We start from the raw sequence: 57,671 nt of genomic DNA, 5'->3' as shown, positions 1-57,671 counted from the left end.
CATCATGCCTTCTGTTGCGAACTTAGAAATACTGTATGCCCCCCAAAATGCACGGCCTTTGTTACCAACACCCGATGACGTAAAGGCAAGTGAGGCGTGCTTAGCTAACTTAAATGCTGGTAGTAACGCTTGTGCCAGTAAAAACTGTGCCGTTACGTTAACCTGCATCACGTCATTCCAGATTTGCTCATGAATGGTTTCAAATGGTGTTAGTTCGCCTAAGATTGAAGCGTTGAGTAGGGCACCGTCTAAACGGCCAAATTGGCCAACGATTGTTGATGCCATATCTTGGTAGTTCTTCTTTGTTGCGCCCTTGAGGTCAAGCGGGATAATTGCAGGTTCTGGAGAGCCTTGAGCAACAATTTCATCGTACACGTTTTCTAATTTTTCAACGGTTTTGCCTAATAAAATAACGGTAGCACCTAGGCTTGCATAAGTAAGAGCGGCTTGCTTACCGATGCCATCACCAGCACCTGTCACTAGGATAATTTTGTCTTGTAAGCTGTTTTCTTTGATTTGGTAATCGAACATAAATAACTGATCAACGATGAATAAAAAGAATATTTTAAACGTAAAGGTGGGCGCTGACGAGACAAAATTGATTAAATTAACGACTTATCGGCAAAATGTTGTCAAATGATAAAAAAATCGCTAGCAGATTCCTAAATCTTAAGGTAATGTTAACTGGTCTAACTTGTTCGTTTTTACTTATTTCAAACAACAATATACTAAGTAAAGTGGAGTTCAAGTTAATTACAACAGTAATAAAAAAGACTAGTCCTTGGGGAGATATAATGAAAAAGCTAGTTCTTAGTTTAGCAGTTACTAGTGCACTCGGTTTAGCCGGTTGTGGTGGTGATGAGACTATTTCGAGAGTTCAAGAAAATTTAGATGACAACGGTACTACCGTTTTACCAGCCTCGCGTGTTGTGTTTGACCCTTCAAATGGTGTCTTATCAATTCCAAATGACCTTCTCTTTAGTGGTACAACGGACGGTACGTTAAATATACCCGTTGCTGACCCTACAGACTTCGCAGATCCTTCTGTAGCGATTAGTGCCCTTGACGGTTGGTCAACAGTTAACCCTTTCACAATCGCGATTGATTTCCAAGCTGGTGTTAGCTTAAACGCTGACAGTGTTACACCATCGGCTGTACGTGTATTTGAAACAGTGATGGGCGGCCCAGTACAAAACCCAGGTTTTGAAGATTGTGCTGCTGTACCTCAAGGTGCTGCGTGTACTGTTGTAGGTGAACTGCAATACGGCGTTGACTTTATTTCACAAGCAAGTGGCAATGCTGTTGCCATTGTTCCGCTTAAGCCGTTAAAAGCAAAAACAAGTTACGTTGTTGCATTAACTAACGAGTTAACTGATACCAACGGCAACGCTGTTCAAGGTTCAACAACATACGAATTAGTGAAGCAAGATATTGCAACTAAGCCGTTAGGTAGCCAAGCTCAACGCGACCTTCAAGGTGTTGTTAACAGTTATGAAGCAGCAATTGGTCAAGCCGGTGCTGATACTGAGAACGTTATTTACACAATGGCGATGACTACACAGTCTACTGTTGATGTATTAGGCTCATTAAAGTCTTTAATGGCTCAGCAGTTTGCAACAGAAGCTGCAATGATGGTTCCGCCGTCGTTATCAATTACTAACGTGATGGATACAACATTATCAGTTGCTGATGTGTTGGCAGGTCAGATTCCAGCTGAAGCGGTACCTTTATACAGCTCAGCAAACTTATATACTGCAACGATTAACTTACCATACTATTTAGGCACGCCGTCTGCGGAAAACCCAATGGCGCCAGTGACTGATATGTGGACTGCGTTATGTGATTCAGGCGCGATGTTAGCTGGTCTTGCAGCACAAAACCCTGCGGCTATCCCAGCAGATCCAGTTGATGCGGTAGATGCTCAGTGTATGGCTATCTCACAGGCGAGTGGATTACCTGCACCAGGTTTACGTAACTTAGGTATTGATACTGAACGTAACTTAACGAAGTTCAACCCAGTACCAGCACCGACAAGCGTTCAAACTGTTGCAATCCAAATGACGACACCAGACCTTGCTGTTGCAAACGCTGTTCGTGGAAGTCTAGGGTTACCAGCATTAGAAATGCCAGCTGCAGGTTGGCCAGTAGCTATCTTGCAACACGGTATCACGTCTAAGAAAGAAGACATGTTAGCGATTACGGGCGCATTATCTATCCAAGGTATTGCGACGGTTGCAATTAACCATCCTCTTCACGGTGACCCAGCATTAGGTGGTAGTCGTGGTTTTGATGTAAACCCATTAGTTCCAGGCGATGAAATCAATGCCACTACTGTGTCTGCAACACACTACATGAACTTGGCAAGCCTATTAACAACACGTGATAACTTACGTCAATCAGTTGTTGATACACTTGGTTTACGTTTAGGTCTTAACACGTTACCAGGCTTAATTGATGGCTCTAACGTGTCTTACCTTGGTCACTCATTAGGTGCGATTACAGGTACAAACTTTACGGCACTTGCAAATTCGCCGTTAGATCCTCAAATCGACCCGTTATTTGCGATTAATGCTTCTTCACTAGCAATGCCTGGTGCAGCGGTAGCAAACTTCTTATTAGAATCACCGTCATTTAGCGGATTAATCAAAGCAAGCTTAACGTTGAACTTATCAGAAGATTTTGCGGCATTAGTTGCTGCAACATACCCAACGGGTCCTTCTGAAGCTGAATTAGTCGGTATTTACACGCAGTTCTACAGCGCGTTAACACCTGCACAGCAAGCTGAATTGAACGCTGGCTTTGCTCAGTTCACCTTCGCAGCACAAACTGTGACTGATGCTGGTGACCCTGCAAACTATGCTGGTATCTTAGCGGCGACGCAAACACCGATTCATTTAATTGAAGTTGTGGGTGACGGTATGGACAACTTATCAGACCAAGTTATTCCTAACCGTGTTTCTACAACGCCAATTGGTGGTACAGAAGGCTTAATTGCATTACTTGGCTTATCAAATGCAGGTGACAATATCACTGCATTACCAATCGGTGGTCAGGGTGTTATTGGTTCAACTGCGGTTCGCTTTACTGAGGGTTCACACTCATCAGTATTGAGCCCAGCAGCAAGCCCAGCAGCTACCTCTGAAATGCAAACACAAGTATCAACGTTCTTTGCAACGTTAGGCGCGATGTTACAAGTAACGAATACTGACGTGATTCAATAATCCAAAGTAAACGTTACAAATAGATAAGTCAAAAAGCCCTCTTTATAGAGGGCTTTTTTTATCGTCTAAATACTTGAAATGTGTACAATGAGAACCAATATCAACTAATGAAAACCTAACGATAACCGGAGCATTCATTGGAATTTTTATATGAATATGGCTTGTTTTTAGCCAAAACGATAACCTTTGTTGTTGCCTTTATTGCTATTGTTGTGACTATCACAGCGACTGCAGTGAAACAAAAAACTAAAAAAGGTGAGTTAGAAATTACTGACTTAAGCGAGCACTTCGAAGAAGTAGAAGAAGATGTTATTCACCACCTACTGACGAAAGAAGAGTTAAAAGAGAAAGCTAAGCAGGATAAAAAGGCTGAAAAAGAGAAGAAGAAGCAAAAATCTGAATATGAGAAAAAATCTCGATTATTTGTATTGGATTTTAATGGCAGTATCGACGCAAAAGAAGTTTCAGGTTTACGTGAAGAAGTGACGGCGCTGTTAACAGTAGCTACGCCTGATGACGAAGTGTTTGTTCGCCTAGAAAGTGGCGGCGGCATGGTCCACGGTTATGGTCTTGCGGCATCACAACTTGACCGTATTCGACAAAAAGACATCCCATTAACTGTGGCCGTTGATAAAGTCGCTGCCAGTGGTGGTTATATGATGGCATGTGTTGCTAATAAGATTTTGTCGGCACCTTTTGCCATTGTCGGTTCAATCGGCGTTATTGCGCAGATACCTAACTTTAATAAATTATTGAAGAAAAACGACATTGATTATGAACAACTTACCGCAGGTGAGTTTAAACGCACATTAACCATGTTTGGTGAAAATACTGACGCTGGTCGAGCGAAGTTTATTGAAGAGCTTGAAGAAACCCATGTGTTATTTAAAGACTTCGTACGTGAGCATCGCCCGAGTTTAGATATTGATAAAGTCGCTACCGGTGAGCACTGGTTTGGTTTAAAAGCAAAAGAGCTTGGTTTGGTTGATGAAATTCAAACGAGTGATGATTACTTATTGTCAGCAAGTAAAAACAAGCAAATTGTTGCTATTAAATATGAAGTGAAAAAAGGAATCGCGGAAAAGTTCTCCAAAGCGGCAAGTCTGTCGTTTGATGCTATTTGGAGTAAATTGTGGCAGAAAAATCAGCTTCATAAAGGGTAATACGGTGGAAGCGAGTTTCTGGCATAACTGTTGGCAAAAGGATTCAATTGGTTTTCATCAAGATCAGGTACATCCTTTTTTAACACAATATATTTCCCCTTTGTTATCCTCACAGGATACTAAAGTGTTTGTTCCTCTTTGTGGTAAGTCCTTAGATATGTTTTTTTGGGCTGAACACATGAAAGTTGTCGGTTGTGAGCTGAGTGAAATCGCGTGTAGAGATTTCTTTCAAGATCACGGAATAACCTATGAGCAACATGACGAAACGCCTTTCGTACGTTATTCGAAAGATGAGGTCGTACTGTACCAAGGTGATATATTTGATCTTGATAAAGAAACGATTGGTGATTTTCAATGGATCTACGATAGAGCTGCGTTAATTGCCTTACCGCAAGCGCTGCAAGCAAAATACGTTAGCTATATTCGAGGCTTAATTAAAGATGGAGTAAAGTTGGCGTTAATTAGCTTAGAATTTCCTCCTGAAGAGCTTTCTGGTCCGCCATTTCCTATTTTTGAACAAGATATAGCGGAATACTTTGACGGGTTGTCTGTTGAGCTTATTGCTTCACGAGATATTGAGAACAAGCAATTTGCACGACGCGTATTTGACGTTAGCTATTTGAAAGAAAAGCTTTATATTATTAGTCAATAAAACATAAATTCATGATGCTCAGAACGTAAAAAAGGCACTCAATTGAGTGCCTTTTTAGTATTCATCATTTATCTCAAGAGTCTTCTCGCATCTTGTGAAAGTCGATTTCCTCAATATTCTGGCCAGCATTTTTGTCGTTGAACATTTCTTCATTCAACTGACCTTCTGTCTTGGCAACAACCATAGTAACCATTGAATCACCGGTGACGTTAACGGCTGTGCGTGTCATGTCTAACAAGCGGTCAACACCAATAATTAACGCAATACCCTCAACAGGAAGGCCAACTTGGTTAAGTACCATCGCTAGCATGATCAAACCTACACCAGGAACACCAGCGGTGCCGATCGAAGCAAGCGTAGCCGTTAAAATAACCATTAAAAAGTCAGATATTGTCAGGTCAACGTTAAATACTTGGGCAATAAATACCGTCGCAACACCTTGCATGATTGCAGTACCATCCATATTGATTGTTGCGCCCAATGGAACGGTAAATGATGCAATTGAGTTATCAGCACCTAGTTTCTTCGTATTCGTTTCTAACGTAATTGGAATGGTAGCGTTAGAGCTTGCCGTCGAGAACGCGAAAATTGCTGTACTACGCATTTTTCTTAAGAAACTAATCGGGTTTAAGCCCGTTAATAACTTAAGTAGAACAGGGTAGGTTACTAACGCGTGAATTAACAGAACACCCAACACAACCATGAAGTAGACAATTAAATTGCTGATGGTTGCCAGTGAAATATCTGTAAATAGCTTCGCTAATAAACAGAAAACACCGTATGGCGCTAAGTTCATTAAAATAGTAACAAGGCGCATAATCACTTCATTCAAGTCAACAAATAGACTTGCAATGCGTTCACCTGCTTTGCCAGAAAGTGCTGTCGCGATACCAAATAGAAGGGCAAACACAATCACTTGAAGCATGTTGCCTTGAGCAAATGCGGTGAATGGGTTGCTTGGGAACATTTGAATAATAACTTGCGCTAGCGATGGAGCCTCTTTACTTGCGAAGTTAGTCTCAGTTGTCATATTAACGCCTTCACCCGGCGAAATAAGTAATGCCATGCTCATTGCTAACGTAATCGCAAGTGCCGTAGTAATCAGGTATAAACCGATTGCTTTACCACCAATGCGACCTAGTTTTGCCGTATCGTTTAGTGAGCATGTGCCACAAACAAGAGAAACGAAAACGAGCGGAACTACTAACATTTTTAAACTAGCGATAAATATTTGTCCGCCGATTTCAAAAATGCCGTCAACAAAAAATGAACGGAAAGAAAAATCAAAAAAGTATAGAGGAACGACGAAGTCAGAGCCTTCAGGCATCAGGAGTTTGAGCATAAAGCCCACCAAAATGCCTAATGTCATACCAATGACAATTCGTGATGTTAAATTATTAGTGTTATTTTTAGTCATAATATGAAGTAATTAGGTGTATTCTTTATTAGAGTAGCAATTATTTAATCGATAAAAAACCAAAGAAATCCATCAAAGCTAATTTTGTCGTGACGTTTTGCTTATTATTCGGTTAAGATATTGTTGCTTATTATAATAATACTAGGGAGAGCCAGTATATGGAGCTACTTCGTCGCTTAAGTTTATTACTTATGCTTGTAACGGTCGTCGGTTGTGGCGGCGGTGGTGATGGTCTGTCAAGGGATGGTAACGGAGGTGGTGATGATGGTGGTAGTGGTAGCACTATTACAGTTTCTCTAACAAGCACTGATACCAACGTCACAGGTCAAGCACCCATTACGATTAGCGCGTTAGTGCTAGAGAATTCTCAACCTAAAGAAGGCGAGCTTGTTACGTTTACAACAACGTTAGGTGCGCTATCTCCATCTTCTGGTACTGCCCGTACAAATGCTGACGGTATTGCTGATATTGTATTAACCGCTGGCTCAGTTCGTGGCGCAGGTACAGTGACCGCAACCTTAGACTCTGGCGAAAACGCGAGTTTCACCTTTTCGACACAAGGTGATGATATAGGCGTTGTTGGTGATATTAATATCTCTGTTGAGCTTGTTGATGCATCGGGTAACCCGACAGATTCAATCACGGCGTCAAAACCAGCAAGAGCTATTGCAACCGTCAATGGTATTTCAGCACCGCTTATCGTCACGTTTGCCGCTAGTATTGGTGACTTACCTATCCCGACAGCAATTACTGACGAGAATAATCAAGCAACGGTTGATTTATTTGCAGGTAATAGCTTGGGTGCAGGCACGATTACGGCGAGTATCGAGTCAGGTGAAAGCGGGCAAGAAATTTTTGTTATTGGTGCAACTAACGTATTGATGGGCAGCGGCTCTCCATTCCAAGAAGGTGTTGCTGAACTTGATTTAACTGGCAGTTTGTCGGCAGGCGGTACAGCGGTTGTTACAGTTAACATTGTTGATGAAGAAGGTAACCCGTTTACTGAAGCGATTGATGTTAATTTCTCTTCTGGCTGTTCTAATTTGGCGACGCCAACAGCAATGATTAGCTCACCAATCAATACCTCGAGTGGTACAGCATCAACAACTTACCTAGCTCAAGGTTGTGTGGGTGATGATACAATCAATGTCACAGCAAATGCAGGTGGTATTAACTTATCCGCAAATGCTGTCGTCAATGTATTACCGGCTGATGTTGGTAGTATAGAATTTGAATCGGCATCGCCTGAGAATATCTCTTTGTTAGGTACAGGTGCATTAGGCGGCTCTGAAAGCTCAACGGTTGTTTTTAAAGTGTTAGATACCAACGGCGACCCAGTAAATGGTCAGCAGGTTGACTTCAGTTTAAATACTGATGTTGGTAACGTGTCAATTAGCCCAATGTCGGCAACGACAAATGCACAAGGTTTAGTACAAACCGTTGTTAATTCAGGTACGGTTGCAACCACTGTTCGTGTGCAAGCGACTATTGTCGGAAGCGATCCTGTTATTACGTCACAATCTAGCTTACTTGTTGTTTCGACAGGTATTCCTGATCAAGATAGTTTCAGTTTATCTGCCGACCTGTTAAATGCTGAAGGTTGGAGCCGTGACGGTACTCAAGTTGTGGTAACTGCTCGCTTAGCTGATGCGTTTAACAACCCTGTGCCTGACGGTACTGCTGTGTCATTTACGACTGAAGGTGGTTCTATTGAGTCTGCATGTACAACGGTAAACGGCACGTGTAGTGTAAATTGGTTTAGTCAGTTCCCTCGTCCAGAAGGTAAAGAGCTTGCTGCCGAAGGTCGTGTTCCAGAAGAATTTAACACCATGGGCCAAAAATATGGTGGCCGCGCAACTATCTTGGCAACGGCAATTGGTGAAGAGTCATTCCCTGATTTAAATGGTAACGGACGTTTTGACGCTTCAGAGGTTACAGCGTTCTTAGGGACTAACGTGAGTGGTCAAGCTTATGACTTAAAAGAAGCGTTTGTTGATCATAACGAAGACGGCCTATACAACCCTCAAGAAGCGGGTGGAGAAACTGGTGGTGAAATAGAAACCTTTGTTGATTTTGATAACTCTCAAGCGTTTACGCAAAATGACAGTAAGTACAACGGTGTACTATGTTCAATTCCTGCACACGATGGTTGTAGTGACCAAAAATCAATTAATGTAAGACGCCAAATTACTATTATTATGTCTGGTTCTGATGCGTTTTTTGTAACAACATCAACAACAGATGCGGTAGCGACAGAAATTGATGATGATAATGATCCAGGTACACCAGACGTACCAAATCCAAACTATGATCCAGACGATAGTACGGTTTATATTGCTGGTGAAAACGTTGGCTCTGCAAGTGTAATTATTGCTGACCTTCACAACCAACCAATGCCAGCGGGCACAGAGGTTCGTTTTAATGCGACAGTGGGTTCTGTTCAAGGTACATCAGCCTTCACTTGGCCAAATGACAATCACAATGGTGGTCGTTCATTTGGTGTATCAATTAAAGGTGAGACTGAGCCTAAGTCAGGCACATTGTTAATTGAAGTTGAAACACCGAATGGTACAGTGACAACATACAACGCTATTAGTATTGTGATTTTATAGGTTAAATTAAGCCAATAAAAAAGCCCTTAGTGATAAGGGCTTTTTTTTATGTCTAATCAAAATGAGCGGGGTTATTTGTTCATTTCATTAATCATTAATGCAGATAGGTCACCAGCAACTTTGAAGGTTTTAGCAACAGCTTCTTGGCCGCGACCTGTGCTGTCAGTAAATGGTGCTAATTCCATCATGTCAGCACCTGTAATTGGGTACAGCTTGCCTAATTCAGTGATGATTTTTTCTGCTTCGTCAGGATATAAACCATCTGGCTCAGGTGTCCCTGTTGCTGATGCAAACTCTTGGTCAATTGCATCTATATCGAAACTAACATAAAGCTCGTCGATTGCTTCTGGAGCTAGCTGTGCTTTGATTTTTTCAATAATTGCATCAACACCTTGCTCTCTCACTTCGTGAGCCCAATGTTGCTTAACGCCAAACGTATCTTCCCAATGAGACTTAGGTTTGCCACTCGAGCGAATGCCCACTTGAATTAAATGGTGTGGTTCATGTAAATCATCAAGAATATGTGTACACCATGAGCCAAAGCATAAATCGATACCTAATCGTTCGTGCAATAAATCGGTGTGCGCGTCGAAGTGGATAATAGCGACACGTTTGCCTTGTGCTTTTTTCGCCATTAAATATGGTTTAGTCAGTGCATAGCTAATTGAATGGTCGCCACCAATACCAAAGATGCCTTTTTCAGGAAATTCACGGTAAAACTCATGCAATGTCTCTTCAGTAATACTCAAAGGACTTACTGGTAATGAACTCTCTGGGTTTTGATACAAGGCTTTACGACAATTACTCAATGTAGATTCATTTAAATATTTGTCATGTAACAAGTGTGGAATAACGCGCACATCACCTAAATCAAAGCTTGATAGGTTAGGGTGTTGCTCTAACAACGTTGAGCGCAAGAATAAAGGCCCCCAGTTTGCACCACGTAAAATACCGCCACCACAATCTGAAGCTACACCTAATACCACCGCATTACATGCTGTAGGCAACTTTTCAAACGACTGGTGCCATAGGCTATCAATGTCCTGTGTTTGGCCAAATAAGCTGTAATGAAGCGCTTCTTTGCGCTCTTTTGCTGTGTTTACGGTAAATACGCCATTGCCCGGCGGACAAAGCGTTTGCTTTATGTTTTCAAAAAATGCTGTTTTTGAGTCTGCCATAATATTCTCGAACTACTTGTTTGAAGTGAAAGTGACCACATCTTTCTGAATGTTGTTTTTATTATGAGCTATTTATAGGCTTTGCTTAGTATAAATAAAAAAAGCGGTTACCTTTTATAGCAAAGTTTATTATGATGTGGCGCCAAAAATTTGGGCGTCATTATATCGAATTAGAAATATTTGGCTAGTATAAAAAAATTATTACTTGTCAGCCTTGATAATAATAGATATATCTAATAGTTATTTTAAAAAGCTTGTTATAAGTGTTTTTATTCATCATCGCTAAGCCCATCGAACATAATGCGATATATGAAGGTTAGGGGCATGCCCCCTTTATTTAGGAATTAGTAAACATATGGCAAAATCACTGGTCATAGTCGAGTCACCAGCTAAAGCTAAAACGATTAACAAATACTTAGGCAAAAACTTTGTCGTTAAGTCGAGTGTTGGTCATGTCCGCGACCTTCCTACAGGAAGCTCGGGTAAAAAAGTTGCAACAAAATCGCCTGCAGAAGTTAGAAAAATGTCACCGGAAGCGAAAGCTAAATATAAAGCTAAGCGTGACAAACAAGCTCTTTTTAATCGCATGGGAATTAACCCAGAAAAAGACTGGAAGGCCGATTATCAAATACTTCCTGGTAAAGAAAAAGTTGTCACTGAATTAAAGAAACTTGCCGATAATGCTGACACTATCTATCTCGCAACCGATTTGGACCGCGAGGGAGAAGCGATCGCGTGGCACTTAAAAGAGATTATTGGCGCGGATGATGACAAGTACAAACGCGTTGTATTTAATGAGATTACTCAAAACGCAATAGAGCAAGCATTCTCAGAACCAAGTGAATTAAGCATGCCAGGCGTTAATGCCCAACAAGCGCGACGCTTTTTAGACCGTGTTGTTGGCTTTATGGTGAGTCCATTATTGTGGAAGAAACTCGCACGTGGTTTATCTGCAGGCCGTGTACAATCAGTAGCGGTAAAACTGGTTGTTGAAAAAGAGCGTGAAATTAAAGCGTTTATCCCAGAAGAGTTCTGGGACATTCATGCGCAAACGTTAACGAGTGATAAAACGGCGTTAAAACTTGCGGTAACGCATGAATCAGGCAAGGCATTTAAGCCGACGAATGAAGCGCAAACAATGAGTGCAGTAAAAGCACTTGAAAATGCGTCATATCAAGTCAGTAAACGTGAAGATAAGCCCTCTAAAAGCTCTCCTTCAGCACCGTTTATTACGTCAACGCTGCAACAAGCTGCGAGCACTCGCTTAGGTTATGGCGTTAAGCGAACAATGAGCTTGGCTCAACGCCTTTACGAAGCAGGACACATCACCTATATGCGTACCGACTCAACCAACTTGAGTAAAGACGCAGTAGAAATGTGTCGCACGTATATTGGTGAGAACTTTGGTGAAGACTATCTTCCTGAGAAGGCTAAGGTGTATGGTGCTAAATCAAATGCACAAGAGGCCCACGAAGCGATTCGTCCATCAAATGTGAAATTGGAAGCAGCATTGCTAACTGATATGGATGCTGATTGTAAGCGTCTTTATGAGCTTATCTGGCGTCAATTTGTCGCGTGTCAAATGACTGCTGCGCGATACGACGTATCAACGTTAACCGTTAGCGCGGGTGATTTTGAACTTAAAGCCAAAGGCCGTGTGATGAAGTTTGACGGTTGGACGCGCGTTCATCCTCAGCTTTCAAAATCAGATAAAGATACACACTTACCGGATCTAAATGTCGGTGACAGTTTATCGCTGGTTGAGTTAGACCCAGCACAACACTTTACTAAGCCACCAGCGCGTTTTGGTGAAGCATCATTAGTTAAAGAGTTAGAAAAGCGCTCTATTGGTCGCCCATCGACTTACGCATCTATCATCTCGACAATTCAAGATAGAGGCTACGTGCGTTTAGAGAACAAACGTTTCTACGCAGAAAAAATGGGTGAAATCGTTACCGATAGCTTATCTGCAAGCTTTGAAAACTTAATGAGCTATGACTTTACCGCAAATATGGAAAGCGAGCTTGATGAGATTGCTGGCGGTAATAGTGATTGGAAAGCGGTATTAAACGAATTTTATAAAAACTTCACAGGGTTATTAGAAAAAGCTGATAAACCTGTTGAAGATGGCGGTATGCCAAGCAACGAAGTTGTATTGACTGACATCGACTGTCCTACGTGTGGCAGAAAGATGGGGATTCGAACGGCTTCTACTGGCGTATTCTTAGGTTGTTCTGGTTACTCTTTATCACCAAAAGAACGTTGTACAACGACAATGAACTTAACCCCTGGTGAAGAGGCGGTCAGCGTTCTTGCTGAGGACCAAGAGACTGAAGCATTACGAGCAATGCATCGTTGCCCTAAGTGTTCCACGGCAATGGACAGCTACCTAATCGATGAAAAGCGCAAGCTACATGTTTGTGGTAACAACCCGCAATGTGACGGTTTTGAGCTAGAGACTGGCGAGTTCAAGATTAAAGGCTACGATGGACCTATTATCGAATGTGATAAATGTGGCTCAGACATGGAGCTTAAATCAGGTCGCTTTGGTAAGTACTTTGGCTGTACTAATAGTGAGTGTAAAAATACGCGTAAGTTATTAGCTAATGGTGAAGCCGCGCCACCGAAGGAAGATCCGGTTCAATTACCAGAACTACCATGTGAGAAGTCTGACGCTCATTTCGTTTTACGTGACGGTGCGGCGGGTATTTTCTTAGCAGCAAATACTTTCCCTAAATCGCGAGAAACACGTGCACCTAAAGTGTCAGAACTAGCGCGTTTTAGAGATAGAATTTCACCAAAATTTTACTACTTAGCAGATGCTCCGGCTAAAGATCCTGACGGTAATGAAGCGATTGTTCGCTATAGCCGTAAAACTAAAGAGCAGTATGTTATGACTGAGCTCGATGGCAAGGCAACGGGCTGGACCGCTAAATATATTGACGATAAGTGGGTCGAAGAGGCGAAGAAAAAAGCCAAACCTAAAGCGAAGGCCAAAACCAAAGCTAAGGCTAAATAAACCTCGTTAATATTAGTAATGAAATGGAGAGTTCACTTTGACTCTCCATTTTTGTATCTGATGGCTAACCGCAAATAGGCTAGCTTGCTCAAGTGGTCTATCCTGTTCTAAAAACGCTGATTTTCAGCATTTAGCACTTGGCAACCTTGTTCTAGGTCATTAGGATACACCACAAATAAAATCAATAAGACTTTCGGATAATTGGCAGAGTATAAATGGTGAAACCCAATTGGTTTAACGAAATTAACCTATCAAACACACGTGGCGATATTTTTGGCGGTGTTACCGCAGCTATTGTCTCATTACCCCTAGCTTTAGCGTTTGGTGTCGCCTCTGGCGCAGGTGCAGAAGCCGGTCTTTACGGGGCGATATTGATTGGATTGTTTGCCTCATTGTTTGGTGGCACGCCAACCCTAATTTCAGAGCCGACCGGTCCGATGACGGTTGTGATGGCTGCCGTCATCACTACGATGATTGCAAGTAATCCTGAAAACGGCTTAGCCATGGCCTTCACCGTTGTCATGATTGCAGGTGTTTTCCAAATTGTCTTAGGCTTACTCAATTTGGGTAAGTACATCACATTAATGCCCTATAGCGTAATATCCGGCTTCATGTCGGGCATTGGTTTGATTCTGATAATCTTGCAACTTCCACCAATGTTAGGCCATGAAAACCCGGGTGGGGGAGTGTTAGGTAACTTAATGGCATTACCTGATGTTATTGTTAATGCCAACTGGTATGAGCTAGCACTTGGCGTATTAACGCTCGTTATTTTGTTCAAGTTTCCACAAAAATGGGCCTCACGTATTCCGCCTCAATTAATTGCTTTAATTGTTGGTTCTGTCATAGCGGTTACCTTGTTTAGCGATGTTGGCATTCGTTCTATTGGTGAAGTGTCATTAGGGCTACCAAGCCTTATTATGCCTACCTTTTCGGCCGAGCAATGGACGCAGATGGTGGTTGATGGCATCGTATTAGGTACGTTAGGTTGTATCGACGCGCTCTTAACAGCTGTAATCGCAGATAGCTTAACCCGTAAAGAGCACAACTCGCGCAAAGAACTTATTGGCCAGGGTATCGGTAACATGGTATCTGGTGTTTGTGGTGGCTTGCCAGGTGCAGGCGCAACCATGGGTACGGTTGTTAATATTCAATCTGGCGCAAAAACCGCGTTATCAGGGGTAACCCGTGCATTGGTTCTTGTAGTATTAGTTGTTTTTGCTGCTGGTTTAACTGCTTATATACCGCTGGCGGTGCTTGCGGCTATTGCGATAAAAGTGGGCTTGAACATCCTTGATTGGAGTTTCTTAAAGCGCGCACATCGAGTATCAACATCAGCGACAGTCATCATGTATGGTGTAATGTTGTTAACGGTACTTGTCGACTTGATTGTTGCGGTGGGTATAGGGGTATTTATCGCTAATATCTTAACTATAGAAAAGTTAAGCCGCCTTCAAGCGAAAAACATTCATTCGATCAGTGATACGGACGATAACTTCCGCTTATCTCGTGAAGAACGAAAAATGTTTGCGCCGATCAAGGGCAAGGTAATGATGATGTATTTCAGTGGGCCGATGATTTTTGGTGTTTCTCGTGCAATCGCAAGAGAGCATGAGAATATTCATGCGTTCGAATCTGTGCTTTTTGACTTATCTGATGTACCACTGATTGATGCAACGGTTTCTTTAGCGATTGAAAATGCCGTTAAAGATGCGATTGAAGCCGGGAAAACAGTTTTTGTTGCGTGTCCATCAAGTGACACACGTCAAACATTCCAGCGTATGGGGTTAACCGATTTGGTCGGTGAACAAAACATGGTGGAATCAAGAAAGCTCGCGATAACACGAGCGATTGAAGAGTTAAACGCCTAGTTTATTGGAAATAAAAAAAGGAGCATCAGTTGCTCCTTTTTTGTTTGTTTTATGAAATCGTTAGGGGTTGGTAGAATCAATCAACTTATCTAGCAGTTGAGTCAGTTGATGAAATTCATCTTCGCCAAGACCTGTTTGGCTAAAAAGCGTCATTGGAATATCAACGGCCTTTTCTTGTAATGCCGCACCTGATTCCGTCAGCGCAACAAATACACTACGCTCGTCATCTTGGCTTCTATTTCTTTGCACAAGTCCATTAGCTTCCATTCGTTTCAATAATGGCGATAATGTTCCTGAGTCGAGCTCAAGCTTTTGCCCCAGCGCCTTAACCGATATTGTTTTTGGCGACATTTGCCATAACGCTAGCATCACTAAATATTGAGGGTAGGTTAACCCTAACGCTTTTAGTAATGGCGCATACATTTTATTCATCCGCTTATTCAAGCGATAAAGTCGAAAACAAAGTTGGTTCTCTAACGCGAGTTGTTCAACCATAATTATTACTTGGCCAATTCCGCTTTGATGTCAGCTTCGATATCTTGAGGTTTTGTTGTTGGCGCATAACGCTTGATAACTTGGCCGTTTTTGCCAATCAGGAACTTAGTGAAATTCCACTTGATCTTTTTAGTGCCTAAAATGCCCGGTGCTTCCTGTTTTAAGTGCTGGTATATCGGGTGAGCATTGTCGCCATTGACTTCAATTTTTGAAAATAACGGAAAAGAAATATTGAAGTTAAGATCACAAAACGACTTAATTTCATCGTCAGAACCTTTTTCTTGCTTACCAAATTGGTTACATGGGAATGCTAGCACTTCAAGACCTTGCTCTTGATATTGACCGTATAGTTTCTGCAAACCTTCGTACTGAGGTGTAAAACCACAAGCACTTGCTGTGTTTACGACTAAAACGACTTTGCCTTCATATGAAGACATTGAAATGTTATCGCCTTTAAAGTCTGTTGCTTCAAATTGATAAAAGTTACTCATGTTATTCTCCTCAATAGTTAATGAAACTATAGTAGTGCAAAATTAAGTTGTGCACAACTTAATTTTCTTGCTGAGTAAATACTTTGTTTTCGTTACACTAGATGAAACGAATAAGGAGTAGTAAATGAAGGTAGCATTTATTGGTTTGGGCGTGATGGGATACCCAATGGCAGGCCATTTGGTCAGCGCAGGATTTCAAACCTCTGTCTATAACCGAAGCACTGAAAAGGCGTTAAAGTGGCAAACTGAATTTTCGGGAAATGTCGGTCATACACCAAAAGAAGCGTCTCAAGGTTGTGATATTGTCTTTTGCTGTGTTGGTAACGACGATGACGTAAGAAGCGTCGTATACGGCGATGAAGGTATTTTAGCTGGATTAAAAGAAGGTGCTATTTTAGTTGACCATACAACAGCGTCTGCTGAACTTGCGATCGAACTTGCTGATGCTTGTAAAGAAAAAGGCTGTGGCTTTATTGATGCGCCAGTAAGTGGAGGCCAAGCGGGTGCAGAAAATGGTGTGCTGACTGTTATGTGCGGTGGCAGTGAACACGACTTTTCAACGGTTGCGCCAGTGATGGATGCTTACGCTCGATTTACTCAGTTGATGGGGGATGTAGGAGCAGGACAATTGGCGAAAATGGTCAACCAAATTTGCATTGCTGGTGTTGTTCAGGGCTTAGCTGAAGGTTTTAATTTTGCAGAGAAAGTAGGTCTAGACCCAGATAAGTTGGTAGAAACTATCTCAAAAGGTGCCGCAGGCTCATGGCAAATGGAGAATCGTTATAAAACGATGTTTGCCGGTGAATACGACTTTGGTTTTGCCGTTGATTGGATGCGCAAAGATTTGTCTATTGCGTTTGAGCAAGCCAAAAAACACGATGTCCCATTACCAATGACCACTATGGTTGACGGTTATTATCAAGAAGTACAAGCAATGGGTGGAAACCGTTGGGATACGTCGAGTTTAATTGCACGTTTTAAAGCATCAGAGAAAAAATAAACGCCAAAGCTAGCATCTCATTATAAAAAGCCTCTATACTGTTATTACTTGTAGAGGCTTTTATGACAGCAAAAATGATGAGAATGATGTTTGTTGTGTGCACCTTTATGCTCAGTGCATGTGTTAACATCGCTTATGGACAAGCCCAGCAAACCGACAATGTAGTTCTTCAACCAATCGATATCGTGATCCCTGGACCACTCGATGGCAATCGTGTTCGCAACCCCTTTGTTGAGGACTTACTTAGACTTGTTTTTTCTAAACAAGGCTATGACTTAAACATCGTTTATTTCAAACGAAATTACAACCAAGCTCGCGCCCTGAAAGAACTTAGTCAAGGCATCAATATTGATCTTAATTGGTCGACTACATCGATCGAACGAGAGCAAGAACTGCGCGCTATTCGCTTCCCGCTATACCGTGGTTTGATAGGTTGGCGAGTTGCATTCATTCGTCATGACGACCAAACACGATTTTCAGATATTTCTTCAGCCCAAGATCTAAGAGAGTTCATCGCGGTACAACGCTTTGATTGGACTGACTTTGATGTATTTAGAGAAAATGATTTGCCTATTGAGGGTAACTTTTCTTTTAAAACCATGTCGAAAGCCGTCGCTTCGGGTTTAGCGGACTACTTCCCGCGTTCGGTACTCGAAATTACCAATGAATCGATTCAGTCTCGCAACAAAGACCTCGTCGTTGAAAAAACGTTGCTGATTAAATACCCTTCGGCATATTATTTCTTCGTCAATAAAGAAAACGAGGAACTGGCAATTACGGTTGAGTCGGGTTTAAAGAAAGCGTTTGCCGATGGCAGTTATCAAGTGCTTTTTAATCGTCACTTTGGCAACACACTAGGGCTGTTAAAGCTTGATGAGCGCAAAATAATTGAGTTAACCAATTCAACTTTCCCTGATTCTGAGAAAGTTGAACAATTCTGGTTTAAATAGAAAACTAAGCTATTGGCTAATATAGTTATACAGCGCTTTTAATATCGCCATTTTGCCTTCGTTAGCTTCGTGCTCGTAAGCAAGGTTTTCGAGTTTTAACATAAACTCTTCAGCACTTAACAAGCCTTTACCACCGTGTTGTATTTTATCTTTGCAGTACAACTGCCACTGTTGCTTTTCATCTTCATTAAGTAAGTGCGGGTAGTTTCTCGCTCGATACTTAAACAACATTGGCGCTAAACGAGGATCGTTAAATTCAAATTGGTGAGTCGCAAGCTGCTCAACATTTATTTGATGCAAGACATCCATTTGCGCTTTATCACTATCACTAAAAAACGCACCAGAATATAACGCATGCTCTGGCTCTATCGTGTCATCATTCTCGTATTTTGTGTTAAATACGTCGGCTAATGTTTCACGTAACTCAGGGTGCTTTTTCAATGTCGCTAAATTTGCTAAACATGCTTCACGATCAATGCCCAAACGTTCTGCATTTTCTGGCAGTAATGTTTTTGCAGGGGCTACTACAGGGCACTTGTTGGTATGAACAAGTTTCACTGGAATAGGTAACTCATCTTCAGCGAGATCTTTATACGACGTATAAAGTCGCTCTTCTATCTGTTGAGCATCCATCGTTAACAATGGCGAAATGTCTTTTGATAAGTCGACACAAATAACCGCATTTTTATTCGTCGGATGGTAGCTAATCGGTGCAAACCAACTTGTGCAGCCTTGAGTTGAAGGTATTTTACTCGTGGTATGAACAACAGGCGTCATGTTGTAAACATCAAGTAACTCACTCACGGCTTTTTTGTTTCGTAAACTAAATAAAAAATGATAAAGCTTTGGTTGTTTTTCTTTGATCAGTTTGGCCATTGCGATGGTGGCATATACGTCACTCATAGCATCATGCGCAGCTTCATGGCTTATGCCATTGGCCGCCGTTAGCAACTCTAATCTAAAGCTCACGATACCATCATCGTTTTCCGGCCAATTAATGCCTTCAGGACGTAATGCATAACATGCACGGACCATATCAATGATGTCCCAGCGACTATTACCATTTTGCCATTCACGAGCGTATGGATCATAGAAGTTACGGTAAAGCATGTAGCGTGTAACTTCATCGTCAAAGCGAATATTATTATATCCGGCGACACAGGTATTAGGCGCCGAAAATAGGGCATGAATTCGAGCGGCAAACTCTGCTTCAGGTAAACCTTCTTTTAACGCTTTTTGGGGTGTAATACCGGTGACTAACGCTGCTTCGGGGTGAGGTAAGTAGTCGGCAGGCGGTTGGCAATAAAAAACTTCCGGCTCACCAATAATGTTTAGATCAAGATCTGTTCTAATGGCGGCAAATTGAGAAGGTTTGTCGTATTTTGGCGATACCCCCCAAGTCTCATAATCGTGCCAGTAAATTGTGGGTTGATTTTCATTGTCTGTGTTTGTTTGGAAGTGTTCTTTTTTGTTCAATTGAAAATCCTAACGTGCTGATAATTATATTATAATATTGGTAAATTTACTTTGCTGGTTCGAATCTGTACTTTTTAGTTTGAAATTGTTCCACCTAGATGTGTACACTGTGTGTACATATTATCTATCTTTGTGTACATAAAAAATGGGTTTAACTAAAGCAACTATAAATAGGTTTAATGGCAAAGATTTAAAACAACTAACAAACCCTGCTACAGGTAAGTTATATGATAAACCTATTGAGCTTTCAGATCGAGATTCTTTAAGTATTCGAGTATCTTTGAAAGGCAAAATAGTTTGGCAATTTAGATACCGTTACAAAGGTAAACCACAACGACTATCACTTGGCTCTTACCATGAAACGGAAAACGGTATAGAAACTGCTAGAAAGCAAGTTTCAAAATTAAAGCTTCACCTTGAACAAGGAAAAGACCCAAAACAAGTAATGTTGGATTTGAAAAATAAGAACCTTCAAAAGTCGAGTTCAACATTAATTCAATTGTCGAGGGAGTGGTTAGACTCCTTGGATGAACAAGACTATAAACCCAATACTATTGAAAATTATAGAACAACTATTAACAAATGGATTTTCAACACTCCTAGTCGAGGGAGCTTAGAAGAAGAATGGGTCGTAAATTACTTGAACATACCTTTCGATGATATTAGACCTGTTCAGTGGATGAATTATTTTGAGTGGATCCGAAAAGAAGGCAGCTCTATTGTTGCTGGTAGTGTTTTAAAGCTAATTAAAAGTATTGCTAAATGGGGATTAACAAAAGAGAAACTATCAAGGACAGACATTTTTGTCTACAAAGTTAATGATGTTGGAAAAGCTTCACTACCTTCTGAAAGAACTCCGTCAGCATCAGATATTGCTAGGATGTGGTTGGAGATAGAAAGATCAAAAGCGTTACCACAAACTAAGTTATGTTTGAAAATGATAATTTTATTTGGCGGTAGGAATACTGCTGTAAGAACTATGATGTGGGAACATCTGGATTTTGATAGTATGGTCTGGACTATCCCAACCCCAAAAGGTAGAAAACAACTTCCTAGGCGAGGAGCTTTTGAAGGTGACATTGAGATTCAGAGACCAGAGAAACATCCTATACCAGATAATGCAAAAAAATTATTAATGGAATATATGAAAATCTATGGTAATTCTGGTTATGTATTTCGAAGTGAGAAAGCCAACAGTCCACTCTCAATTCATGCTATTGACCGATTTTGCCAAAGAATGTCTGCAAAACTATTTCGCGCTGAAAAAATTTCAAAAATAATTCCTCATGACTTTAGACGATCTCTGAACTCTATACTTTGTGAATTAGATTCAAAATGGGATCCAATATGTGAAAAAATTCTTGGTCATAAACTAAGGGGTACTAAAGCACACTATAATAAAGCTGATTACCTAGATCAGCAGCTAGAAGCTTTAAACCTATATTGGAGTATAATAGACAAAGAAATAGATAAACTGGCTTTTGGGAAAGCCAGTTAGTTATTTAGTGAGAGCTGATTTGTAAAAATGTTTCAACTTCACTTGTATAAAATAATTTTTTGCTAAAATTGGGAATGGGGTCTGGTAACCACTTTTCCTCATTTTGATTAACGGTCCTTTCCTTATTTTTTAGGTAGCTATAATATCCAGAGCGGCTTATCTTCAATACCGAACAAAGCTCTTTTAATGTTAAAGTTGGACCATAAATTTCTACTAAATTCATAAATCCTCCTCCATTAAAATTTGATATATTTTACCACTTGGACAAGCAACAAAATATTCGTCAAAGTAATATGCATCATTATTTATAGAACATTCCACTTTCCAATAGAGACAAGCTACGCTCTCATAGTCATTGAAATAAAGTAAAAGGTCGTCTTCACTCCAAGAGCATATATCTGAAATATCCTGTACATATAGTGATGAGTTTGGATGTTTAGATAAACCAATAATCAACTTTTCAAGATTTAGGGGTTCATTCGATTTATTAGTACAGTTTTTGGCGGATCGAGATATTACATTGATGAGTTGTATCCAATATGAATAAAACTCTATATCAAAGCATTTTAATATCGTATTAGATTGTTGCAGGCATTTACTTAAGTCTTGACCGTTTTGTTTCATCATTTTTCTCCTAAATTCTGGACGTAGGAGTGCGCCAAAATCAAATGATCTTAGTCCTCCTACATATTAACTTTTTTGTGAAACTATTCACTATTCTTATACCTTTTTGCAGTTGGCAGTATTGTGACAACGAGACATATTCTAACACAATCAGATATACATTGCAATGGGTTCTCTATATAAAGCCCTTTCAAATCAATGGTTTACTTGACATTTTGCTTTTTTTGTGGTATAAGTTTTAGCATAAAAACTGTTACCAATTAATGTCTTAGCAAGTCATATCTATGGGGTTTACTAGGGCGAAAATAATTTTGATTTATTTGATTTATTTGATTTATTTGATTTATTTGATTTTCTTTTTCATTCTTATGAAAACTCACGCCTAAGGGACTTAGGCTTTAGTGAGTTAATCGGTATTAAAATATCGAATAGAAAACTACCCTTGTAAAAAAAGAAATCTGTGGTTAGATGAAATAAGAACAAATAGATTTCTGAATGAGAAAAAACTTTGTAGCGGTCAGAGCTGCGTATTACAAACACGATAAGTTAACTAAACAAGTTAAGTCAAAACATGTTGTTGAACAATCACAAGATGATGGTTCCACTAAATCTGTGTTTAAAACAAAAATCACCGATAGAAGCTATAAATCAGCACTGGCTGAGTTTGAGCACATTATGCGGACTGGTAATACCAACTCAGTTAATGTCATTGATGAATTTTCACATGATAATGTCATAGTTTCACCAGATGGAACATTCTCCCCCCTTGACGCTTATTATAAGCACCTAGAAAGATATAAAAGCATTGTAGGGCGAAAATGTCGCAATGACATGAATACTCTTTTTGAACATGTTGTAATTTTATCTGAAGAACATGTTGCTTGGCTGGAAAAAAAACTGGGTAAAGAAAGAGCAAAGCGAGAAATCGTTAAGTGTCTTAAGACGTATTCAAAAAACTATGCAAAAAAGTTTAAATTTACCGAGTGTGGTTTTGCTTTGCACTATGACGAGGGGTTTACCGATAAAAAGGGCAATTTCAAATGTAACATCCACGCACATGTAATGTTTTTCAATTATGACTTTAATACCAAAAAATCCTATTTGAGGACTTTATTCAAGAAAGGGGTAAATGAGGTTACTGGTAAAACAAACGAACTGAACTCCAACTTTGTCGCAATACAAGATTTAGCTCATCAGTGTTTTAAACGCCTTAAATTTACTCGTGGTAAATCAAAATTATTAACTATGGCTGAGTACCTACCAAAGCATCAATTTCTCGAAAAAAAATTGCAAGACTCATTCAGTAAATACAAAAAACTTACGCAACAGCTTAATCTAAAGAAGAAAGAGTTAAGTGAATATTTAGACAAGTGGTTGAGCAAAATACTAAAGCAAGAATCGGCAAAAACTGAAGCAAGCATTAGTGCTGAAATTGTTCTGGATATAGAAGATGAAAACATGCAAAAAAGCACAGAAAATACGATAGAAAAAGTTGAACAGGAAGTTCAATCAAAGACAGATATCTCAAAGATTAGCGATGAAGATTTAATCTCTAATCATATAAAAGAAAAACTAAAATCAAGGAAGAAAAAATGAATGATATAACACTAGCTACACTCATCGAACAAAAATTCAGAGCTGAAGCATTAGGTGACTTAGATGCTTTTAAGTACATAAAAAATGATTGGCTAATTGATGCAATTATAGGTGTATTAAAAGCGTACCCTGAAATAAAAGAACGTATTAACATTGATAAAATGTCGATTAATCAAATTATTTCAGAAATAGAGAAGTATTTTAAAGACAGAAATAACAGACGAAAACTGAGGCAAGAAAAAATATATAATTTTATTAAGTCTTGTGATGATTATCGTATCGAAGAAACATTACTGTTGTTGCTGGTGCTTGGCTTTACTTTTAACCATGCCTATAAAAGATTACAGAACAACAGAAAAGGTGCTGGTGAAGTATTAGACCTAGAACCTAATCCATTTGGCGCTAATTGTAATGTTCATTTTCAAACTAAAATGCCGATTCAGAAAAAAAATCCAATGCTTAAATCACTGTATGATTTGATTGTAAATGATGCTGTACCAAGCCAAGTTGTAGATTCAGAATTGGAAAATTTAAATTCAAAGCTAAATCCTTCAAAAAACAATCGAAATAACGAAAAGAGTAATAATTACAGGAACAAAAAATAATAAACCAATCGGAGCAACAACCTTGCCACTATTGCAGTACCAAAGTGAGATTGAGACATAATTAATAACAGAAATAGTTTACTGAGATCTAAGGTTGTTCTTCGTTTTCCTATCAGTGCTGTAATTTTTAGCTGTTATTCAATCAGTAAATAGATATTGTCATCACTGATATGCTTTTTAATACACATTACTTTATATTCACTGAAAACAAAGTGTAAGTTACTGTGATCCAAATATAATCAGTCTATACCCTCCTCAAATTCTAAAGTTAATTTCGAATTTACTCCGATTTTCTACGGGATTTTGAAGTACGTAGTGAACTTTTACTAGGTACACCTTTTCGGGTTTTTGATATACCTTTTCGGATTAGAAAAATAAGTTGAATTTAGCTATTGAAATATCTCATTTTTTAGATATATGTATAAGTACTAACTAAAAAGGTAGGGCATGGCAAAGAAGAAAAAATTTACGGTAAGAATGTTTCAAGACGCAGAAACAACACTAGTAACAGATTTATTAAATAGAACCAATTTATTTAGCTGCTACGATAACAAAGTTATTAAAAAATCTAGGGAAGCAGAGATATACTCATTCGGAGAATATACATACACAATTAAGCATCGTTACTTGGATATGAATGACTATTTGCTTTATGTCTATATCTTGAAAAAATGGCTCTTAGTCAACGAGCAAGCGCCAGAATATGTTAATCGGGTTGATATTCCTTTTGCCGAAGTAGCGAAGCTGTTTGGTATGACAGAAGCGTATATCAAAAAGGACAAGAAAAAGGCGGCAAAGCGCTTTCATGATTCAATTGATAGACTAACTGATGTAAAAGTCAATTTGCATGATGAGCAGAAAAAGACAACCACGTTTTATCACCTTCTCTCTGATGGTAGTCAATTACAAGAAGCCGCAGAAAATATTGTAGCGATAATTCCAGAATTTATTTTGCTTGAGTTCAGAAAACAAAGGTATTCATTTGTTAATTTGGACTGGATGAGTGTTTTAAAAACGCAACGAGCACAAGCGTTAATGCGTTTTCTAAGTAGTCATAGCAAAAGGTTCAATACACATTCTTTAGAGTTTTTAAAGTCATTGCTTAATTTGAATGGGTCTGATATTGCTGCTGATAAAGAGATCAGAAAAGCTTATAAAGAACTAGTTTTATCTGGTTTTCTAGAGTCATTTAAAATAAATACTAAAAAGAAAGATGGCAGTAAGAGAAAGATAAATAAGTTTAGCTATGTATCAACACAAGAACATAAAGTGTCATGGTTTAAATCTGAGATGGTTAACAAATTTAAAAATAAAGAAAACCAAGTTTTTAAAGATAAAAAATTTATGGTTGTTAATGACGATACAGGAATTAATTATATCCACTATGGCAATCGCGTATTTGAAGATGCATATGATGGTTCTGATTTACCGTTTTAGTCTTACGACAAACGTACCCAGTTATTTGACAAATATTTTTTATATGGAAAGTTAATTGTAAGGCTTGAACAAAAAAGCAATCAATTAACTTTTTTACTTCATAGCTGAAATTATTGGAGAAACAGCTATGGAGCAAAAGAATAGCAAAACGGATAGAAAATCAAAAAACACTAAAAAGCAGAATGTTGTCTTAAGCCAAGTTCTTGATATTTATAAATCATATATTGAGAAGTTCAAATCTGGTCAAAAAGTGGCGTTTGAAGTTCCTTGGCAAAAGAAGCAAGTGCTAGGGATACCGAGAAATGCTAATACAGGGCGACCATATCAAGCTACAAATGCTCAACTGCTATCATTGATTCAAGAAACGAAAGGTTTAGATTTACCTTATTTTTTGAATGAATCTGATTTAAAAGAGCTGGGTATCATTGAGCTTAAACCTGATTTTCCAATAGCGATTGGCAAAAAACTGGTTGAACGTTATTTAGATAAAAGCCGAAAGGATGGCGATAAGCTTAAATGGATTTCTACAAAGCAATTTTTATCACTGTCAGATAAAGATCAAGAAAACTATGAGCTTAAAAAAGCTGTTAGGCATTTCCCTTTATACCATCAAAGTCAATTTGAAGATTCTCTACAAAGCGTTGATCTCTACCAAAAGTGGATAGCTAGATTTAGTGAAACGAGTCTTCTTAGTAAACTCAATAAGTGTAAAACTGACGTTGAACGACAAAAGCTTTTTGAACCGAACATATTAGCTGCTAAAAATTACTTAGATATAGTGCGAAGAGAACAAGGAATAGCCTTAACGGAGCACGCAACCCAATGCTATTACGCACCAGAAAAAGATGAAATTGCTATGGTCAATTTAGACCAATTTACTGGAGAAAATGCATTACTCGCTTACGTTGGTGTTTACGCTCATGAATTGTCGCATGCCACGGGACATAAAGGTCGTTTAAACCGTAATTTAGTGGGGAATATGGGTTCAAAACAATATGGCTTTGAAGAACTTGTCGCGGAGTCATCAAGCCTTCAAATAATGAAGCAATTTAATTTACCTTCGGTACTAGACGAACAAAGTGCTGTATACATTCATTCATGGCTTAAGACACAACATAATAAAGGTAATAAAGATTTTTTAAGTATCGCTTGTAAAAAAGGAAGTGAGGCATGCCAATATATTGATCAGCAATATGACTCGTTTAAGCAGAAAGTTGAAAATGATTTTGATATTAACAATGCGATTCGAACACTTAAGTTCTTGCCTGAAAACGCACCAGTATCGTTAGAACTATCCTATAGTGCAGTATTAATTAAAAACAAAGCAAATGAGCTATTTAACTTATTCATAGAGCAAAATAGTGATGTTGGAACATCAGGTTTTTGGTTAGAGTTTGATAACTATCTAAAGCAAGAAATTGGTTATACAAAAGCAGATGTTGAGTATGCTTGTGAACGAACTAAAACACAATTGCTACCAGTACATTTGTCAAATAAGTTGTTTGATATTAACTCACATAAATTACAGGTGGAGCAGTCGGCAATTACCCCTGAAACTTCAGTTGAAAGCCTGAATAATAATCTAATCAAGAAACGAAAGAGAACGGTATAGTATAATATAATCAATGGTTTATTTTGGGTTTGGTACTTGAATTTTAATTTAGATATGGTTTTGTTAATAGAGTCTTGCGAAATTAGTCGTGAGACTTTGTTGGAGAAAACAATGTATTTAAATTTTGGAATAAATGACAAAGGAGAGTGGCAACACATATCTACAGTTAAAAGTGGACAAACAGAGCTTATTTGTCCTTATTGTTGCGGAGCTTTGCTTGCGAGAAAAGGTCAAGTAAATGTCCATCATTTTGCTCATCAGTTTGACACTTGTCTTGAGTCAGTTGAAGCAGCAAAAGCAGCAACCTTACCAACTATCGATAAATTTGAAATGCTGAACGCTAAAGAGCAGAAATATATGGGTAGGCGAGAACGTTATTCATCAGATAAGATATATAGTTTTGCAGGCATGTATGATGCGATATCCAACCTTGAGGCTATGGGGTTACTTAAAGTAGAAAAGTCGATATCTAAAAAACTTAGCCAGTGCCAAAATAGTTTGGAAGGAATAGACCCAAGCCTACTTGATGATGAGTATTATCCAACCGATAGCTTAATAGCAATTGGTGATGCGCTCAGGGATTTTATTAATATTGATTTTCAAGATATTTGGCTACAGCAAACAATGCTTACAACGAGTATCAATGAATGTTATCACAAGCACAAACTGAGTAAGCAGCATACTATTATCGAGTTCCTGAGATCTCAAGCATTCTGGCTACAAGCACACTATGATAAACAATCTCGTTTAAACCCTGAGTATACAAAGCTCATTACAAAGAAAGTTGAAGCACTTTCAACTCAACATCTATACCTATTTAAATTCAAAGCAGTTATTGACGAAAATGAAGAAACTTTTCTAAAAATCGGAATGACTAGCCGCACAGCCGAAGAACGATTAAGTGAAGTAACAAGTGATCTAAATAAGCATGTAAAAATCTTAAAAGCTGAGGTTTTGTCTTACGCCAAATATGCTGGGCGAGTGGAGCCGTTATTACACAATTATTATGCACAAAATAGATTTCGTTTAGCTAAATTTAAAGAGCTATTTAATACCGAAATTGAATCGAAATTGATTGGACAGTTTAAAGAAATTGACAAACAAGGTGACTTAAAGCCATTTAAACTGAGACGGAATATTTTAACAAAAATACAAAATCTAAAAAAAGAAGCTGGACGTAGACCAAAATCACGGAAGGAACTCATCGCAGAGTACCCAGAAGTAGTTGAATTACTCAAACTAAACCTGAGTATCCGTGAAGTCGCAAGACAAACGGGTAGAGCCAAAAATACTGTACAGAGAGTAAGAAGTGCGTTGTTACATTGATAATTGACATTTTTTGATTTTTGTGAGGTATCATGTTGATTTATAAAGATTTTATTGATTTGTTTTAAATTTATTGTTATACTTATGGGGAAATAGAGGCACTAACCCTGCCTTAATTTGATTCTAATAGGTGCTTATAGCGCCTAAATATTAATTCCAATTATGGAAAAAAAATGAAAAGCAAAATCTTAGTGAAATTAGTCCTGAGTAGGAGGTGTTACAACACTTAATGTGTGTGACATATGGCCTCCTTTTATACAAATATTTGGAGATCTATATGCATTTTAGAAAAGATAGAGAAATAACAAACTTTCAACGTGGCTTGGTTAATATTGTTGATGCGTTTGAATTAATGAATTCTGTCGAAATCGTACTAACTAACCCTTTTATACATTCTTCACAAAAACATGAAACTGTAATCTCATTACTAACAATGCATGATAAACCAGTTTTAGTGCAAGCTAGAGCTTTATATCTAGCTCACATGGTTAATCCTAACCAGAATATACTACAGAGTGAAAGAGACTCTACTGGCAAAATTATTTTACTAATAGAAAATATTTTAAAACGTAAAGATAGTCATTTTGATGGGGGAGATTATGAGTAATAAAAACAATATTAAACAAAATTACAACCGCCATATTAGAAAAGCTAGAAGGTTTGCAAAGGGTTATAAAGGCTATGAAAGGGCAATCAAAATTTGTTCCTACTTTGAGTCAGTTGGTCATCCTCACCCAAATTATACATTTGACGAAGTACGTATGTCTCATTGGGAGGGGAGTTCCGAGCGTCAATTTGCAATAGAGCTAATGAAGCAGATGGCTCACTTAGTAGCGGTAAATGAATCATTGGAAAAGCACTAGCTCATATGAATCAGTCAATTAAACGGGGTAGATCTACTCCGTTTTTTGCTATTTTACATTAATTAAAAAAACACCTTACTGTTTTTAATTAGATTTTCTTGACTAAAAATCCAAAAAGGTTACATTACTATAATCAAAATGATTATAGTGTTGATTTGGATTTGAAATGAGTAATATTTCAGAGAGGCATAAAAACAGTAAAGAAGTTGATAAGTTAACTTTTGCACAAAAGCAAAGGTTGTCTTTTATAGATTTTAGTTTGCTATTTAAAGGCTCTATAAACCGAAAAGAGTTAACTGAAAAGTTTGAAATGGGTATGGCAAATGCCACTAGAGATCTTGCTCTATATAGAGAATTAGTACCTGAAAATATTGATTTTGATGCCAAAGATAGAAGTTATTTACAGGCTAAAACGTTTTCTCCTCTGTTTAATTACAATTCAAAACAAACACTCGCGAAATTAACGAATAAAATATCTGATGGTTTTGATGGTGTTTTAGAGATAGCTTTCCCTGTAGATGCGCCACATCAATTGAATGTGCCAGATATTTTTATTGTTGCCAAAATAGTACAAGCTATTTTAAAAGGTAAAGCTATTTCAATCATTTATACATCATTATCGTCTGGATCAAAGGCGAGAGAAATTGTTCCGCATACAATCGTTGATAATGGTTTACGTTGGCATGTTAGAGGATTTGATAGAAAGTCAGGTTCATTCAGAGACTTTGTAATTACTCGCATATCTAAAGTAACTATCAAAGATAACGAAGTTGAATCATTTGAAGAAGAAATAAATGATCATCAATGGGTGCGAATGATGGATCTTTCGATAGTGCCACACCCTAATAACGTTCAATACCCTCAAGCTATCATGATGGATTACGGTATGGAAAATGGTGTTCTTGAACTAAAAGTTCGAGCTGCATTAGTTGGTTACTTGTTAAGACGTTGGAATATTGATTGTTCAAAAGATGCGGAGTTACAAGGTGGTGAGTATCAATTGTGGTTAAAAAATAGGATCACATTATATGGTGCTGAAAACTTAATACTTGCACCAGGCTTCGATGAAAAAGACTTAGGACATTAGAAGTAGAAAAACTAATAGCTAGGAAGGGCTATAAATTGATTATTGATAATAAAACAAAAAAGTTACATGAAGATTTAAACCAACATATCAAAGCTGGAAACAAGCTTTCAATTTTAACGGGTTTATTCTCTTTATATGCGTTTGATGAATTAAAAACAGAGTTAAATTCATTGGAGCAATGCCGTATTTTATTTTCTCAATTTAAAGGCTTTTCAGTTACACAAGACTCAAATACCTCTCCTTTTGGTGAACTAACAGGCACCAAATTTGAAACCAGATATAGAAACAAACTAAACCAACAATCATTAGCAAAAGACTTTGCTAAATGGCTAGAAGACAAAGCTGATATTAAGCTGGTTAAGCAACAAGGGACATTAGCACAAAACGTTATCCATTTAGATTCAAATGAGCCAGTAACCTATACAGGCGCACAGTTTACAGGTGCTGGTTTGGGATTAACAGAATCTGAAAGCTTAGATATGATCACCAGCTCAACTGATGTCAACGAAACCAAGCAAATGCTCAACTGGTTTGATTCTGTTTGGAATAACAACCACCAGTTAATAGAAGCTAAAGAGCTGCTGTTAAAAGAAGTCGATAAGCTTTCTAGGGACAATGAGCCTAAATATATTTATTTCTTAACTCTATGCCATTTATTTAAAGACTTTGTTGAAGATCTGGATGATGAACGGATCATTCGTTCTAAAACAGGTTTTAGAGAAACTATTGTTTGGAACAAATTATACAATTTTCAAAAAGATGGTGTGCTAGGAGCAATTGAAAAGCTAGAAAAATACAATGGCTGCATCATTGCTGACAGTGTGGGGCTAGGTAAAACCTTTGAAGCACTTGCTGTTATTAAATATTACGAATTAAGAAATGACCGAGTTTTGGTTATCTGCCCTAAAAAACTTAGGGATAATTGGTCTGTCTACACTATCAATGATAAGCGCAACCTATTAGCGCAAGATCGGTTTAATTATGATGTATTAAATCATACTGACCTTAGTCGCACGAAAGGTTATTCAGGTGAGATCAATTTAGAAACGCTAAATTGGAGCAACTATGATCTTGTAGTCATTGATGAATCACATAATTTCCGTAACAAACCAAATAAATCAGATGATAAATCGGCAAGTAGATATGAACGCTTGTTAGAGCAAGTTATTAAAGCTGGTGTAAAAACCAAGGTGTTAATGCTATCAGCTACACCAGTTAATAACCGTATGAATGATTTAAAAAATCAAATCGCATTTATAACCGAAGGCAAAGATTCTGCTTTGGTTGATGAAGGTATAAACAATATTGAACATACGTTGCGAACTGCTCAAACTAGATTTAATCAATGGAATAAACAAGAAGCAGACGAGCGTAAAGTTGAACAACTTATCGACTCAATGAATTTTGACTACTTCAAATTGCTCGATACGCTAACCATTGCCCGTTCTCGTAAACACATTGAAAAATACTACGATACAACAGCGTTAGGTAAATTCCCTCAGCGTTTACAGCCTTTGAATATCAAATCTGATATTGATACAGATAATAGCTTTCCACCACTACAAGAAATAAACAAAACCATCAGGCGTTTATCTCTGGCAGGATATGCCCCTCTGAAATACGTCAGAATGGAAAAGAAAGGCGAATATGCTAGACGTTATGATATGGATCTTGGTGGCGGTAAAGGTGTCTTTAAGCAAGTTGACCGTCAAGACAGTCTTATACATTTAATGAGAATCAACCTTCTAAAACGAATGGAAAGCTCTATCCATTCTTTTAGATTGACGGCTGAAAAGGTTTTAAATCAGGTTGACGGATTGTTATCGAAAATCACGGCACATGAAATTGGTGATTTCGAAGAATTAAACATTGAAGATTTAATTTTGGAATCACCAGAATATGAACCATTTTTAATTGGTAATAAAGTTAAGGTGTTGTTGCAAGATCTTGATCTAATAAGATTCAGACAAGACTTGGAAGCCGACCGAGTATTTTTAGAGCGTATTGTTGAAGAGTCACAACAAATTACTGCGGTTAAAGATGCAAAGTTAGCAGACTTGAAAAGTATCATTGCTAACAAGATTGAAAATCCAATCAATCAAAAACAAACCGAAGAAAATATAATTGTTAAAAATAAAAAAATTATAATTTTTACTGCGTTTGCTGATACGGCTGAATACTTATATCAAAATATAAATCAGTGGGCGCAAGGTAACTTAATGGTTCACAGTGCATTAATCACGGGCAGTGGCACTAACAAATCAACTATGCAAGGTGCTGGCAACGAATTAAACATGTTGCTTACACACTTTTCTCCTATTTCAAAAGAACGAGTAAAAGTAGCCCCTGAAGCTACAGACCAAATTGATATTCTTATTGCTACAGATTGTATTTCTGAAGGTCAGAACCTTCAGGATTGCGATTATCTGGTGAACTACGATATTCATTGGAATCCTGTTCGTATTATTCAACGTTTTGGTCGTGTAGATCGTTTAGGTTCAAGAAACCAAGTTATTCAGCTCGTTAACTTCTGGCCTAACATGGAACTAGATGAATATATCAATCTTGAAGCTCGTGTTAGCGGCAGAATGGTACTGCTTGATATTTCTGCCACAGGTGAAGAAAACGTAATTGAGCAAGATGCGAAGCAAATGAACGATCTGGAATACAGACGTAAGCAGCTTAAGCAATTACAAGATTCAGTAATGGATTTAGAAGATATATCTGGTGGCGTATCAATTACTGATTTAACGCTTAATGACTTTAGGATGGACTTATCTTCTTACCTTAAAGATGAAAAACAGCAAGGTGAATCATCGTTTGAGAATAGTCCATTGGGGCTTTACAGCGCAATTTCATTGGACAATATAAACAGTTCTCTTGCTAATGAAAGCAAACTTAAATCAGGAGTGATTTTTTGCCTTAAAGACATAAATAACACCGTTCAAGTTGATGATAATTATCCACTAAGACCTTATTACTTGGCTTATGTTTCTGATGCAGGTGAAGTCGTTTTTAGTTTCACTCAAGCTAAGAAAATTTTAGATGTTATTAAAACTGTTGGTTTGCATAACACTGAACTAAACCATGATGCCATTGGTACTAAAAATCATAAGCCTACCAGTCACTATCAATCTTTGTTAGAAATCGCTGTTACTAATATTGCTGGCAAAAGCGAAGAAAAAGGCGTGGAGAGCCTGTTTGCCCGTGGTGGTACAGTTTTGTCTCAAGAGTCTTCCCAATCGGTTAATGATTTTGAAGTTGTCAGCTATATGGTCTTGGTTTAAAGATACTGAAGAATATGGAACTTTCGAATTATAAAAATAAAAGGACGTTATAACTATGCTGTTATCTAAATTTTACGAGTATTTAGACTTACCAGAAAAATCATTTTTGGGTTCAAGAGTTGCGAAAAAGCAACTAATAGAAAATAGCAAATTGAGTACTGCCGATAAAAAAGCAGTTCAAGAAGATATAGAGTCTATTGTTTGGCGAAATACCTTAAAAAACTCCACTGTTAATATTTCACCGTATTTTAGTGAAGTAAAAAGCCAAGAGGTAAACTGTCAGGAAATAAAAGCGCAAGAAGAATCTCTTGAAGCTGAAAGCTATGTTTTAGAGTACAGTGAAATAGCATTAATTGAAGTGACCATTCGCTCTAAAAAAAGAGTAAAGAAAATTGCTGAACTAATTCAAAGAGCAATTCCTTACCCTTTAATGCTGGTGTTACATCTTAAGCATGTAACGGAAGATGGTTCGCCCTCAAGCCTATTTTTAAACCTTGCCACAAAACGATTAAGTAAAGCCGATCACAGTAAGCTAAAAGTTGAACGGTTTTATCAATCTCAAAAATTTACTGAAGAACAGATAACCGAAAATTCCGTAGAAGAGCAATTCTTCAAATCGTTATCGGTTAATAACCAATCCTTTATTAATTTTTACGAATTTTACATGGGATGGGTTAAGCAATTTATTTCATTAGAAAAATCAAAGTTAACAAATGCATTCGAGCCTAATGCGAGTCAATCTGTCGATATTGAACAGGCTAAAGCACAAGCAAACGTATTGGATTCTATAGCTTCACTCGAAGCCAAATTATCTGGTATTAGGCAAAAACTTAAGCAAGAAAATCAAATTAATAGAAAGGTTGAACTAAATATTCAGGCGCAAAAAATAAAGCGAGATTTAGCTCAATTGACGGCAGAATTATCATAGGGAATACAAGTGAACAAACTTAAAGTTAATTTAGAAAACTGTTACGGAATTAAAAAATTAGAATATACCTTTGATTTAGAAATAAAAGGTAATAGCAAGGGCGTATATTCCATTTATGCCCCCAACGGCTTCATGAAAAGCTCATTTGCTCGTACATTTGAAGATATTCAAATGGGTAACAAAAGTAGAGACGTTGTTTTTACCGAACGTGAAACTGTTCGAGAAGTAACTATTGATGGTGAAGAAATAGCAGCAGATAATGTTTTTGTTATTAAACCTTATAATGAATCATATTCCTCAGAAAAAACATCACTTCTGTTAGTAAATGAAGAGCTAAAAAAGCAATATGATGAAGCTTTGGCTGATATCGACAAAAAACAAAAAGAACTAATCAAACATTTAAAATCAATATCTGGAGTAAACTCTAGAAGTGTTTCAATAGAGTCATTGCTTTGTAGTGCTTTTGCAAAAAATGATAAAGATCTTTTTGATTTGTTAGTCGAACTTCAGCAGTCACAAGAAGATTGTTCGAGTTTCTCAGAAATAAAATATGGTGACATATTTAATGATAAAGTTTTAAAGATATTAAAATCTGGAAATCTAAGCCAAGAGCTTGAAGATTATATTGAAACTTATGATTCTCTAGTTGCCAAGTCGCCTGTTTTATCGAGAGAGTTTAACCACCAAAATGCAGCTACGATAACCAAAAACCTTCACGATACTGGCTTTTTTGGAGCTGATCACACAATTAATATAAATTTTCCTGATGGCAAAAAAGAGATCACTTCACAAGTTCAATTACAAGAATTAATAGAAGAAGAGCAAAACAAAGTAATTTCTGATCCAAAATTACAAAAGCAATTTGCTGCCATTGATAAAAAACTATCAAATGCAGAAACTCGAAAATTTAGAGAGTTCATTACAGACCACAAAGAATTATTACCAGAATTAAAAGATTATGAGGAGTTCGAAAGAAAGCTTTGGTTGTCGTATCTTCAACAGCAACCAGAGATCCTTCATGATTTTACTGACAGTTATACAACCAACAAACAATTAATTGCTGAAATTACAGAGAAGGCAAAAGAGCAGCAAACCACTTGGGAAACAGTTGTAGATACATTCAATAAACGTTTTAACGTGCCATTTGTTTTACGAATTGATAATCAAGAAGATGTTATTTTGCAAAGTGCTCAACCGACCATAGCGTTTGATTTTAAAGATGGTCGTGAAAACAAAAGTGTTAATAAATCAATTCTTATAGAGGTCTTAAGTCAGGGAGAGAAACGAGCACTTTATATCTTAAATCTATTGTTTGAAATAGAAGTTAGAAATCAACAAAGAACACCAACGCTATTTGTTATAGATGATATTGCAGACTCCTTTGATTATAAAAATAAATATTCAATTGTTGAATATTTGCAAGTTCTCGCTAATACCAGCTTTTTCAAAATAATTATTTTGACTCATAATTTCGATTTTCATCGCACGGTTTGTGGGCGTGTAGGGGTTTATGGCAAAAAACGCCTATTTACGATTAAAACCGATGAAAAAGTTGAATTAATCAGAGAGAAATATCAAAAAGACGTGTTGAACTACTGGAAAAGTCAGTTAGGTCGAGATCAAAAATGTGTTTTGGCCTGCATACCTTTTGCACGAAATTTGGCTGAATATTGCGGCCTTGAAAATGAATATCATGATTTAACTTCACTTCTTCATTTGAAGGCGAATACTAACGATTTTCGAATATCAGACCTTCAGGTTATTTATCGTAAAGTCTTTAACGATAGAAGTGATGTTGTTTTACAGAACGCAACCAAATTAATTATTCACAGTTTAATTGAGTGTTGTGATGCAATGGTTGCCGAAGCAAATGATGTTGCTCAACTCGAAGACAAAATTATTTTATCCATTGCTATTAGGCTAGAAGCAGAAAGGTACATGATCAGAATGATCAATGATGATGTGTTTGTCCAAGCAATAGAAACGTCTCAAACCAAAGAACTATTTGAACGATTTGTTAGTGACTTTGGTGATACAGAGTCAGAGAGCATTGTGTTATTAGATCAAGTTAATTTAATGACACCAGAAAACATTCACCTTAACTCGTTTATGTATGAGCCAATTTTAGATTTATCTGCTCAACACTTATATCAGCTTTACCAGCAAATTAAGCAGTTAAATGTTACTGATGCTGAAAGCTAAGAAAAGAATATTAAAAATACAGAATTTAAAGGAACTCAAATGACTGAGCAATTACAAAAACTCACAACTGAAGATGGTCAAAGCTTAGATATAGAAGCGCAAAACATTGAGCATCTTAAACAGCTATTCCCTGATGTATTCCGTGAAGGTAAAGTCGATTTTGATGCGCTGAAGGCTGTTCTTGGTGAGCATGTAGAAGATAAAGAAGAGCGTTACAACTTTACATGGCATGGTAAAAATAAAGCTCGTCAAATTGCTCAAAAACCATCGACTGGTACGTTGCGTCCTTGCAAAGAAGAAAGTGTGAATTGGGATACTACGCAGAACATGTTTATTGAAGGTGATAACCTTGAAGTTTTGAAGCTACTTCAAAAATCTTATCATCGAAAAGTAAAAATGATTTACATTGACCCCCCATACAATACAGGGAAAGACTTTATATATCCTGATAACTTTTATGATAATGTTAAAAATTATAAAGAGTTAACTTCTCAAATTGATAATAAAGGCTTTGATAAGTCAAATAATTCTGAGACTTCAGGGCGTTACCACACTAACTGGCTGAATATGATGCTCCCTCGTTTGAAATTAGCTAGAAATTTAATGACAGAAGACGGTGTCATATTTATTTCTATTGATGATTCAGAACAAGTCAATTTAGTTAATTTGTGTAATGAGGTCTTTGGAGAGGATAATTTTTTAGGAACGCTGCCGATTGTAAGTAACTTAAAAGGAAGAAGTGATGATAAGTATTTTGCGACAGCACATAACTATTTAGTTGCATATAAAAAAGCTAATTTCGTTTCCAAAGGGCTTCCTCTTCCTGAAGATTACACAAAAGATTACTCAGAAGACGATGGTGACGGTAGAAAATATAGAGTTCAAGGTTTAAGAAAAAGGGGGGATAGTTCTAGGAGAGAAGATCGACCTAATATGTACTACCCATTTTATTGCAACCTTGAATCAGGACAGGTTTCGTTAGAACCAACTAAAGATTGTCAAATTGAAGTAACTCCGAAGCTATCCGATGGCAGTGATGGTCGTTGGCGTTGGGGTAAAGACACTGCGATTGAAAGAGTTTCAGAGTTAACTTGCCGTGGAGTTGGCAAAGAGTTAAGGCCTGATGTTTTTCAGAAAGATTACGCAGAAGGGCAAAGTGGAGCCAAACGAGTAATACCTAAAACTATTTGGATGGGATCTGAATTTTCGAATGAAGCAGGCTCTTTAGAAGTTAAAAAGCTTTTTGACGCAAAAGTATTTGATACACCAAAACCGTTAGGGCTAATTCTTCAATGTTTGGAGTTATCAACAGACAAGGACGATATCATATTAGATTTTTTTGCTGGTTCTTGTACAACGGCACACGCAGTTTTGAGTAAGAATATTGAAGATGACGGTAATAGAAGATTTATAGCCGTTCAATTACCAGAAGAGTGTAGTGCAGGTACTGTTGCTGCCAAGAATGGTTATAAAACAATTTCAGATATTGCCAAGCAACGAATAAGGTATGCTATTGAAGAGTTGCAAAAAAGTGATAGCTCCGCCAACCTTGGATTCAGATCCTATAAGCTTGACGAAACTAATATAGTTCAGTGGGAACATAGCTTTGATAACCTATCAGACATTCTAGAAAACAGCGTTGATAGCATTAAATCAGATCGTTCTTCTGAAGATGTGCTATGCGAAATTCTTTTAAAATATGGCTTAGATTTAACTTACCCTATAGCAGAGCACACTCTTGCAGGTAAAACCGTATACGATGTTGCATTTGGTTCATTAATTGTTTGCTTGGATGACGAAATTTCACAAGATGTTGTTGAAGAAATTGGCAAGTTAAAACGAGAACTAGATAGTGAATCAACTCGTGTTGTATTTAAAGACTCTGGTTTTGCTGACGATGCAGTTAAAGTAAATGCTATTCAGTTGTTGAAGCAGTATGGCGTTGATGATGTTAAAAGCATTTAAGGGTTAATCGGGTATTTATTATGAAGATTCAATTTAATCCAGATTTAGAACATCAAGCTGATGCCATCAATGCAGTTGTTGGTGTGTTTGAAGGTCAAGAAGTTTGCCAAACAAACTTCACCGTTTCTGCTGCGGCACAGGGCGATTTATTTGCACCTAACGTAACGTCAGATATCGGTATAGGTAACAGACTTGTATTACTCGATGATGAGTTAGAAAAAAATGCACAATCAGTGCAATTAGCCAATGGTTTAAAACAAACTTCTGTTGCAGGCTCTTCAAAAGATTTTACGATTGAAATGGAAACGGGGACAGGTAAAACCTACGTTTATCTACGTTCAGCTTTTGAGCTAAATAAAAAGTACGGTTTTACAAAATTCATTATTGTTGTGCCTTCAGTTGCCATTAAAGAAGGTGTTTATAAGTCATTGCAAATGACAGAAGAACACTTCAGAACACAGTATGACAATGTGCAATATGATTACTTTGTTTATGATTCGTCAAAGCGAGAACAAGTTCGTAACTTTGCGACCAGTGATTATATTCAGATCATGGTTATTAATATTGATGCTTTCCGTAAGAGCTTCACCGATCCAAGTAAAGAAACGAAAGCCAACTTAATTCACCGTGCTGATGATAGATTAAGTGGAATGAAGCCGATTGAATTTATTCAATCAACAAATCCAATTGTTATTATTGACGAGCCGCAAAGTGTAGATACAACGGCTAAGTCAAAAGAAGCAATTGAAACATTAAATCCACTTTGCACCTTACGTTATTCAGCAACACATGTTGATAAATACAACATGCTTTACAAGTTAGATTCAATTGATGCCTACGACCGTAAATTGGTTAAACAAATTGAGGTGGCATCAATTGACGTTCAGGACAGCCATAACAAAGCGTACATTAAATTACTTAAAGTAAATGCTTCACCTCGTTGGGCGGAAATTGAATTTGATAAAATGGATGGAGGCAAGGTTAAGCGCATTAAGAAAAAGCTGACTTGCGGTAAGGATCTTCTACAAGAGTCTGGTGGTAGAGACATTTATGACGGTTATATCATCAATGACATTTATACCGAGGAAGGTAGCGAATATATCGATTTTACCAGTAGAGATGGTGAAATATTACTAGGCCAAGCAATAGGCTCTGTTGATGAGACTGAGTTTAAGCGTTTGCAAATTCGTAAAACCATTGAAGAGCATTTAGAAAAAGAATTAAAGCTAATTCCGAAAGGTATTAAGGTACTAAGCCTGTTCTTTTTAGATAAGGTTGGTAACTATAGAGCTTATGACGAAGATGGTAATCCAACGCTAGGCAAGTTTGGCAAAATCTTTGAAGAAGAACTTTATGCCGTCCTGAAGAAACCTAAATACAAACGTTTATACCCTGAAATTTATTCGGAGGGGAAATTAGACGGTTTTGCTTTGAAGCAGTTGGTTAGCCAAGTTCACAATGGTTACTTTGCCATCGATAAGAAAAAAGATGCAAAAGGTAATGCGATTTTTAAAGAATCCACCATGTCTAAAAAAGGCGAAGCTGCGAAGTCTGCGTCAGACGAAAGTGCGTATAACCTGATCATGAAAGATAAAGAGCGTTTGCTTGATATTAAAGTGAAGTTGCGTTTTATCTTCTCGCATTCTGCTCTTAAAGAAGGTTGGGATAACCCTAACGTATTTCAAATTTGTACCTTGAATGAAACAGATTCTGTAATGAAGAAACGTCAGGAAATTGGGCGTGGTTTAAGGATCTGTGTTAATCAAGATGGTGAACGTGTTCATGGGTTTGACGTGAATACATTGACCGTAATGGCTAATGAATCTTATGAAAAATTTGTTAGTGAATTACAGCATGAAATTGAAAAAGAAGAAGGCATTAAATTTGGCTTGGTGGAAAAACATCAATTTGCCAACATACCTGTTTTATCTTCTTGTGGTGAACAATCGTCTTACCTTGGAGCTGAAAAATCAGAACAGCTTTGGACTCACCTAAATGACAATGGCTATTTAGATAAGCAAGGCAAAGTTACAGATGAGCTAAAAACGGCTTTAAAAGAAAACTCTGTAAACTTACCTGAAGGTTTTGATGATCAAGCCGCACAGATCAAAGCTGTATTGAAAAAAGTGGCTGGTGGCTTAAATGTCAAAAAACACGAAGAGAAAAAGCGTGTTGAGTTTAAGAAACAAGCCTTTGATATAGATTTTAAGCCGCTATGGGACAGAATTAAGTACAAAACATGGTATCGAGTTAACTTTGACCCTGAAAAGCTTGTAGAAGCTTGTGCGAAAGAAATAAGCAGTAACTTGGTTGTTGGTACGGCTAAATTTAAATATACCAAAGCTACAACAGCGATTGAGCAAAGTGGTGTTAACGTTGTGGATGAAGCAACGAGTAACCACTCATACACAGCAAGAGATTATCAATTGCCAGATATTGTTACTTACCTGCAAGAACAAACAAACCTGACTCGTAAATCTATAGTTAGTATTTTGCGTAGGTGTGGACGTTTAGAAGCGTTCAAAATGAACCCTCAAAAGTTTATTGAACAGGCGGTAACGATCATCAAAAATCAAATGAGATTATTTATTGTTGATGGCATTAAATATGAAAAAATTGGTGATGATGAATTTTACGCTCAAGAGCTGTTCGAAGATCAGGAGTTGATGGGGTATTTGAGCAAGAACATGTTACCAGCAGAAAAATCAATATATGACCATGTTATTTATGATTCTGATGTTGAAGAAACATTTGCTCAGGAGCTTGAAAATAATACTCAAGTTAAGGTTTACGCAAAGTTACCAAGCTGGTTCAAGATAGACACGCCATTAGGCTCATATAATCCAGATTGGGCAGTGCTGGTTGATAAAGATGGTGCTGAAAAGCTGTATTTTGTTGTTGAAACTAAAGGCTCAATGTTTAGTGATGCTTTAAGACCAACTGAAAAAGCTAAAATCGAGTGTGGTAAAGCTCATTTTGCTGCACTTGGTAACGACACTCAGTTTATTAAAGCTGATTCATACGATTCGTTTGATAGTCAGATAGCGTAAAAGTATTCAATACGACTGTAATTTGCTTACAGTCGTACATTATTTTACATTTCAAATAGATTGGAAGAAATTAATGCAAACAGGGAAATCAACGATAAAAGATATTTTTGGTGACACCAGAATATTTAATATACCCGTTTATCAAAGAGCTTACTCATGGGAAGTAGAAGAAAATTTAAAAGACTTTCTATCTGATATTGTTAACCAGCATGAAGAACGAAGTTATTTCCTAGGATCATTTTTATTTCACCTTAATGGAGGCAGAGGCGAGTTTTCCATTGTAGATATCGTTGATGGGCAGCAACGTCTTACGACATTCATTGTTTTTATCAATTCACTGGTTAAAAAGTTAATAGCTAGCTCTTCGGGTCTGGTTTCAAATAGGACTATCAGAAAATATATTAGAGATGATGAATTTTATAGGTTAGAAACAGAGAATGAAGATAACGTCTTTTTACACAATGTAATTCTAGATGATGAAGACATATCTTTAATCGATATTAAGACAAACTCTCAAAGGCTTTTATTAGAAGCAAAAGAGTATTTTAATGCTGAGTTGGATAAACTTGATATTGCTACTTTGGAAAAAATATATAAAACAACGACTAATGCAGATGTTTTGCTTTATGTTGTTGATCAAATCAATACGGCAACTCAAATATTTGAGCTTCTAAATGATCGAGGTAGAAAGCTAACTGACCTTGAATCAATTAAAAGTTTTTTGATGTATAACGCAGGGTTAGTCGCTCAACACCCTGATCAAATTATCAAAAATATTCAATTGGAATTTGCCGAAATTTATCGCTTAGTGGAGAAGTACGAGATTAATGACCGTGACGTTCTTCGTTATCATAATATTGCTTTTGAAAGCTGTCCCGCCGATTTTCAGGAAAAACCTAAAGAATATATAAAGTTAAAAATAACAAAGCTTGTTAATAATCCAGCAGCCAAAGATGATGCATTAAAAGAAATTAGGTCTTATGCATCACGCCTCAAAAGTAGCTTTAAAATTTACTCTTGTATTCAAGATGATAAACACATAAATCGAAATCTTGCACATCTATTTATGATAGGGCGAGTTGCACCTTTCTACCCTGTTCTAATGAAAGTGTACCAAGACAAAAAAGATGATTTAGATAGGTTATTGCAAGCGATAAACCAGTTTACGTTTAGGGCATCTTTGGTAGGTCTTCGTAGCAACGGTGAAAGTTACCTATATACACGACTAAGAAGAAATGAAGATGTAATAGGGCTTGTACAAGATTTTACTCAAAGTAATTGGTGGAATATAAATAGTAGAGCATTAGAAGCAGTTGATTATGAAAACCATTATGAATGGTTAAGTAAGAACTCTGTTCGTTATATCTTATTTTCATATGAGAACAAATTACGTTACGAAAAAGGTTTCCCTTTGCTTACCTTGAAAGAGTATTTTTCTACTCAGGAAAGAGAAAAACTAAGTATTGAACACATATCCGCACAACGCGCAAAAAATGTTGAGTATGACGATGAGTTTCATGAGTCATATAAGCACAGTATTGGAAATTTGGTAATCGATTATGTTGCTTCAAATTCAAGTAAAGGAAACAAAAACACGGCTGATAAACTCGAAGCCTTTAACTTAGCCCCACTCATGTCTCAAAATGAAATAGATAATGTTCCTTGTGATTGGGGAAATGTAGAAAGTATAAAAAACTATATAAAACAAAGAGAGCTAATGCTGAAGGATTTTGTCTTAACCCACTTTCAGTTAACTAAATAAAATTTTACTAACAAGGATGTTTGTAGTTTTGATTTTGAAACGTTGAGCTAACATCTGCACTTTTCAACAAGGTAGTTGAAGTATGAAAATTGATAGATATTTTGAAAAGATAAAAAATGGTCAGCCCATTAACTTCTCAAGTTTTAAAAAGAAAGCTCGATTAATTGGTCTTACTGATAGTGATTTATTTAATCTATTTGAGATTAATAAAAATGACAAAAGCACTGTATTACTTCAGATAAAGGATAAAGCAGCTTTCTCCTCTTTATGCGACAGATATTCAGCAGTATTACCTTTCAACACTAGGAGTGAAGCCTCAAAAACAGGAAGAAGTCATTCAGTAAAGGTCAATGGAACTACATTTCATGTACGGCTAGGTGCAGCCCCTCCAACATCTGTTATTGTAGATAGTGAAGGAGAGATTCTTACAACTTTCAAACAATCAAATTCATTACTAATTATTGAAAATGAAGAGAACTTCATTGATATTCATTCCACTCTTAAATTTCTGAAATCGCATGCAAAGATAGATATAACTCATATGGATGTGATGTGGGGAGCTGGTAATAGGGCTGCTAATACATACTTGGCAAAATTTTATAATAACTACGACCATTTATACTGTTTTTTTGATTTCGAATTGGGAGTTTTAAGAACAGCACAATCGATTTTCAACATGATGAAAGATCATGAAAAAACTAAATTTTCATTCATAGTTGCTGAAAGTGCAGAACAAGATTTATTAGATTTTGGCAGTGACTTAAAAAGTTCTCAAATAAAGTCCTTAGAGAAAATTAGAAAGGAGAGTCCTATTTTGAGTAATGTTATAAATTTAATGATTAATACACGGAAAACGATGGAACAAGAGGTATATCTTTAATGGATTTTGGAAATATAACATCATTAATTGAAGAGCAGTTTGGGTTTAAATCTTTATGCTTAGTTAATAGCTCTTCTCATGCGTTTACTCATTTAAAAATAGATCAACATTTAGTTTTATCTGGTGGCAATAACCAGGGGAAGACGGCTGCTCTAAATGTTGTGAAGCTGCTTTTATTTCCCGAATTTAACTTTTCAAATTGTAAAAGTAAATTCGGATTTCAAGGTAGGGACGGAACTTATTATTCTAAACAACAAAGTTTTGAGCACTATTTTCCTTCAAATCGCTCTTTTATTATTGCTGAAGCTGAAAATCCTGAAGGTCATTTTTGCCTTGTTTTATATCGGTCATCAGAAGAGTTTGGTTATGGCCGAATTCTAGTACCAGCTTCCTTTTCTGAAATTAAAAACTTGTTTTGGGATTTTGATAATGAGTCAAATGTAGGAATGGGATGTGCAAAAAATATTCATAAAGCGGAACTTATAGCTGAACTTAAAAAGAAGCATGGGATTCTGGTATCTGATACTAACACTCTTTGCGAACATCTTTTTGGCGGTGTAAATAAACTAACTAGTCGCAGGTACTGTTTGGTTCCTCTAATTGATGGTGGCACAAAACAGTCAATAGAGTGTTTAAAGTCATTAATTCACTTGGCTTTTGATTTAACAGCAAGTAATAAGGACACTTTACCAAAGGTGCTTGCTTCAGTTATTGAAATGGGAAAAGACAGAGAGCAAAGCCAAGTAAAAGTTAACTTACAAAAATCAATTCATGACTTCAATGAATTAAAAATTAGGCAGGAACTTCTTAACAAGATACAAAGTAACCGCCACCTTTGGAATCAAACGGATGGTGCAGTCAAGGAGTACAAATCAAAACTTGCTCAAGGGGCAAAACGTTATTTCAGTATTAACTCGCAGATTAAAAAATCTCTTAATGATTTAGAACCAGAGTTAAACTCGTTACTTGAGAAATACAAAGAATTAGAACCTATAGTTTTATCTGGTAAGCAGCAAATAAGATCAACGAGAAATGAGTTGGCTGAATTAAATGGTAGTTATAAGCAGAAAAAGAAAGACTTATTGCCTTTGAAAAAAAACGTGGAACTTTTAAACGATATTTTAGGCTCTTGGGGAAGTGATTGGGATGAAGAGCTTGCAATAAAAGATTGCGAAAAAGACGTAGAAAAGTTTTCAAAGATTATAACCGCTTTTGATGACTCAGCTAGTGCCACAGCATCTTTGCAAAAAGCTATTTTTGATAAAAATACACTTTCAAAAGAATTGGACACCATTAGTGAGTCTATTAACAACTCTAGTAAGCTACTTGTTAGTAGTTTATCTGAGCATGCAGCTAGCGTTATAAGTAGTTTGAATAGCGAGTTTGCCAAACTGTCGGTAGAAATAACGGAAGAACAAAAAAGAACTATAGAAAACTTCGCTCAACTATTTTCTGTTCGAAAAAATAAGGTCGATTTCTTAAACTCTGAAGTCTTTGGCTTAACTTACAAAAACTTTAACTTAACTGAGCTAATCGAATCTTTGAAATTACAAAAGTCTTCAAAAGAAAAAGAGCTAGATAATATTGAAGATACTATTGTTAACATCAACAGTATTACCAAAGGAACGCCAAAAGGCACTAGAGCTGACGTTGTTGAAAAATTAAATGAAGCGAAGCATGAATTATATCTAATTAAACAATCTGAGTTTTTACCGAATGAATTTAAGAGAGTACAAGAAGAACTAAAGGCTATTGATGAAAAAATACAATGTAACTCAAAAAAATTAGAGGAATTTGAAGAAATTTATGGGGTTAATAAATCAGAATTTGATGGAATAAAAGAAAAAATTGATTTATTGAAACCTAAGAGAGTTGAGTTAGAGAATTATGAAAAACGTTTGAGTACCGCTTCAACTGAGCATGCTCAACGATTTGAGCTTTTGAAAGATAAGTTTTCAGAATCAAGTGAATTTGAACTATCAGATATGTTTATAGATGAGACAATTGATTTTATATCATCTATAAAAACATATTATCAGGATTCAATTTCTCCTTTAAAACAACTACTTTCGCTTAGACTTATTCCAGAGTTAGATGACCTAAGACATAAAGTACAGTATGAAGGTCACGAAATTGATAAAGCACTAATAGAATTCGATACCCTATTCAATACGGTGTACCAAAAACAAGATCAACTATCTAAAGAGATCCATACCCACAACAGCAATGTGAATGCGGAGATAGAGGAAATCCGTGATGGCTCAAGATTAATCGATACTAAAGTTCGAGAAATAAACTCGATATTTAATGGTAGAGCAATTTCAAACTTAGAGTCTATTGAAATGATAGTTGAAAAAAATGCTCAGTTTGATGAATTAATTAACCATTTAGATAGGAATCATGTGCATGGTAATGAACTTTTAGACGATGAATTTTATGAGCGCTTAAATTACTTTTGCCAAAGCTATTTCACTTCCAAAAGTGGCATTACTTCGATCAACATGAGGAGTCTCATTAGTGGTGTTAAGTATCAGTATAGGAAGGTCGGTAGCTCGCAAGTAACCTCAAAGCCACAGTCTGGTGGAACAACCGCAGCAACAAATTGTATTTTGTTAGCTGTATTAATGAATGATTTAGTTAGTGACTCTGTAAAGCTTAATTTACCGTTGGTGTTAGACGAGATTGGTAACTTAGATGAGAATAACATACCTGAAGTTAAAAAAGTCGCAGATCAATTTGGGTTTAAAGTTTTTGCTGCCACACCTGATTTAAACCCTTCTGCGTTAGACTCTTTGAATAACTTCGTCACATTGGGTGAGTTTGTATGTGAAGATGCTTTAGAAGAAGAAGCAATAACAGTGTGCTACGACAGGGATGAGTTTTTTGGCAAACTGAAAAATTCCTTATCAGAACACTTGGTGGTTGATGAGGCAACTTTATGACTGCAAAAATAGATGCTGGTAAATGCATAGAGTTGTTTATTAAATACAAGGATGTTGTATTCACTTTGATTGACGAAATGGATTTTAGTGAGGCCAACTATGGCGTTAATCTTGATTTATATAATTATGAGTGCAGAAAGCTAATTAAATTAGTTGGAAAAGTTGATCCCGCAGATGCGAAGAGATTAGCAATAGCATTTGAGATTGATAATTTGAGACATAATGGTTTGATTGTTGGAGTAGACAAAAAACCGAATGCTAATAAGATAACTTTTCAAACATTCTTTATCGACTTGTTTAGACACCTCGATAATAAAAGAGTTAAAAGCCTATCCAATTCTGACTATGAAACGATCCGAGTCGAGTTTTTATCTTTACTAGAAACGTTCAAAAGAATCTCTATAACTAATGAGAGTAATGAGTTCACTGAGGCATATGAAACGCTCACACAAAAGCTCACTGACACTTTGGTGCTTATTAAGAGAAATACAGATTCTTTGAGAGGAAGTGCGGCAAGACTTTCTGAGTATATTGACAAATTAGATAACGATAAGGCAGAACCTCACTCAAATCCTGCGATACAAAAACTGGAAGAGTTAACAAAATTATATGAACGGAAAGTAATTCCTAGCATTGAATTCTTAAACCCTAATCAACCGATGGAGGGAGGCAATACTTTTGTTAGACTGATTCGGCAAATAGAAGACCTATTGAATGAACAACAGCCAAAGTTAGCGGCATATATACAATATCGACATATAGCGATCACCAGTTACCACAAAGATATTAAAGAAATTCAAAGAGCTTTATTAAGTTACTATAAAAGGCATAAACGAAGTAGGGACATATTTAATGCGATAGAAATAACTTTTAATAAATTAAAAAGTGAATCGTATCAGCTTCATGATGGGAAGATGATTAACAATAAAATACCGTTAAGTAATGTAGATAGTGTAATTATTAAGAACAATAAACTTCATGGTATAAAATCTTTTTCGAACAGTTTTAATGCCAAAATTTGTTGGGATGAAGAAAACTCAATTTCAGACTTGAAAGAGCTAATTAGGGTATTTAAAGAAAACAGAGCATTAGAGACTGTAAATAAATCAATAACTCCATCCATTAAGAATGAGGATTTGGCTGAAAAAAGAGATAAAAAGCGCAGGCAGATAAGAATAGTTCAACTAGTCAACTCGTTAGAGATGGATGTTTCCTACTATGATATTTTTGAATCAATTCACCACTTACTTTCAAATTCTATAGATGATTATCAACTTATTGATGGAATTCATGGTTATAGAAGCTTTATGGCAAAACCCGATATAAAACGAAGATTAAATCAAACTAGGGATGGCGTTGCCGTGAAGTATGGAAATTATGAATATAGGTATTGGCGCAGATCGCTTGAGCAGAGGCAAGAGGCATGAACAGCAATTTAAGTAAGCAAATATTTAATATCCTGATGAACGGTAAAGTGATTAATAAGAATACACTTGATGTTCATAATGATGACATTATCGAAGATAAGCTTTTTACTGAACTTATGTCAAATTATGTACAATACAAAGACTTATATTTTAACTGTGGTTATGAGCTTGTAGATAATGTTCCTGAAAGCTTTTTTATTAGAGCTTTAAATGAAGAACAGAGCAATTCTAAATTATCTTCGAAAATTCAAGCGCTTCTAATCGTTATTGCTAGGGGAGTAACTTTAGATAACTATGAGCTAGACATACTGTTTGACTCACATGCAGGGCTGTCTAAAGAGCTAGTGGAAAAAATAAATAAGAATGAAGAGTTCAGGACTGTACTGGATGCAACCCGCATTGAGGAAAATTTGTGGGATGAGTGCAAAAAATTACTTGTTGATCGGAATATTGCAGTAATAAATCGTTCTGGAAATTATGTATTACTTAATTCAGGTAAATCAATGTATGAAGCTTTAATCAACCAAGGTGCATCTGAAATTGTTTGAGTTCAAAGTTTAAATCTTTGTATGGGATGTAAATGGCTCACGGTGATTTAAATTATGAAAAATTTTTTGTCTCAACTGTAGTAAATAAAATCAGGTTAGATACATCATACTTAAGGGAATATTTTGTTAGAAATAAACACAGACTTGGATTTTGCAAAGTTATTTAGCCAACAGATCCACGATTGTTATCAAACAGCGCTAGAGTTTCTTAGTGATAATCCTGATTATTCACTTTTGAAATTTAGAAAAATTATAGAGCTTCTAAGCAAGTTTATTGCTGAGAGAAGAGCTATAGACTTTAAAAATGATAACTTATTTGAACAAATTAATATGTTATTTGAGGAAGGTATTATATCAAAGAATATAAAAAATACTTTTCATCAATTACGTAAGCTTTGTAATGATGGTGTTCATATTAAGGCTCCTATTGAGGAACAGGATGACTCTAATTTTGTAAAAAATGCTGAAGAATCTATTAAAAATAAAGCTGCTCAATGTCGAAAGTTAATTATTGAATTATTCGAAGACTTATATGTACAAGTTCTTTTAGAGAAAGAACTTCCTAAATTTACTTTGGTTGATTTAAGCCAACAGGGCTTGAAAAAAATCATATTCGATGCAGCTATTGATAGCAGTTCCTACCATGCAAAGTTAAAAGCAGGTATTGCCTATGAGGCAATTGCTACCAAAAACTCCAGAGACGAAGGTTTGCTAGCTAGAGATAGCTTTGTATACAACCAATCATCATTATTTAAAATTGCCGCTGCAAATTATGAAGCTTCATACAAATTAAGCTCTAATGTTGATGATTACTATATGAATCCATATAGTTTAGCGAAAGATATTTCTGTTAATGAATACATTCTTAGATACTGTGATACAGAACCGTTATATAAATATGCGGTACTTGCTATAAATGGATGGATTGGCATCGAACAAGAGAAAGAAGGAATGGAATTGCTGCGTGTAGCAGTAAAAAGAGGCAATAAAGAAGCTATTGCTTATTATGGCGCACACCTCTATGACTCTGAAGAATATACCGAATCTAAAAAATATCTTGAACAAGCCAAAGAAGCTGACTCTGCTCTTGCGTATCGCTACTTATTTTACTTATATAGCGATGAAAAAAGCCCTTTTCAGGATCATGATGTCGCGTATAAATACTTAAATAATGCAATAGAATATGGCTGTATAGATTCAATCGGTGAATTAGGGATTTTATATCATAAAGGTATAATTGTTGATAAGAACGATGAAAAAGCGGAAGAGCTTTTGTTGGATGCTATTGATAAAGGCAGCTATGCTGCAAAAAGGTATCATCTAGTTGAGTTCAATGATCTGGTTGGCGAAATGCAAAAGCATGCGAAACGTTTTGCAGATGATTTTGAAAAAGCCTTCCATAAGGTTCAAAGTGAAATTGAAGCTGCTAAACCCAAACCTTTAAAAGTAGAAAAAACTGGCAGAAATAGTCCTTGTCCATGTGGAAGTGGGAAAAAATACAAAAGTTGCTGCTTAAAAGGAAGTGGTGCAAACCTGCAAACCCCTTTACTGATCTTTAATCAATAACTTTGTGTACATATTTGAGTACATTAAAATGCAGTAAGTCTCCGTGACCCTTTATTTACAGGTGATTCTCATAATCGTGCCATAAAATCGTAGGTTGCCCATTAAAGTTGTTGTTATTGCTTTGGTTCAAGGTCATTGTCTATCGATAGATATTTAAATTAGTAGACTTAATTACCCATCAAAATGGGCTTAAGTCTGTTATAGCTGCATGATAAACCCTTTGAACCTTTAAATCGAGGTTCAAAACCTGTTTGCCGACCAACAATAGACAAATAACCCGAATTGCGTAAACTAGCGCACAACATAGTTTTTAAATATTTGGTTTTAAAATGAAGTATATCGTTATTATTTTGATTGTTGCGCTAATGGTGTTTATGTTCCAACGTGCGAGTAAAAACAAAGCTGTAGCACAAGAGAATAAAGAGATTGGTGAAGCGTTCCTACAGCAAAATAAACAACAAGAAGGTGTTGTAGAAACAGAGTCGGGTTTACAATACTTGGTGCTAAACAAAGGTGATGGCGAGCAAAAGCCTACTGCGACTTCAACCGTCGAAGTACATTACCACGGTACGCTAATTGACGGCACAGTATTCGATAGTTCTGTCGATAGAGGCGAATCAATCAGCTTTGGACTGAATCAAGTGATAGCGGGTTGGACGGAAGGCCTACAAACCATGAGCGTTGGCGATAAAACACGGTTCTTTATTCCTGCACGATTAGCCTACGGTGATCGCGGTGTTGGTAAAATTTCAGCAGGCTCTACTTTAATATTTGACGTTGAACTCATCGCGATTAAATAAGTTTATGTTATTGAATAACAACGCAGACTCTATTGTGGTTTTGGATTTTGAAACCACAGGTTTATCGCCTTTCCAAGGTGATCGTGCAATTGAAATTGGTGCAGTGAAGCTAGTTGACGGCGAGGTCGTTGATAGCTTCCAAGCGCTAATGAATCCTGGACGAAGAATTAGTGGCTTTATTGAAGAGTACACAGGCATTTCTAATGAAATGCTCGCCAGTGCAAAGTCTAACGCTGAAGTGATGTCTGAATTTGCCGATTTTATTGAAGGGCAAAACTTACTGGCACATAACGCGTCTTTCGATAAGAAGTTTCTTGATGCCGAATTACAAGCTATCGGCAGAAGCTATGCAGGGCAGTTTGCTTGTTCGTTGCTTACCTCTCGTCGCATCTACCAAGAAGCGCCTAATCACAAGTTAGGGACCTTGGTTCGATATAAAGGCATTATGGGTGATGGTAGCTTTCACAGAGCCTTATACGACGCACAAATGACGGCAAAATTGTGGCAAGCCATGTTGTCGGATATCGCAGACCGTAGAAATGATGCTGATGACCAATCTGTACCTTTCTCATTTATTCAAAAAATAGCAAAAACACCGAAGGCTAAAATAGCGACCTTATTTTCTGGCACTTAGTGTATGAAGACGGTTTAAACGCTAGCGATCCTCTAGTCGGTTAAGTTGTTGAGATTTTGCAAGTTATCTTACAAGATTGTTAATTTATCGTTTAAAAGTGACCTTTAAACAATTATTTGATGTATAACAGTAGGGTTCTTACTAAAAAACATAATAACCAAGGTAATTTAACAATGAAAAATGGAAACAAATTATTATCCTTGTCTTTAGCTTTAGGTCTAGCAATGCCAATGGCGGCGATTGCTGACGATCACGGTAAAAAAGCATTTGATAATTCTCACCGTAGCGAAGCTAATCAAAAGCGTGATGAGTTTCGTAAGCCACACCAAACGCTAGCGTTCTTTGGCATCAAAGGAAACCACAAGGTTGTTGAAATCATGCCCGGTGGTGGTTGGTACACTGAGATTCTTGCGCCAATGTTAAAGGATAATGGTCAACTTGTTGCCGCTCATTACCCATTAACAACGAAATCAAAATACCGTAAGCGCTCACGTGAAAACTTTGACAAAAAGTTAGCTGATAACAAGGGTGTATATGGTAGTGTCGTTGTTGCCGATTATGATCCAAAAGCAGCAGTTGATAGCAAAACAATGGACGCTGATTACGTGTTAACTTTCCGTGGTTTACATGGCTTACAAAACGGTAATAATTTGGCGACAGCATTTGGTCAATTTAATCAAATGCTTAAAAAAGGCGGCAAATTAGGTGTTGTTCAACATCAAGCGCCAGAGGGCTACGATGCGGTTGAAACATCGAAAAAAGGTTACTTGCCAAAATCACATGTCGTTGCAGTAGCAAAAGCCGCTGGCTTTGATCTGATTGCCGAAGGCTACTTCCACAACAACCCGATGGACCGCATCATTGCTGACGGTGTTGCCGGTGGTGTTTGGACATTGCCACCAATGCTTCGTGCAAAAACTGATGAAGAAAAAGAAAAGTACAAAAAGGTTGGTGAGTCTAACCGTATGACATTACTTTTCCAAAAACGTTAATCGTTTGATTTTTAAATTAAAAAAGGAGCTAACTTAGCTCCTTTTTTTTCACCATGAATAACCTACTTTATTTATTCATCCTGCCGTCATCTTATTGACAAAAAAATTTCATCTATAGCCTTTAAATTCTCAACTATAGTCTTGATTGAGGGAGCTCGGCCTCTCTTCACTATATTGTTTCGGTGATCACTGATTGGCATTTTAAATTTGGTGAACGTTACCGAACCCAACCCAAATGGAAAGCTTTAATAGGATGAGCAATATGCTAACTAAACGATTTTTCAAAACCAAAGATGAAACTGAAGTGACCTTCGAATTTAAGCGTGATGATGTGACAAGCGCGCAGCTTGTTGGCGAATTTTCGGATTGGCAGGAGATTGATATGAAGTTCGATAAAAAATCTCAGAGCTTTAAAACACGCATACGATTGCCCAAAGGTGAAGCCTTTCAATTTAGATATCTTTTAAATCAATCCGAGTGGGAAAACGACTACTGTGCTGACGCCTATGTGCCTAATGAATACGGTAGCGAAAATTCAGTTGTAGCAACGCAGTAATCAGGTTTTTTAAGAGACAAAAACTCATTGCCAGAAACGTCACCTCTAACATGTAGCCATCGAGCTGCCAATGAAAAAGGATTTGAAGTGAGCAACCAAACAGAAAGACACATCAGTAGTTTAACCAAGGAAACATACGCATTAATTTTAGCTGGAGGCAAAGGATCTAGGCTTTTCGAATTAACCGAAACCCGCGCTAAACCAGCAACATTTTTTGGTGGTACCTTCAGGATTATAGACTTTCCACTGTCAAACTGTATCAATTCAGGCATCAGGAAAATAGGTATTGCAACCCAATACAAATCTCATTCGCTGATCAGGCATATTAACCGTGGTTGGGGACATTTCAAAAAAGAGCTTGGCGAATCGATAGAAATCTTGCCAGCGTCACAACAAAAGGGCGACGAGTGGTATTTAGGCACTGCAAATGCGGTATTTCAAAACATGGATATTATTCGCCATGAATTGCCTAAGTATGTGATGATTTTATCGGGCGATCACATTTACCGAATGGATTATGGCCCGTTGCTCGCTAAACATGTTGATTCGGGTGCCGATATGACCGTGTGCTGCATTGAAGTACCGACTGAAGAAGCCGCTGGTAGTTTTGGTGTCATGACCGTTGATCAGAATTTAAAAGTCTGTCGATTCGATGAAAAGCCCGCACAGCCGTCGGAAATACCGGGTAAGCCGGGTAGAACATTAGCATCAATGGGCAACTATATTTTCAATACCGAGTTCTTATTCGAGCAACTTGAAAAAGATGCCGCTCAAGAAGGCTCTAGCGGTGATTTTGGTAATGATATTATCCCTAATATTATTAATTCTCACAAAGTACATGCTTTCCCATTCCAAGATCCTAATGGTGATAATCAAGGCTATTGGCGAGATGTTGGTACATTGGATTCCTTTTGGGAAGCCAACATGGAACTTGTTGAGCCAGAGCCGCAATTAAACATGTACGATGAGAATTGGCCTATTTGGACTTACCAAGAGCAAACGGCACCTGCGAAGTTCGTCTTTGATGAAGAAGGGCGTCGTGGCGCAACAATCGACTCAACGGTGGCCGGTGGTGTTATTGTGTCAGGCTCTGTGGTTAAGCGTTCCTTGTTATTCTCAAAGGTTCGAGTTCATTCATTTTGTGAAGTTCATGATTCGGTTATTTTGCCAGACGTGACGATTAATCGCGGTTGTTACATTAAAAAGGCGATTATCGACCGCGGCTGTGTCATTCCTCCTAATATGACGATTGGCTTTAATCGTTTAGATGATGAAAAGAAGGGCTTTAGAGTCACTGACAAAGGTGTTGTCCTCGTGACACGCAGTATGCTCGAAGCACTTGATCATAAAAACAAGGACCTCGCGTTTAAGTTGTAATGGAAAAGAAATCGTTAAGTATATTAATGCCGGCAAGTGAAAATGATGCCTTGCCAGGTGGTAAAATCGGTGGTGTAGGGGATGTAATAAGAGACGTCCCCGTTGCGCTTGCTCAGCTCGGTCACGACGTTCATGTTGTCGTGCCAAGCTATGGCAAATTTCATTTGCTTGATGAAGCTCACCATGTCTGCCAACAAGATATTATCTTTCGTGGCATCGCACAGCAGGTAAATGTTTATAAAATCGTAGGTAGATATCAAAAGGCGCGCGTAACACAGTGGGTTATCGACCACCCCAATTTTTTGATTGACGATAAAGGCAGTATTTACTTCGATGATGGCAGTGAACGACCATTTGCATCCGATGCAAACCGTTTTGCACTCTTTAGTGAAGCGGTAGCTAACGCCATCACCAATCGTGTGTTTGGACACATTGATGTCCTGCATTTACACGACTGGCATACATCGTTTATCGCCATTTTAAGAGCTTACGATGAGCGCTTCTTTGCACTGAAAGGCTTGCCAACGGTTTTTACCATTCATAATTTGTCGCTCCAAGGCATTCGACCGATTGAAGGTGATGAGTCTTCCTTTTCGGCGTGGTTTCCAACCCTAAGTGTTGATGGAAGTAAGCTTGTTGATCCTCGATATAGTAATTGTATTAACCCGATGCTTGCTGGCATTAACTTAGCGGATAAGGTTCATGCGGTATCGCCTACGTATGCCAAAGAGATTTTACAACCAAGCAACCCTGTTTATGGGTTTATTGGGGCAGAAGGGCTTGAATTTGCCTTACAAAGAAAGGCAAGCGAAGGCAATTTGATTGGTATTCTTAATGGTTGTGAATACCTAGAAAACAGCAAAATTGAGACACCACAGCCGACTAAAAAGCTTGAGAAGCTATTGCAACACTGTGAAGCAACGATATTGCAATGGATGGATTTAGATGAAACACCTAAAGCTAGCCACCTTGTTGCGTTATCTACCATTAGGCGCATCATTGCTAAGCCATCTCAGCCCAAATTATTACTCACCTCGGTAGGGCGACTTACCCCACAAAAAGTAGCGATTTTGTTGACGAAGATAAACCATCAGCAATCCGTGTTGGATTATTTACTTGAAGATGTGATTGGCGACGACAGCTTATTTGTTATGGTGGGCAGTGGCAATGAGCAAGAAGAAAACTGGATAGATAGCATTGCGCAACGCCATTCAAACTTTCTCTTTATCAAAGGGTATTCTCAAGTCTTGTCTGATCAAGTCTTTGCTTGTGGCGATCTTTTCTTAATGCCAAGCTCGTTTGAACCTTGTGGTATTAGTCAAATGCTTGCGCTAAGGGCAGGGCAACCTTGTGTTGTTCATGGCGTTGGTGGCCTTAATGATACAATATTTGAGCAAGAAAATGGCTTTGTTTTCTATGGTAAAACGCCTACAGAGCAGGGGCAGAACTTTTTAGCAAAGGTACAAGAAGCGATTGAGGTGTTTCAACAAGACCCTAGGTTATGGCAACAACTTGTCGACAACGCAAGATCAAGCCGTTTCCTGTGGCAAGACTCTGTGAAACTATATGTTGAACATCTTTATAGTAATTAGCGCGCGTACGAAAAAATACTTCCCTCTGTCAACGGTTAACGGGTTATAATAGCAAGGATATTTATAAGCACGCGCTGGAGTAACACTTGCAATTTTCTGATTTTGGTATTGAACGTAAACTACTTGAAACTGTTGACCATCTTGGTTTTAAATCGCCAACCGATATTCAACAACAAGCAATACCAGCAGCAATGGCAGGCCATGATTTAATTGCCTCTTCTAGAACTGGCTCAGGTAAAACCTTAGCATTCGTTGTTCCTGCAATGCAGCGTGTGATGCGCAATAGAGCGTTAACCAAGAAAGATCCACGTGTGCTCATTCTTGCGCCAACCCGTGAATTAGCTAAGCAAGTGTTTAATCAATTACGTTTGTTTACTGCCAATACACCATATAAAGCGGTATTAATTCTTGGTGGTGAAAACTTTAACGACCAAGTTAAAGTGTTAGAAAAACATCCTCATTTTCTTGTCGCGACCCCAGGTCGTTTGGCTGACCATTTGGAACAAGGTCACTTTTATCTTGAAGGTTTAGAATTACTGATTCTTGATGAAGCTGACCGCATGTTAGATTTAGGCTTTGCTGAGCAGTTAACGAAAATTAACCAAGCAGCAAACCATCGCAAGCGCCAAACATTAATGTTCTCAGCAACATTAGATCATGCCCAAGTAAATGAATTTGCCATGGCAATGCTTAAATCGCCTAAGCGAATTTCAATCAACCAAGGCCACGATGAGCATAAAGACATTACCAAGCGCTTTTATTTATCAGACAACCTAGATCACAAAGAAGCGATGTTGAGCCATATTTTGGCAAAAGAAAGCTTTACTCAAATGATCGTGTTTACGGCGACCCGTTCAGATACCGAACGCTTAGCGACATACTTGACTGAAAACGGCAACCCAGCGGTGGGGTTAAGTGGTGAGCTAAATCAAGGGCAACGTAACCAAATCATGGACCAGTTTAGTCGTGG

Annotated in this window: 43 protein-coding genes (2 of these 43 running past the window's edge); 35 read left to right on the top strand and 8 right to left on the bottom strand. The window is 37.4% G+C overall.

From position 1 onward, the window contains the following. Nucleotides 1-531, bottom strand: partial view of a YciK family oxidoreductase gene (locus tag QQK05_RS16535; protein ID WP_284300660.1) — the 5' portion only. 207 nt of this gene lie to the left of the window's left edge; 531 of the gene's 738 nt are visible here — the first part of the coding sequence; its start codon is at nucleotides 529-531; its stop codon lies off the left edge, out of view. Between the two features lie 263 nt (nucleotides 532-794). On the opposite strand from QQK05_RS16535, the gene QQK05_RS16530 reads away from it, so the two are divergent. The 3 genes from QQK05_RS16530 to QQK05_RS16520 all read left to right on the top strand — a co-directional run bounded on the left by QQK05_RS16530 (nucleotide 795) and on the right by QQK05_RS16520 (nucleotide 5,036). Beyond that, nucleotides 795-3,221 (top strand): VolA/Pla-1 family phospholipase, encoded by a 2,427-nt coding sequence (locus tag QQK05_RS16530; RefSeq protein WP_284300658.1) that lies wholly within the window; start codon nucleotides 795-797, stop codon nucleotides 3,219-3,221. A gap of 137 nt (nucleotides 3,222-3,358) precedes the next feature. Then, the gene (gene sohB / locus QQK05_RS16525) at nucleotides 3,359-4,384 is read left to right on the top strand and encodes a protease SohB (RefSeq protein ID WP_284300656.1); all 1,026 of its coding nucleotides are present in this window, start codon (nucleotides 3,359-3,361) and stop codon (nucleotides 4,382-4,384) included. Beyond that, entirely contained in the window at nucleotides 4,335-5,036 is a 702-nt protein-coding gene (locus QQK05_RS16520; protein WP_284300797.1) for a thiopurine S-methyltransferase, read from the top strand. The genes sohB and QQK05_RS16520 overlap by 50 nt, the downstream gene beginning before the upstream one ends. Nucleotides 5,037-5,109: 73 nt before the next feature. On the opposite strand, the gene QQK05_RS16515 is transcribed toward QQK05_RS16520, so the two are convergent. Continuing rightward, nucleotides 5,110-6,453, bottom strand: coding sequence for a dicarboxylate/amino acid:cation symporter (locus QQK05_RS16515; protein WP_284300654.1), 1,344 nt, complete (start codon nucleotides 6,451-6,453; stop codon nucleotides 5,110-5,112). A gap of 158 nt (nucleotides 6,454-6,611) precedes the next feature. Here QQK05_RS16515 and QQK05_RS16510 point away from each other — a divergent pair, with 158 nt between their 5' ends. Further along, nucleotides 6,612-9,065 (top strand): Ig-like domain-containing protein, encoded by a 2,454-nt coding sequence (locus tag QQK05_RS16510; RefSeq protein ID WP_284300652.1) that lies wholly within the window; start codon nucleotides 6,612-6,614, stop codon nucleotides 9,063-9,065. A 71-nt stretch (nucleotides 9,066-9,136) separates the two neighbouring features. Here the strand turns inward: QQK05_RS16510 and QQK05_RS16505 are convergent, their stop codons facing one another. After that, complete coding sequence (locus QQK05_RS16505) at nucleotides 9,137-10,243, bottom strand: arginase family protein (protein WP_284300649.1); 1,107 nt, start codon at nucleotides 10,241-10,243, stop codon at nucleotides 9,137-9,139. A 355-nt stretch (nucleotides 10,244-10,598) separates the two neighbouring features. On the opposite strand from QQK05_RS16505, the gene topA reads away from it, so the two are divergent. Together topA and QQK05_RS16495 are read left to right on the top strand one after the other, a co-directional pair. Next, complete coding sequence (topA, locus tag QQK05_RS16500) at nucleotides 10,599-13,262, top strand: type I DNA topoisomerase (RefSeq protein WP_284300646.1); 2,664 nt, start codon at nucleotides 10,599-10,601, stop codon at nucleotides 13,260-13,262. 215 nt (nucleotides 13,263-13,477) lie between these two features. After that, nucleotides 13,478-15,133: a SulP family inorganic anion transporter gene (locus QQK05_RS16495; RefSeq protein WP_284300644.1), complete on the top strand. Its 1,656-nt coding sequence runs from the start codon at nucleotides 13,478-13,480 to the stop codon at nucleotides 15,131-15,133. Nucleotides 15,134-15,193: 60 nt separating this feature from the next. On the opposite strand, the gene QQK05_RS16490 is transcribed toward QQK05_RS16495, so the two are convergent. Then, nucleotides 15,194-15,628: a MarR family winged helix-turn-helix transcriptional regulator gene (locus QQK05_RS16490; protein ID WP_284300641.1), complete on the bottom strand. Its 435-nt coding sequence runs from the start codon at nucleotides 15,626-15,628 to the stop codon at nucleotides 15,194-15,196. A 5-nt stretch (nucleotides 15,629-15,633) separates the two neighbouring features. Continuing rightward, nucleotides 15,634-16,119 (bottom strand): glutathione peroxidase, encoded by a 486-nt coding sequence (locus tag QQK05_RS16485; RefSeq protein ID WP_284300640.1) that lies wholly within the window; start codon nucleotides 16,117-16,119, stop codon nucleotides 15,634-15,636. Nucleotides 16,120-16,243: 124 nt separating this feature from the next. Here QQK05_RS16485 and QQK05_RS16480 point away from each other — a divergent pair, with 124 nt between their 5' ends. Both QQK05_RS16480 and QQK05_RS16475 read left to right on the top strand, forming a co-directional pair. Further along, a complete protein-coding gene (locus tag QQK05_RS16480; RefSeq protein WP_284300638.1) occupies nucleotides 16,244-17,119 on the top strand; it encodes an NAD(P)-dependent oxidoreductase in 876 nt (291 codons plus the stop codon). A gap of 62 nt (nucleotides 17,120-17,181) precedes the next feature. Further along, the gene (locus tag QQK05_RS16475; RefSeq protein ID WP_284300636.1) at nucleotides 17,182-18,069 is read left to right on the top strand and encodes a substrate-binding periplasmic protein; all 888 of its coding nucleotides are present in this window, start codon (nucleotides 17,182-17,184) and stop codon (nucleotides 18,067-18,069) included. 9 nt (nucleotides 18,070-18,078) lie between these two features. Here QQK05_RS16475 and sbcB read toward each other — a convergent pair whose 3' ends face one another. After that, nucleotides 18,079-19,545, bottom strand: coding sequence for an exodeoxyribonuclease I (gene sbcB / locus QQK05_RS16470; protein WP_284300634.1), 1,467 nt, complete (start codon nucleotides 19,543-19,545; stop codon nucleotides 18,079-18,081). Between the two features lie 145 nt (nucleotides 19,546-19,690). Between sbcB and QQK05_RS16465 the strand changes: the two genes are divergently transcribed. Then, a complete protein-coding gene (locus QQK05_RS16465) occupies nucleotides 19,691-21,043 on the top strand; it encodes a tyrosine-type recombinase/integrase (RefSeq protein WP_284300632.1) in 1,353 nt (450 codons plus the stop codon). 4 nt (nucleotides 21,044-21,047) lie between these two features. On the opposite strand, the gene QQK05_RS16460 is transcribed toward QQK05_RS16465, so the two are convergent. Together QQK05_RS16460 and QQK05_RS16455 are read right to left on the bottom strand one after the other, a co-directional pair. Then, entirely contained in the window at nucleotides 21,048-21,266 is a 219-nt protein-coding gene (locus tag QQK05_RS16460; RefSeq protein ID WP_284300630.1) for a hypothetical protein, read from the bottom strand. Further along, nucleotides 21,263-21,670, bottom strand: coding sequence for a hypothetical protein (locus QQK05_RS16455; protein ID WP_284300628.1), 408 nt, complete (start codon nucleotides 21,668-21,670; stop codon nucleotides 21,263-21,265). Before QQK05_RS16455 ends, QQK05_RS16460 begins: the two co-directional genes overlap by 4 nt. 492 nt (nucleotides 21,671-22,162) lie before the next feature. Between QQK05_RS16455 and QQK05_RS16450 the strand changes: the two genes are divergently transcribed. The 26 genes from QQK05_RS16450 to QQK05_RS16325 form a co-directional block, all read left to right on the top strand. Continuing rightward, entirely contained in the window at nucleotides 22,163-23,263 is a 1,101-nt protein-coding gene (locus QQK05_RS16450) for a hypothetical protein (RefSeq protein ID WP_284300626.1), read from the top strand. After that, the gene (locus QQK05_RS16445) at nucleotides 23,260-23,868 is read left to right on the top strand and encodes a hypothetical protein (RefSeq protein WP_284300624.1); all 609 of its coding nucleotides are present in this window, start codon (nucleotides 23,260-23,262) and stop codon (nucleotides 23,866-23,868) included. The genes QQK05_RS16450 and QQK05_RS16445 overlap by 4 nt, the downstream gene beginning before the upstream one ends. Nucleotides 23,869-24,315: 447 nt before the next feature. Then, a complete protein-coding gene (locus QQK05_RS16440; RefSeq protein ID WP_284300622.1) occupies nucleotides 24,316-25,305 on the top strand; it encodes a hypothetical protein in 990 nt (329 codons plus the stop codon). A gap of 127 nt (nucleotides 25,306-25,432) precedes the next feature. Next, nucleotides 25,433-26,917 (top strand): zincin-like metallopeptidase domain-containing protein, encoded by a 1,485-nt coding sequence (locus QQK05_RS16435; RefSeq protein WP_284300620.1) that lies wholly within the window; start codon nucleotides 25,433-25,435, stop codon nucleotides 26,915-26,917. Nucleotides 26,918-26,953: 36 nt separating this feature from the next. Continuing rightward, nucleotides 26,954-28,243: a competence protein CoiA family protein gene (locus tag QQK05_RS16430; RefSeq protein WP_284300618.1), complete on the top strand. Its 1,290-nt coding sequence runs from the start codon at nucleotides 26,954-26,956 to the stop codon at nucleotides 28,241-28,243. A 277-nt stretch (nucleotides 28,244-28,520) separates the two neighbouring features. Next, nucleotides 28,521-28,850, top strand: a complete 330-nt coding sequence (locus QQK05_RS16425) for a hypothetical protein (RefSeq protein WP_284300616.1) — start codon at nucleotides 28,521-28,523, stop codon at nucleotides 28,848-28,850. Further along, on the top strand, nucleotides 28,843-29,106 hold the full coding sequence (locus QQK05_RS16420; RefSeq protein WP_284300614.1) for a hypothetical protein: 264 nt from the start codon (nucleotides 28,843-28,845) through the stop codon (nucleotides 29,104-29,106). Before QQK05_RS16425 ends, QQK05_RS16420 begins: the two co-directional genes overlap by 8 nt. A gap of 166 nt (nucleotides 29,107-29,272) precedes the next feature. Continuing rightward, nucleotides 29,273-30,193: a WYL domain-containing protein gene (locus tag QQK05_RS16415; protein ID WP_284300612.1), complete on the top strand. Its 921-nt coding sequence runs from the start codon at nucleotides 29,273-29,275 to the stop codon at nucleotides 30,191-30,193. A 35-nt stretch (nucleotides 30,194-30,228) separates the two neighbouring features. Then, nucleotides 30,229-33,480, top strand: a complete 3,252-nt coding sequence (locus QQK05_RS16410; protein WP_284300609.1) for a helicase-related protein — start codon at nucleotides 30,229-30,231, stop codon at nucleotides 33,478-33,480. Nucleotides 33,481-33,535: 55 nt separating this feature from the next. After that, a complete protein-coding gene (locus tag QQK05_RS16405) occupies nucleotides 33,536-34,408 on the top strand; it encodes a DUF4391 domain-containing protein (protein WP_284300607.1) in 873 nt (290 codons plus the stop codon). A gap of 9 nt (nucleotides 34,409-34,417) precedes the next feature. Further along, nucleotides 34,418-36,610, top strand: coding sequence for an ATP-binding protein (locus tag QQK05_RS16400; protein WP_284300605.1), 2,193 nt, complete (start codon nucleotides 34,418-34,420; stop codon nucleotides 36,608-36,610). A gap of 39 nt (nucleotides 36,611-36,649) precedes the next feature. Then, on the top strand, nucleotides 36,650-38,575 hold the full coding sequence (locus QQK05_RS16395) for a site-specific DNA-methyltransferase (protein WP_284300603.1): 1,926 nt from the start codon (nucleotides 36,650-36,652) through the stop codon (nucleotides 38,573-38,575). Between the two features lie 20 nt (nucleotides 38,576-38,595). Beyond that, nucleotides 38,596-41,625, top strand: coding sequence for a type III restriction-modification system endonuclease (locus QQK05_RS16390; protein ID WP_284300601.1), 3,030 nt, complete (start codon nucleotides 38,596-38,598; stop codon nucleotides 41,623-41,625). 73 nt (nucleotides 41,626-41,698) lie between these two features. Continuing rightward, nucleotides 41,699-43,387 (top strand): DUF262 domain-containing protein, encoded by a 1,689-nt coding sequence (locus QQK05_RS16385; protein ID WP_284300600.1) that lies wholly within the window; start codon nucleotides 41,699-41,701, stop codon nucleotides 43,385-43,387. Nucleotides 43,388-43,469: 82 nt separating this feature from the next. Continuing rightward, nucleotides 43,470-44,267 (top strand): hypothetical protein, encoded by a 798-nt coding sequence (locus tag QQK05_RS16380; protein WP_284300597.1) that lies wholly within the window; start codon nucleotides 43,470-43,472, stop codon nucleotides 44,265-44,267. Next, entirely contained in the window at nucleotides 44,267-47,209 is a 2,943-nt protein-coding gene (locus QQK05_RS16375; RefSeq protein WP_284300595.1) for a hypothetical protein, read from the top strand. The genes QQK05_RS16380 and QQK05_RS16375 overlap by 1 nt, the downstream gene beginning before the upstream one ends. Continuing rightward, nucleotides 47,206-48,636, top strand: coding sequence for a hypothetical protein (locus QQK05_RS16370; RefSeq protein WP_284300592.1), 1,431 nt, complete (start codon nucleotides 47,206-47,208; stop codon nucleotides 48,634-48,636). The genes QQK05_RS16375 and QQK05_RS16370 overlap by 4 nt, the downstream gene beginning before the upstream one ends. After that, a complete protein-coding gene (locus QQK05_RS16365; protein WP_284300590.1) occupies nucleotides 48,633-49,184 on the top strand; it encodes a condensin complex protein MksE in 552 nt (183 codons plus the stop codon). Before QQK05_RS16370 ends, QQK05_RS16365 begins: the two co-directional genes overlap by 4 nt. 123 nt (nucleotides 49,185-49,307) lie before the next feature. After that, nucleotides 49,308-50,750 carry a DUF4145 domain-containing protein gene (locus tag QQK05_RS16360; protein ID WP_284300588.1) on the top strand — a complete coding sequence of 481 codons (1,443 nt, stop codon included), beginning with the start codon at nucleotides 49,308-49,310 and terminating at the stop codon, nucleotides 50,748-50,750. A gap of 329 nt (nucleotides 50,751-51,079) precedes the next feature. After that, the gene (locus QQK05_RS16355) at nucleotides 51,080-51,550 is read left to right on the top strand and encodes an FKBP-type peptidyl-prolyl cis-trans isomerase (protein WP_284300586.1); all 471 of its coding nucleotides are present in this window, start codon (nucleotides 51,080-51,082) and stop codon (nucleotides 51,548-51,550) included. Between the two features lie 4 nt (nucleotides 51,551-51,554). Further along, the gene (locus QQK05_RS16350) at nucleotides 51,555-52,184 is read left to right on the top strand and encodes a 3'-5' exonuclease (protein WP_284300584.1); all 630 of its coding nucleotides are present in this window, start codon (nucleotides 51,555-51,557) and stop codon (nucleotides 52,182-52,184) included. 173 nt (nucleotides 52,185-52,357) lie between these two features. After that, entirely contained in the window at nucleotides 52,358-53,176 is an 819-nt protein-coding gene (locus QQK05_RS16345; RefSeq protein ID WP_284300582.1) for a class I SAM-dependent methyltransferase, read from the top strand. A gap of 262 nt (nucleotides 53,177-53,438) precedes the next feature. Then, nucleotides 53,439-53,732 (top strand): isoamylase early set domain-containing protein, encoded by a 294-nt coding sequence (locus QQK05_RS16340; protein ID WP_284300580.1) that lies wholly within the window; start codon nucleotides 53,439-53,441, stop codon nucleotides 53,730-53,732. Nucleotides 53,733-53,819: 87 nt separating this feature from the next. After that, a complete protein-coding gene (gene glgC, locus QQK05_RS16335; RefSeq protein WP_284300578.1) occupies nucleotides 53,820-55,109 on the top strand; it encodes a glucose-1-phosphate adenylyltransferase in 1,290 nt (429 codons plus the stop codon). Next, nucleotides 55,109-56,701 (top strand): glycogen synthase, encoded by a 1,593-nt coding sequence (locus QQK05_RS16330; RefSeq protein WP_284300575.1) that lies wholly within the window; start codon nucleotides 55,109-55,111, stop codon nucleotides 56,699-56,701. The genes glgC and QQK05_RS16330 overlap by 1 nt, the downstream gene beginning before the upstream one ends. 86 nt (nucleotides 56,702-56,787) lie before the next feature. After that, nucleotides 56,788-57,671: the 5' portion of a DEAD/DEAH box helicase gene (locus QQK05_RS16325; RefSeq protein ID WP_284300574.1), read on the top strand. 448 nt of this gene lie beyond the right edge of the window; only the first 884 of its 1,332 coding nucleotides appear in the window; its start codon is at nucleotides 56,788-56,790; its stop codon lies beyond the right edge, outside the window.

The organism is Thalassotalea loyana, from assembly GCF_030161435.1.
In the GTDB taxonomy this organism is placed as follows: domain Bacteria; phylum Pseudomonadota; class Gammaproteobacteria; order Enterobacterales; family Alteromonadaceae; genus Thalassotalea_G; species Thalassotalea_G loyana.
Note: the sequence above shows the minus strand (reverse complement) of the source record. Positions and strands in the feature narration are given on the sequence as shown.

Excerpts from the sequence above, each read along its gene's own strand:
- QQK05_RS16530 (WP_284300658.1), top strand. The coding sequence starts at position 795 with ATGAAAAAGCTAGTTCTTAGTTTAGCAGTTACTAGTGCACTCGGTTTA.
- QQK05_RS16520 (WP_284300797.1), top strand. The coding sequence starts at position 4,335 with ATGCTATTTGGAGTAAATTGTGGCAGAAAAATCAGCTTCATAAAGGGT.
- QQK05_RS16515 (WP_284300654.1), bottom strand. The coding sequence starts at position 6,453 with ATGACTAAAAATAACACTAATAATTTAACATCACGAATTGTCATTGGT.
- QQK05_RS16510 (WP_284300652.1), top strand. The coding sequence starts at position 6,612 with ATGGAGCTACTTCGTCGCTTAAGTTTATTACTTATGCTTGTAACGGTC.
- QQK05_RS16505 (WP_284300649.1), bottom strand. The coding sequence starts at position 10,243 with ATGGCAGACTCAAAAACAGCATTTTTTGAAAACATAAAGCAAACGCTT.
- topA (WP_284300646.1), top strand. The coding sequence starts at position 10,599 with ATGGCAAAATCACTGGTCATAGTCGAGTCACCAGCTAAAGCTAAAACG.
- QQK05_RS16495 (WP_284300644.1), top strand. The coding sequence starts at position 13,478 with ATGGTGAAACCCAATTGGTTTAACGAAATTAACCTATCAAACACACGT.
- QQK05_RS16490 (WP_284300641.1), bottom strand. The coding sequence starts at position 15,628 with ATGGTTGAACAACTCGCGTTAGAGAACCAACTTTGTTTTCGACTTTAT.
- QQK05_RS16485 (WP_284300640.1), bottom strand. The coding sequence starts at position 16,119 with ATGAGTAACTTTTATCAATTTGAAGCAACAGACTTTAAAGGCGATAAC.
- QQK05_RS16480 (WP_284300638.1), top strand. The coding sequence starts at position 16,244 with ATGAAGGTAGCATTTATTGGTTTGGGCGTGATGGGATACCCAATGGCA.
- QQK05_RS16475 (WP_284300636.1), top strand. The coding sequence starts at position 17,182 with ATGACAGCAAAAATGATGAGAATGATGTTTGTTGTGTGCACCTTTATG.
- QQK05_RS16465 (WP_284300632.1), top strand. The coding sequence starts at position 19,691 with ATGGGTTTAACTAAAGCAACTATAAATAGGTTTAATGGCAAAGATTTA.
- QQK05_RS16460 (WP_284300630.1), bottom strand. The coding sequence starts at position 21,266 with ATGAATTTAGTAGAAATTTATGGTCCAACTTTAACATTAAAAGAGCTT.
- QQK05_RS16455 (WP_284300628.1), bottom strand. The coding sequence starts at position 21,670 with ATGATGAAACAAAACGGTCAAGACTTAAGTAAATGCCTGCAACAATCT.
- QQK05_RS16450 (WP_284300626.1), top strand. The coding sequence starts at position 22,163 with ATGAGAAAAAACTTTGTAGCGGTCAGAGCTGCGTATTACAAACACGAT.
- QQK05_RS16445 (WP_284300624.1), top strand. The coding sequence starts at position 23,260 with ATGAATGATATAACACTAGCTACACTCATCGAACAAAAATTCAGAGCT.
- QQK05_RS16440 (WP_284300622.1), top strand. The coding sequence starts at position 24,316 with ATGGCAAAGAAGAAAAAATTTACGGTAAGAATGTTTCAAGACGCAGAA.
- QQK05_RS16435 (WP_284300620.1), top strand. The coding sequence starts at position 25,433 with ATGGAGCAAAAGAATAGCAAAACGGATAGAAAATCAAAAAACACTAAA.
- QQK05_RS16425 (WP_284300616.1), top strand. The coding sequence starts at position 28,521 with ATGCATTTTAGAAAAGATAGAGAAATAACAAACTTTCAACGTGGCTTG.
- QQK05_RS16420 (WP_284300614.1), top strand. The coding sequence starts at position 28,843 with ATGAGTAATAAAAACAATATTAAACAAAATTACAACCGCCATATTAGA.
- QQK05_RS16415 (WP_284300612.1), top strand. The coding sequence starts at position 29,273 with ATGAGTAATATTTCAGAGAGGCATAAAAACAGTAAAGAAGTTGATAAG.
- QQK05_RS16405 (WP_284300607.1), top strand. The coding sequence starts at position 33,536 with ATGCTGTTATCTAAATTTTACGAGTATTTAGACTTACCAGAAAAATCA.
- QQK05_RS16395 (WP_284300603.1), top strand. The coding sequence starts at position 36,650 with ATGACTGAGCAATTACAAAAACTCACAACTGAAGATGGTCAAAGCTTA.
- QQK05_RS16390 (WP_284300601.1), top strand. The coding sequence starts at position 38,596 with ATGAAGATTCAATTTAATCCAGATTTAGAACATCAAGCTGATGCCATC.
- QQK05_RS16385 (WP_284300600.1), top strand. The coding sequence starts at position 41,699 with ATGCAAACAGGGAAATCAACGATAAAAGATATTTTTGGTGACACCAGA.
- QQK05_RS16380 (WP_284300597.1), top strand. The coding sequence starts at position 43,470 with ATGAAAATTGATAGATATTTTGAAAAGATAAAAAATGGTCAGCCCATT.
- QQK05_RS16375 (WP_284300595.1), top strand. The coding sequence starts at position 44,267 with ATGGATTTTGGAAATATAACATCATTAATTGAAGAGCAGTTTGGGTTT.
- QQK05_RS16370 (WP_284300592.1), top strand. The coding sequence starts at position 47,206 with ATGACTGCAAAAATAGATGCTGGTAAATGCATAGAGTTGTTTATTAAA.
- QQK05_RS16365 (WP_284300590.1), top strand. The coding sequence starts at position 48,633 with ATGAACAGCAATTTAAGTAAGCAAATATTTAATATCCTGATGAACGGT.
- QQK05_RS16355 (WP_284300586.1), top strand. The coding sequence starts at position 51,080 with ATGAAGTATATCGTTATTATTTTGATTGTTGCGCTAATGGTGTTTATG.
- QQK05_RS16350 (WP_284300584.1), top strand. The coding sequence starts at position 51,555 with ATGTTATTGAATAACAACGCAGACTCTATTGTGGTTTTGGATTTTGAA.
- QQK05_RS16345 (WP_284300582.1), top strand. The coding sequence starts at position 52,358 with ATGAAAAATGGAAACAAATTATTATCCTTGTCTTTAGCTTTAGGTCTA.
- QQK05_RS16340 (WP_284300580.1), top strand. The coding sequence starts at position 53,439 with ATGCTAACTAAACGATTTTTCAAAACCAAAGATGAAACTGAAGTGACC.
- QQK05_RS16330 (WP_284300575.1), top strand. The coding sequence starts at position 55,109 with ATGGAAAAGAAATCGTTAAGTATATTAATGCCGGCAAGTGAAAATGAT.